A 57104-nucleotide genomic window follows, 5' to 3' on the forward strand; every position below is an offset into this window, starting at 1 on the left:
ATCCCGTGCTGGAGTTCAGCCAGAACGACCTGGTGCCCGTCACCCCCGACTGGGGAGTGCCCAGGCGAGCGGAACGCAAGGCGCGCCGCGAGCGGGCGGCACGGGCGGCGGCCTCCGGCGTGCCCTTGACGCAGGACCTCCCGGACGACGAGGGCGAGGACCTCGAGTACGTCGCCGTGCGTGAGCGCCTGGAGTTCCTGAACGAGGTCAGCGGGCGCATCGGAACCTCACTCGACCTGTCGCAGACCATCCTGGAGGTCAGCCGCGCCGTCGTGCCGCGCTTCACGGACGTGGCGGGCACCTATCTGCGTGAGCAGGTCGTCGCCGGTGAGGGCTTTCCCGAAGGCGTGCCCGACACCACCACCATGTGGCACCGGGTCGCCCTGGAGCACACGGACGAGCCGGGCCGCTGGGACGATGTCGTGCCGGTCGGCGAGGCCATGCCCTTCCCGGCGCACACACCCTTCTTCCAGTGCATGACCACCGGTGAGCCCGTCCTCGTGCCGCGCATCAGCGAGCAGATGGGACACATGATCGCCGCGCAGTTCGAGAAGCGCGACATCAGGCCGCTCATCACCCACCGCTCCATGCTGGTCGTCCCGCTCAAGGCCCGCAATGTGGTGCTCGGGTTCATGATCCTGCTGCGTCACCCGGAGCGCGTCGAGTTCAACGACATGGACCGGGTCACCGGAGCCGAACTGGCTGCCCGTGCAGGCCTGGTGCTGGACAACGCGCGCATGTACACGTACCAGGAGAGCGTCGCCGAGACCCTTCAGGACAGCATGCTGCCGACCATCGCGCCCCGGATGGCCGGCTGTGACATCGCCACCCGCTATCTGCCGGGCACGCTCCTCGGACGCGTCGGCGGCGACTGGTTCGACTCGGTGAAGCTGCCCGGCTCGCGCACCGCCCTGGTCGTCGGAGACGTCATGGGTCACGGCCTCAACTCCGCCGCGATGATGGGCCAGTTGCGCACCGCCGTACAGACCATGGCCGCGCTCGACCTGCCGCCCGCCCAGCTTCTGCGCAACCTCGACGACCTCGCCCAGCGCCTCGGCGACAACTATCTCGCGACCTGCCTGTACGCCGTCTACGACCCGATCGCCGGAGAGCTGCACCTCGCCAACGCGGGCCACATCCCGCCGGTCCTGGTCCGCGCCGGGGACGGCCGCAGCGAGCTGCTCGATCTGCCGACCGGGGCGCCCATCGGGGTCGGCGGAGTGCCCTTCGAAGCGGTCCACGTGCAAGTGGAGCCCGGCGACCGGCTCGTGATGTGCACGGACGGGCTCGTCGAGGTGCGCGGCGAGGACATCGGTGTCGGCCTCGCCACCCTCTGCGAATCCGCCGCCCACCCGGCCGCCTCCATGGACCACGCCTGCGACACCATCATCCGCGCACTCAACACCCGCGGCGGGCGCAAGGACGATGTCGCCCTGCTCATGGCCCGGCTCAACGGAATCGAGTCCGAGGACGTCGCCGCATGGCGCCTGGTGCTCGACCCGGTCGAGGTCGGCAGGGCGCGCGCCGTGGTCCGCGAACAGCTGCACGTGTGGGGTCTGTCCGGCCTCGCCGACAACGCCGAGCTGATGGTCGGCGAGCTGGTCACCAATGCCGTACGACATGCGCACACCCGCCGGATCGAGCTGCGGCTCGTTCGCGGCGACACCCTGCTGTGCGAGGTGGACGACGACGACCACACACTCCCGAACCTGGTCAGCGCGGGTCCCGGCGACGAGTTCGGGCGCGGTCTGCGCCTGGTCAGCGCACTCTCCCGCGAGTGGGGGGCCAGCCGCACCGGCGCGGGCAAGACCGTGTGGTTCGAACTGACGCTCCCGCGAGGCTGAGTCGATGCCGCGAGACTGGTTGATCCCGCGCGGTTGATTCGATCCCGCGACGCCGTCGTGTTCTCCCGGCAGAAGGTTCGGTTCCGTGATGCGGAATCGCATCCGTGATGCGGACGCACGTCCGTGACGCGGGCACGGCAGGAGGCGGGCTCGGCCTGCGAAGGCGTACGTGGTTCGAATGAGCGGTGAAAGCATGCGCCGTCGGCTTGTCGCCGCACGCCTGGGCGCGATAGACCGATCAGGCCCGCCGGGTCCCGGCGGGCGCGGTCGCGACCCCGGGAGCGGGCATGAGCGTGAGCAGTGGGTACAGAGGGGCCTGGGAGGGCTTCTGGCGCGAGGCCCCCGGCGAACAGGGCGGGGTCTTCTGGGACGCCGAGCCCGCGCTCGCGGCCGCGGTCCACCTCGCCCTCTTCGAGCCGCTCCTGACGGCACCGGACCTGCCCCTTGTGGACCTCGGCTGCGGCAACGGCACCCAGACCCGCTTCCTGGCCGACCGTTTCCCGCAGGTCGTCGGCACCGACCTCGCGCCGGCGGCGCTCGACCACGCCCGCACCGCCGACCCGGCGGGCCGGGCCCGCTACCGGCTGCTCGACGCGGCGGACAAGACCGAGACCGAGGCGCTGCACGCGGAGCTCGGCGACGCCAACGTCTATATGCGGGGCGTGCTCCACCAGGCCGAGCCGGACGACCGGCAGCCGCTGGCGGACGGGCTGGCCACTCTGGTGGGGGAGCGGGGCCGGGTCTTCCTGGTCGAGCTCGCCGAGGCCGCCGGTCCGCTCCTGCGGGGGCTGGCCCAGAGTCCGGACGGCCCTCCGGCCAAGCTGGCCCCGGTGTTCCGGCACGGCATCGCCCCGGGCGAGGTCGCGGACGCCGCGGTCCCCGAGTACCTGCGCCAGGCGGGCCTCACGGTCCTCGCGAGCGGCGAACTCCCGCTCGTCACGACCGAGCACACGCCCGACGGCTCCCCCATCGAACTTCCGTCGCGGTGGCTGGTGGCCGGACGCTCCGGGTGACATCAGTGGTCTGGACCGGTAAGAGTTGTCCACAGGCTCTGCCGGGCCCAGGCCGAAGCGCGTACGGTTTCGGGCATGAAGATCCTCATCAGCGCCGACATGGAAGGCGCCACGGGTGTGACCTGGCCGGCCGACGTGCTGCCGGGGACGCCCCAGTGGGAGCGGTGCCGCGCGCTGTTCACCTCGGACGTGAACGCCGCGGTGCTCGGCTTCTTCGACGGCGGCGCCGACGAGGTGCTGATCAACGAAGCCCACTGGACCATGCGGAACCTGCTGCTGGAGAGGCTCGACGAGAGAGCGGAGATGCTCACCGGGCGGCACAAGTCGCTGTCCATGGTCGAAGGCGTCCAGCACGACGACGTGGACGGCATCGCGTTCGTCGGCTACCACGCGGGAGCGGGCATGGAGGGTGTCCTCGCGCACACCTATCTGGCGAACTCCATCACGGGCGTGTGGATCAACGACGTACGGGCCAGTGAAGGGCTGCTCAACGCCCACGTCGTCGCCGAGTACGGCGTGCCGGTCGTGCTGGTCACCGGCGACGACGTGGCGTGCGAGGACGCCCTCGGGTACGCGCCCGAAGCGCTGAAGGTCGCCGTCAAGGACCATGTCTCGCGGTACGCGGCCGTGTGCCGCACACCGGCCAGGACCGCCGCGGACATCCGGGCGGCGGCCAAGGAGGCGGCGGCGCTGGCGGTGCGGCACGAGTCGGTCGTCGGCGGCCCGTTCACCATCGCCCTGGAGTTCGACGCCGAGCACCTGGCGATGGCCGCCACCGTCGTGCCGGGCGTCGGCCGTGTCGGCGAGCGCAAGATCGCGTACACGAGCGACACGATGTACGAGGGGATTCGGACCTTCAAGGCGGTCACCACGATCGCCTCGGCCGCGGTGGAGGAGCAGTATGGCTGACGCACGGGCACTCGAAGAGGTCGTCCATTTCACCTCCGACCTCATCCGGATCGACACGACCAACCGGGGCGGCGGAGACTGCCAGGAGCGCCCGGCCGCCGAGTACGCCGCCGCGCGGCTGGCCGAGGCGGGCCTCGAACCCACACTCCTGGAGCGCACCAAGGGGCGCACGAACGTCGTCGCCCGGCTGGAGGGCACCGACCCGTCCGCCGACGCGCTGCTCGTCCACGGTCATCTGGACGTGGTGCCCGCCCAGGCCGAGGACTGGAGCGTCCACCCGTTCTCCGGAGAGATCCGCGACGGCGTCGTCTGGGGACGCGGCGCGGTCGACATGAAGAACATGGACGCGATGATCCTCGCCGTCGTCCGGTCCTGGGCGCGCGAGGGAGTACGGCCCCGGCGCGACCTGGTCATCGCCTTCACCGCCGACGAGGAGGCGAGCGCCGAGGACGGCTCGGGCTTCCTCGCCGACGAGCACCCCGGACTCTTCGAGGGCTGCACCGAGGGCATCAGCGAGTCGGGGGCGTTCACCTTCCACGACGGCAGCGGCCGGCAGCTGTATCCGATCGCGGCGGGCGAGCGCGGCACCGGCTGGCTCAAGCTCACCGCGCGGGGGCGCGCGGGGCACGGCTCCAAGGTGAACCGGAGCAACGCGGTGACCCGCCTCGCCGCCGCGATCACCCGCATCGGCGCCCACGAATGGCCGCTGCGTATCACCCCGACCGTGCGGGCCGCCCTGACCGAACTCGCCGCCCTGTACGGCGTGGACGGCGGCCTGGACGACGTGGACGCCCTCCTGCGCAAGCTCGGTCCGGCCGCCGCGCTCGTCGAGCCGACCGTCCGCAACAGCGCCAACCCGACCATGCTGAGCGCCGGTTACAAGATCAATGTGATTCCGGGGGAGGCCGTCGCCTACGTGGACGGCAGATATCTGCCCGGCGGTGAGGACGAGTTCCGTTCGACGATGGACCGGCTGACCGGGCCCGACGTGGAGTGGGAGTTCCATCACCACGAGGTGGCCCTCCAGGCGCCGCTGGACTCGCCGACGTACGCGAGGATGCGAGCGGCCGTCGAGGAGTTCGCACCCGAGGGCCATGTCGTGCCGTACTGCATGTCGGGCGGCACGGACGCCAAGCAGTTCTCCCGCCTCGGCATCACCGGCTACGGCTTCGCACCACTGAAGCTCCCGGAGGGCTTCGACTACCAGGCTCTGTTCCACGGAGTGGACGAGCGCGTCCCGGTCGAGGCGCTCCACTTCGGCGTCCGCGTTCTCGACCGCTTTCTGCGTACGGCCTAGGGGGAAGAGATGCAGACCACGCCATACGGTGCATGGCCCTCGCCGATCGACGCGACGCTCGCCGCCGCGCACGACGGACATCCCGAGTTCGTCGGCTTCGTCGGCGACGAGGCCTGGTGGACCGAGCCCCGGCCGACCGAGGGCGGGCGGCGCACACTGGTCCGGCGGAAGGCGGACGGCACCGAGGAGCCGGTGCTCCCGGCCCCCTGGAACGTGCGCAGCCGCGTCATGGAGTACGGCGGCAACCCCTGGGCGGGAGTCATGCGCCCCGAAGGCCCGCTGGTCGTCTTCGTCAACTTCGCCGACCAGCGCCTCTACCGCTGCGAACCCGGCGGTGTACCGCTCCCGTTGACCCCTCTCTCGCCGGTGGGAGGCGGACTGCGCTGGGTGGACCCGCAGCTGCGGGTGGAGCGCGGCGAAGTGTGGTGCGTCATGGAGGAGTTCACCGGGGACGCACCCACCGACGTGCGCCGGGCCGTCGTCGCGGTGCCGCTGGACGGATCGGCGGCATACGACCGGGACGCCGTGCGGGAGCTGTCCGACGGACGGCACCGGTTCGTCACCGGGCCCCGGCTCTCGCCCGACGGCCGGCAGGCGGCCTGGCTGGCCTGGGACCACCCCCGGATGCCGTGGGACGGCACCGAGGTGATCCTCGCGGACGTCACCGAGTACGGCACACTGTCCGCCCCGCGTCCCGTCGCGGGGGGCCCGGAGGAGTCCGTCGCCCAGGCCGACTGGGCGGCCGACGGCACCCTGCTCTACGTCAGCGACCGCAGCGGCTGGTGGAACCTCCACCGTCTCGGCGCGGACGGCGAGGCGATCGCCGTGTGTCCGCGCGAGGAGGAGTTCGGCGGACCCCTCTGGAAGGTCGGACAGCGCTGGTTCGCGCCCCTGGACACCGGCCTGGTCGCCGTCGTCCACGGACGGGGCGCCACCGCGCTCGGGATACTGGACCCGGAGACCGGCGAGCTCGTCGACACGGCCGGCCCCTGGACCGAGTTCGCGCCGACGCTCGCCGTGCACGGCAGCAGGGTCGTCGGCGTCGGAGCCAGCCCGCGCAGCGCCCACGAGGTCGTCGAACTGGACGCCAGCACCGGGCGGGCCCGGGTGATCGGCGCCGCGCACGACGACCCGGTCGACCCCGCGTACTACCCGGAACCCCAGATCCGCACCTTCACCGGGCCGGCCGGACGCGAGGTCCACGCGCACATCTACCCGCCGCACCACCCCGACCACGTCGGCCTCGCCGACGAACTCCCTCCGTACGTCGTATGGGTCCACGGCGGCCCCACCAGCCGGTCGCCCCTCGTTCTCGACCTGGAGATCGCCTACTTCACCTCGCGCGGAATCGGCGTGGCCGAGGTCAACTACGGCGGATCGACCGGCCACGGACGGGAGTACCGCAACCAGCTGCGCGAACAGTGGGGTGTCGTCGACGTCGAGGACTGCGCGGCCGTCGCGCTCGCGCTCGCCGAAGAGGGCACCGCCGACCCGCGCCGGCTCGCGATCCGCGGCGGCAGCGCAGGCGGCTGGACCACCGCCGCCTCGCTGGCCACCACCGACGTCTACGCCTGCGGCACGATCCTCTATCCCGTCATCGACCTCACCGAATGGGCCTCGGGCGAGACCCACGACTTCGAGTCGCAGTACCTGGAATCGCTGGTCGGTCCGATCGCCGAGGTGCCGGGGCGGTATGCGGAGCGGTCGCCGTCCACGCACGCCGACCGGATCACCGCGCCCTTCCTGCTGCTCCAGGGACTCGATGACGTCGTCTGCCCGCCTGTGCAGTGCGAACGCTTCCTCGCCCGTCTCGAGGAGCCGGGCCGCCGTGTTCCGCACGCCTATATCGCCTTCGAGGGGGAGGGGCACGGCTTCCGGCGCGCCGAGACGATGGTGTGTGCCCTGGAGTCCGAACTCTCCCTGTACGCCCAGGTCTTCGGACTGAACCCGCCCGACATTCCCACTCTGGAGCTGTCCAAGTGAGGCCGCCCGCCGTCGGGGAGCGGACCGGGCCGAGCCGGGTCGGACCGAGCCGGTTCGGGTCAGGCCGGGTCGGGCCGGTTCCGGCCGCCGTGGCAGCCTGGACTTTGTCACGCGGCGTTTCGCGAGCCCCGGCGCGAGACGACCGCGACCGGATGAACCACCAGGAAGTGGAGCAGTACGAGTGACCCGAACGACCGCACCGATCACCGCCCTGACCCGACCCGCGCGGCTCGCCGCCGGGGCCGGGGTCGCGGTCGTCGCGCCCAGCGGGCCCGTCCCCGAGGAGCGGCTGGAGGCCGGCCTCGACATCCTGCGCGGCTGGGACCTCGACCCGGTCGTCGCCCCCCATGTCCTGGACCGGCACGCCGAGTTCGGCTACCTGGCGGGGACGGACGCGGACCGGGCCGCCGACTTCCAGGCGGCCTGGTGCGACCCGGACGTGGCCGCGGTGCTGTGCGCCCGTGGTGGTTACGGCGCCCAGCGCATGATCGACCTGCTCGACTGGGACGCCATCCGGGCCGCGGGCCCCAAGGTCTTCCTCGGCTTCAGCGACATCACCGCACTGCACGAGGCGTTCGCCACGCGGGTGGGGCTCGCGACACTGCACGGGCCGATGGTCGCATCCGTCGGCTTCCTGAAGAACGCCCGGTCGCAGGAGCATCTGCGGGCGACTCTCTTCGAACCCGAGTCGGTGCGGACCATCGCCTCCGGCCAAGCCGTCCCGCTCGTCCCAGGCAAGGCCCGCGGTGTCACACTCGGCGGCTGCGCGAGTCTGCTGGCCGCGGACGTCGGCACACCGCACGCCCGTGTCTCCGCCCGCGACGGGCTGCTCCTGATCGAGGACATCGGCGAGGAGGCCTACCGGCTGGACCGGATCCTGACGCAGCTGCTGCGCACCGGCTGGCTGGACGGGGTGGCCGGGGTCGCGCTCGGCTCCTGGGTGGACTGCGGACCGTACGACGGACTGCGCGCGGTGTTCGCCGACCGGCTCGGCGGGCTCGGCGTTCCGGTCGTCGAGCACTTCGGGTTCGGGCACGCCGAGGGGACTCTGACGATGCCGTTCGGCGTCCGCGCCGAACTCGACGCGGACGCGGGGACACTCACACTCGACGAGCCGGCGCTGCTCTGACGTCACGGTCGCGCCGCGCTGAGGGGTGTGCCCCTTTCGCGGTCGGGGGCCGTCCGTGGTCGTGCCTCGCTCACCGTCGTGCCCCATGCGGGGTCGTGCCTCGCTCACCGTCGTGCCCCATCCGTGGTCGCGTCCCGCACGCGTCCGCCCTGGTTATGGTCGGGTCGGGGCGCGGTCGCGGCGCGGTCGGGGTGCGACTCCGGGGACCCCGGCACGTCGGCGCCCCGGCGGCCGGGGACGGGCGACGCCCGTCACCGCGGTCACCCGGAGGAAGCTCCCGCCGCGCGTACCGGCGGCTTCTGGATCATGCTGAGCGCATGAGCCCGAAGACCTCCAAGAACGCCGGTACGAGCGGCGGCAAGGGCACCCGCGAGGGGCCGCTGACGCCGGCCAGGATCGCCGTCCTCGTACTGGCCGTCCTTGCCCTGATCTTCATCTTCGAGAACACCCGCAGCACCAGGATCCGGCTGCTCATCCCCGAGGTGATCATGCCGCTGTGGGTGGCGCTGCTCGCCACCGGGCTGATCGGCGTGGTGTGCGGTGCGTACGCAGCGAGACGCAGACGCTGAAACACCTGCTCGCGTAAGGTGACGGGATGCCTCAGAACGCCGGTTATCTCGCCGAGGGCCCCCGCGTGGGCATACGGCATTTCACCCTCGAGGACGCTGCGGAGTTCACCGCGCGGGCCAGGGAGAGCAAGAGCCTCCACCAGCCGTGGCTCTTCCCGCCCGGCAGTCTCGACGCCTATGCCGCCTACGCGGGGCGGCTCATCGAGGACCCGACCAAGGCAGGGTTCCTCGTCTGCGAACGGGACGGCGGGGGGATCGCCGGATTCATCAACATCAACAACATCGTCGAGGGCGGCTTCCTGTGCGGTGCCCTCGGCTACGGCGCCTTCGCGCACGCCGCTGGGCGCGGGCTGATGACCGAGGGGCTCGGCCTCGTCGTGCGGTACGCCTTCGGGGAGATGGGCCTGCACCGGCTGGAGATCAACGTGCAGCCCGGCAACGCGGCGTCGATCGCACTCGCCCGGAGCTGCGGCTTCCGGCTCGAAGGCTTCTCGCCGGCCTTCATCCACATCGACGGCGCCTGGCGGGACCACGAACGGTGGGCGATCACCGCCGAGATGGTCACGCCCCGCTGACGCATCGCTGACGCCCCGTCGACGTCAGCTGACGACCGCTCGCGGGTGAGCGCGGGCGGGCCTCCGGAAGACGGCACTTCCCGCGGCTCCCCGGCCACCCCCGGCTCCCCGGCACACACGCTTCCCTGGCACCCCCAACTCGACGGCACGCGGCGGCTCCCCGGCACGCCCGGCTTCGCTGGGCGTCCTTCCCCGTGTGGTCCGCCCGGCGGAGGATGAAGGCATGCGGAACATCGTCGTTCTGGACGCTCCCTCCAACCTCGGCCTGCGCCCGCCCGCGCCCGGCACCGTCCCCGGCTGCTACAAGCTGGCCGGCGCGCTGCGCGAGCAGCGGATCGTGCAGAGGCTCGGTGCTCTGGAAGGGGGTGTGGTCGTGCCGCCGCGCTACGACCGGGGGGACTGGCAGGAGGGCGACGGCGTCTTCAACGCGGCGGCCATCGCCACCTACACCCGCAGACTCGCCGATCGCGTCGAACGCCACGTCCGCGCCGGTGACCTTCCCGTCGTCCTCGGCGGCGACTGTTCCATCCAGCTCGGCGCCTCCCTCGCCCTGCGCCGCATCGGCCGCTTCGGGCTGGTGGCCGTCGACGGTTCGGCCGACTTCCGGCACGCCGGGAACTCCGACCGCGTCGGCGCGGCCGGGGGCGAGGAACTCGCGATCGCCACCGGCCGTGGCCAGGACGACCTCTCGGACATCGAAGGGCTGGGGCCCTATCTGCGGGACGAGGACGTACGGCTCTTCGGCATCCGCGACTACGACGACGAGCGCGACGAACTCGCCGCGCTGAAGATCCCCACGACGACCGTCGGGGAGCTGCGCACCTGGGGCGTGGACGCGATCGCGCGGGCCGCCCTGGCGACCCTCGAACTTCCGCACCTGGACGGCTTCTGGGTGCATTTCGACGCGGACGTGCTCGATCCGACCGTGATGCCCGCCGTGGACAGTCCGGACCCCGAGGGCCTGTTCCCCGACGAACTCCTCGCGCTGCTCCGCCCGTTGGTCCGCTCCCCGTGCTGCGTCGGCCTCAACGTCACCATCTACGACCCCGACCTGGACCCCGACGGCACCGCGGGAGCGCTCCTCGCGGACCTGGTCGTCGGCGCCTTTGCGGAGTCCTGACCTGATTCTGACGAGCGGATACCCTGGTCAGCAGGCCGATGACCATGTTCCATGGTCATCGTGACGACGATCCGACGTGACGTACTGACCCTCCCGGCGGCGGAGTTGGGCCCGAGCAACCCGCTGCCGCCCCTGCGGACCCTCGACGAGATGCACACCATCGACGACCGCGACCGCGTCGGCCTGCCGAGCGACATGGCCCGGCAGATCGGGTACGAGCCGCTGCGCAGCGTGCTGCCGGAGCGCATACGGGACGGCTACGAGCGAGAACGGCCGCTCCGCGAACTCGACACGATCGTGATCGAGAACGACCGGCTGCGCGCCACCGTGCTGCCCGGCTTCGGCGGCCGTATCGTCTCGCTCTTCCACAAACCCTCCGCGACGGAACTCCTCTACAGCAACCCGGTGCTCCAGCCTGCCTGTTTCGCCCTCAACGGCGCCTGGTTCTCCGGCGGCATCGAGTGGAACATCGGCGCGACCGGGCACACCACCCTGTCGTGCTCACCCGTCCACGCCGCCCGCGTTCCCGCCCCCGACGGTGGCGAGATGCTGCGCCTGTGGGAGTGGGAACGGCTGCGCGACCTCCCCTTCCAGGTCGATCTGTGGCTGCCGGACGGCTCCGACTTCCTGTACGTGGGCGTCCGCGTCCGCAATCCCCACGAGAAGCCCGCCCCGCTGTACTGGTGGTCCAACATCGCGGTCCCCGAGGAGCGCCGGGTGCTCGCCCCGGCCGAGGAGGCCTGGCACTTCGGCTACGAGCGACGGCTGCGCCGGGTGCCCGTGCCGGCGTACGACGGGATCGACCGGACGTACCCGCTCAACAGCACTTTCCCCGCTGACTACTTCTACGAGGTGCCCGACGGGCGGCGCCGCTGGATCGCCGCGGTCGACGACGCGGGCGAGGGGCTGGTCCAGACGTCCACCGATGTCCTGCGCGGGCGCAAGCTGTTCGTCTGGGGCTCGGGGCCCGGCGGGCGGCGCTGGCAGGAGTGGCTGACCGAGCCGGGGACCGGCGGGTACTGCGAGATCCAGGCCGGACTGGCCCGTACCCAGCTCGAACACGTACGGCTCGAAGCCGAGAGCGATGTCTCCTGGCTGGAGGCCTACGGGCCGTTGTCCGTGAGCGCGGAGACCGCGCACGGGGCGGACTGGGAGGCCGCGCGGGCGGACGTCGAGGGCCGGCTGGAGAGCGCCCTCTCCCGGGACACGGTCGACGCCGCGTACGCCGCCTGGCTGCCGCACGCCGACAAGGATCCCGGCGAGGTGCTCGCCGTCGGATCCGGCTGGGGAGCACTCGAAGTGCTGCGCGGCGCCCACAAGTTGCCCGGCACCCCGTTCGACGAGAGCACGCTCGGCGACGACCAGGCGCCGTGGCGGGAGCTGCTGCGGTCCGGCGCGTTCCCGGAGCCCCGGCGGGTCGGGCCGCCCGGCGAGACGCTGGTGTCCTCGCACTGGCGCGACATGCTGGAGACGGCCCCGGCCGTACCGATCACCGAGTACCACCTCGGCGTCGCCCAGTGGCATGCCGGTGATGTCGCTCAGGCCGTGCGGAGTTGGGAACGGGCACTCGAACTCGCGCCGTCGCTCTGGCCGTTGCTGCGCTGCCTCGCCGTCGCCGACCAGGAAGCCGGCAACCACGAGCGCGCCGCCGACCGTTACGCCGAGGCATTCGACGACCTGTGCCGGGAGCGGCGCGACGACGGGGAACGGTGGACCGCGACGACGGCCGCGCTCGGCCGCGAGGCCGTCGAGGCGCTGCTGACGGCCCGCCGTCCGGCGGACGCGCGGGCCGTGTGGGAGCGGCTGCGGCCCGGGACCCGGGACCGTGGCCGGTTCCGCCTCGTCGAGGCCGAACTGCTCCTCGCCGAGGGCCGCCGCGAGGACGCACGGGCGATCTTCGACGCGGGCTTCGAGGTCGCCGACCTGCGGGAGGGATCGGAGACCATCGACCGGCTGTGGTCCCGGCTCGGTGACGAGCCGCTGCCGGAGCGCTACGACTTCCGCATGCGGCCGCCGTCCACGCTCTGAGCCTGCCGCGCTCACGGCCTCGGGTGTCCCACCGCACGGAGGGGCGGGGCACCCGAGGTCCGTCGCGTCTCAGGTCCGTCGCATCCTAGGCCCGTCGCGTCTCAGGTCCGTCGCATCTCGGGTCTGCGTGTCTCAGCCCCGGTGCGTCCGCGTCTCAGCCACGGCGGTCCGCGTACTCGTACACCGACCCGTCCGGATGCACGGCGATGAGGTTGCGGCCCCCGGGGGTCTCCACCGGGCCCGCGACGACACGGGCGCCGAGGTCGGTGAGGACCCGGCCGGTCTCCTCGACGTCCTTGACGGCGATGGTCGCGGCGACCTTGCGCAGCACGTCGAGTTCGGACTCGGGCCCGCTCATCAGCAGGAAGCAGCCGATCGCGGCGACCGACACACCGCCGCGCTCGAAGCGGAGCGCTCTGCCGCCCGCGAGCCGTTCGTAGAAGGGGACCGCAGTCTCCAGGTCGTCGACGCAGACGCGCAACGTGGCTCCCAGAATCTCCATGGAGACGAGCCTAGTTGGGGACGGACGGAGCAGGAGATCGTTTCGACTGGTCGCTGGTCGCTGGTCGCTGGTCGCTGGTCGCCAATCGCCAATCGCCAATCGCCAATTGGCGATCGTTGGGCGTCCGGGGCCTTCCCGTTACGGGTTCGGTCGGCCGGGTACCCGCACACCATGAAGCGCATCGAGCACCTGGAACATCTGGAGCATCTGGACAAGGAACTCGTCGACGAACTCACCATGGTGGCCCGCGAGACCATCCGCGACGAACTGCGGGAGCGGACGGGCGAACAGCGCCGGACGGCCGCGTTGTACGCCGCTTCGGGGGCCGCCGCGCTGTACGCGGGTGGCGCCGTGGTCCTCGCCCTCGGTCTGGCGCTCGCGTCGGTGCTGCCCGGATGGGCCGCCGCCCTGATCGCCGCCGCGGTGCTCGGGGCCGTCGCCCACGTGCTGCGGGGCATGGCCCGGCCGTCCGCGCCCCGGCCGACGACCCGACGCGCGCACGAGCTTGTCCCGCCCGGCCGGGTCGTCGGCGGCAGCCCGCCCGCCTCCCCGCCCGGCGGCATGGGCCTGCTGTATCCGCCGATCCAGTCCGGGACGCCCGATGTACGCGGCACGGGCACAGGCGCGGACCTCTCCGACGACCCCGAGGCGTGGCTCCGCCGGGCGCGCTGACCTGGGCCCCTTTGGAGCCGGCGAAAAGTCGGAGGTGCCCATGTTTGGGCACCTCGGTCAGGGATACGCGGAAAGCCCCGTACGACGAGCGATTCCGTCAGAGGAGCACCGTGAGTCGACCCCGCATTCTGATCGTCGGTGCCGGCTTCGCCGGGTACCGGACGGCCCGCGTCCTGTCGCGGCTGGTCCGGCACGAGGCCGACATCACTCTGCTGAACCCGACCGACTACTTCCTGTATCTGCCGCTGCTGCCGCAGGTCGCCGCCGGTGTCCTGGAGCCACGCCGCGTCACCGTCTCGCTCTCCGGCACGCTGCCCCACGTACGTCTCGTGCTCGGGGAGGCGCAGTCCGGCGGGATCGACCTCGAAGCGCGGACCGTGCGCTACAGCGGCCCGGAGGGCGACAGCGGCACACTGACGTACGACCGTCTCGTCCTCGCCGTCGGCAGCGTCAACAAACTGCTGCCCGTACCCGGTGTCGCCGAGCACGCGCACGGCTTCCGAGGGCTGCCCGAAGCACTGTATCTGCGGGACCACGTGACCCGGCAGATCGAACTCGGCGCCGCGTCGGACGACCCGAAGAGCCTCACCGCGCGCCGCACCTTCGTGGTCGTCGGCGCCGGATACACCGGGACCGAAGTCGCCGCCCAGGGAAAGCTGTTCACCGACGCGCTGGTGCGCAAGCCCCCGCTGCGTGAAGGAACCCGACCGCGCTGGCTGCTGCTCGACGTCGCCCCGCGTGTGCTGCCCGAGCTGGACGAGAGGCTCTCGCGCACTGCCGACCGCGTACTGCTGCAGCGTGGCGTCGACGTGCGCACCAAGACGTCGGTCGAGGAGGCCACTCCCGATGGAGTCCGGCTCAGCGACGGGGAGTTCGTCGAAACCCGGACGCTGGTGTGGTGTGTCGGAGTACGGCCCGATCCGCTGGTCGAGGGACTCGGGCGGCCCCTCGAGAGGGGGCGGCTCCTCGTCGATCCCCATCTCCAAGTGCCGAGCCATCCAGAGGTGTTCGCCTGCGGGGACGCGGCGGCGGTGCCCGACCTGGAGAGGCCCGGTGAGTACACGCCGATGACGGCCCAGCACGCCTGGCGTCAGGGGAGGATCGCCGGCCGCAACGTCGCCGCCTCGCTCGGAATCGGCGAACGACGCGCCTACCGCCACCGTGACCTGGGTTTCACCGTCGACCTCGGGGGCGTCAAGGCCGCGGCCAATCCGCTGGGCATTCCCCTGTCGGGTCTGGCGGCCGGAGCCGTCACCCGCGGCTACCACCTTGCCGCCATGCCGGCCAACCGGGTCCGGGTCGCGGCCGACTGGCTCCTGGACGCCGTACTGCCGCGCCAGGCCGTGCAGTTGGGCCTGGTCCGCTCATGGTCGGTGCCGCTCGACACCGCCTCGCCCGAGTTGGCGCGGGTGGCGGGAGCACCCGCCGCTGGGGGAGCGCCTGAAGCACCCGGAGCGCCTGTGGCCCCCGAAGCGTCCGCAGCGCCCACGGTGCCCGCAGCGCGTGACGCATCGGACACACCGGGCTCGGACGGTGCGCGCCCGAGCAGTCCAGGAGCCGTGAGCCGCTCGGAAGGAGCGTCATGAACACCCGCCAACTCATCGATCTGGCGCAGCAGTTGCGCGTCGACAGCGTTCGAGCCGCCGACGCCGCGGGCTCCGGGCATCCGACATCGTCGATGTCCGCCGCCGACCTGATGGCGGTCCTGCTGGCCAACCGTCTGCGCTACGACTTCGAACGCCCTCAGCACCCCGGCAACGACCGTTTCATCCTTTCCAAGGGCCACGCCTCACCGCTGCTGTACGCCGCGTACAAGGCGGCCGGTGCCGTGAGCGAGGCCGAGCTGCTCACCTTCCGCAAGGCGGGCAGCCGCCTCGAAGGGCATCCGACGCCCCGGCGGCTGCCCTGGGTCGAGACCGCCACCGGATCGCTCGGCCAGGGACTGCCCGTCGGCGTCGGCATCGCGCTCGCCGGCAAGCGTCTCGACCGCACCGGATACCGGATCTGGGTGCTGTGCGGTGACAGTGAACTCGCCGAGGGATCCGTGTGGGAGGCCGCCGAGCACGCCGGGTACGAACACCTCGACAACCTCACCCTGATCGTCGACGTCAACCGCCTGGGCCAGCGCGGGCCGACCCGGCACGGGCACGACCTGGACGCCTACGCGCGCCGGTTCCGGGCGTTCGGCTGGCACGCCGTCGAGGTCGACGGCCACGACGTGGACGCGATCGACAGCGCCTTCGCCGAGGCGGAGTCCACCGGCGGCCGGCCCACCGTGATCCTCGCCCGTACCCTCAAGGGCAAGGGCGTGGCATCGGTCCAGGACCGCGAGGGCCTGCACGGCAAACCGCTGCCGGACGCCGATCAGGCGATCGCCGAACTCGGCGGGGTGCACGACCGGCACGTGGACGTCCGACAGCCCCCCGCCGCGAGGACGGTGCACGCCGTACGGTCCGGACACCTCGACCTGCCGCGGTACGACACCGGCGACGAGATCGCCACCCGGGACGCCTACGGACAGGCGCTCGCGGCGCTCGGCACCGCCCGCGGCGACATCGTCGCCCTGGACGGCGAGGTCAGCGACTCGACGCGCGCGGAATTCTTCGCCAAGGAACACCCCGACCGCTTCTTCGAGTGCTACATCGCCGAGCAGCAACTGGTCGCCGCCGCGGTCGGCATGGCCGCACGGGGCTGGGTCCCGTACGCATCGACGTTCGCGGCCTTCCTCACCCGCGCCCACGACTTCGTCCGGATGGCCTCCATCAGCGGCTCCGGCATCAACCTCGTCGGCTCGCACTCCGGCGTCTCCATCGGCCGGGACGGGCCCTCCCAGATGGGCCTGGAGGACCTGGCGATGTTCCGGGCCGTCTACGGCTCGACCGTGTTGTACCCGTGCGACGCCAACCAGACCGCGAAGCTCGTCGCCACGATGGCGGACCTGGAGGGCATCCGCTATCTGCGCACCTCACGTGGTGACAGCCCCGTCATCTACAGCGCCACCGAGGAGTTCCCGGTCGGCGGCAGCAAGGTGCTGCGCGCCTCCGCCGGGGACCGGCTGACGCTCGTCGCCGCGGGCGTCACCGTCCATGAGGCCTTGGCCGCCGCGGAGACACTCGACCGCGCGGGCATCCAGACCCGGGTGATCGACCTCTATTCGGTGAAGCCCGTGGACCGCGCGACCCTGCGCGAGGCCGCCGAGGAGACGGGCTGTCTGGTCACCGTCGAGGACCACCGGGAGGAGGGCGGCATCGGGGACGCGGTGCTCGATGCCTTCACCGACGGCCGTCCCGTGCCCCGCCTGGTGCGCCTCGCCGTCCGTGGGATGCCTGGCTCCGCGAGCCCGGCCGAGCAGCTGCACGCCGCGGGCATCGACGCCGAGTCGATCGTGTCGGCGGCCCGGCTGCTGGTGGAGACGGCCGTGGTGCGCTGACCGGAGACCGAAGGGCACCATGGTCAGTACGCCGACGGTGCGGGCCGGCTGTCCTGCCTGGCGGACGGGGGGCGAGGCCGGCCTCCACGCTCCGCCGACCGGCTCACGGAGCCGGGGCGAGGGGAACCGCGGGAGGAGACCCATGAGCGCTTTGCGCTACGTCTACGCGATCTGCCGCCCCTTCGAGGCGGCGCTGTCGGCCGAGCTGGCCGGGGTCGCGGGCGTCCCGCCCAAGCTGCTGCGGCACGGCGACCTGATCGCCGTGGTCGGCTCGGTGCCGGAACGGGAATTCGCCGTTGAGCCGCTGCGTCGCCGGCTGGAGGACGTCCAATGGCTGGAGGCGACAGCCCGCGCCCATCAGGGCGTCATCGACGCGCTCACCGCCGTCACCAGCCCGCTGCCGCTCCGGCTCGCCACCGTGCTCCGGGACGACAGCGGCGTACGCGTGATGATGGAGGAACGCAGGGAGGATTTCCTGCGGACCCTCGACCGCCTCGACGGGCAGGTGGAATGGGACGTGAAGGTGTACGCCGAAAACGCCGAGACCGTCGGGACTTCCGAAACCTCCGGGACTTCCGAAACCTCCGGGACTTCCGAAACCTCCAGGATTTCCGGGGCTTCTGGGACTTCCGGGAAAACCGTGGAACGCGCGGATGAATTCACGCGCCGATTGCACAGCACCCTTTCCCGGTGTGCCGAGGAAACCCGGCTGCGCACCCTGCGGAATCCGGCACCCGTACTTTCTGAAGTGGCGGACATCGCGGTCCTCGATGCCGCCTATCTCGTGCCGCGCGCGGAGTCGGAGGAATTCGTGGAGCGGGTGAACGGAAGCGCGCGCGACGAGCCGGGGGTGCGAGTGGAGCTCACCGGGCCGTGGGCGGCGTATTCCTTTACAGGTTCCACGGGCCTCACCGGCTTCACGGATGTCACGGCCTTTACGAGGAATGCGTCGTGACCGTGTCTCTCGCCGTTTGAGCGGTGCGAAGCGCGGCCCGAGGTCCAGAACCATCCTGGACCTCGGGCCGGGTTCATCGCGTACGCAGGCCTACCACCTGTACCAGCGGCCCCTGCTTCCGGAAGCACTCGTGCCACGCACCAGGAATCCGAGCAGCCACAGGACGATGACGACCAACGCTATCCACCACAGAATTTTCAGTGCGAATCCCGCACCGAAGAGAACCAGCGCGAGCAACAGAACGAGCAGGATGGGAACCATAGTGTCGACCTCCTGCATTCCGTGTTTCCCGATATCGCGGGATCAGGCTTCCTTTCGGCAGAGAATTTCCCCGTGCAGTACGGAGAACCAGCCGTCCTCCTGACGCCCCCACTGCCGCCAGGCGTCCGACACGGCCCGCAGTTGCTCCGTGGTCGCGTGGCCCCCTTCCGTCGCCCGGTCCGCGTACGCCGAGGCCAGCGTGCGGTCCGCCCACAGGCCGCTCCACCACTCCCGCTCGTCCTCGGTGGCGAAGGTCCAGGTGCTCGACGTGGCCGTGATGTCCCGGATCCCGGCGGCCAGTGCCCACGATTTGAGACGTCGGCCCGCGTCGGGCTCGCCCCCGTTGGCGCGGGCGACCCGCAGGTACAGGTTCAGCCAGTCGTCCATGCCCGCCGTCGACGGGTACCAGGTCATGGACGAGTAGTCTGCATCGCGGACCGCGATGAAGCCGCCCGGCTTGGCGACCCGGTACATCTCGCGCAGCGCCTGCACCGGATCGCCCACGTGCTGGAGCACCTGGTGGGCGTGGACCACACAGAACGTGTCGTCCGGGTACTCCAGCGCGTGGACGTCGGCGACGGCGAACTCGACGTTGCGCAGGCCGCGTTCGGCCGCCACCTGGCGTGCCTGGTCCAGAATGCCGGACGCCTGGTCGACGCCGGTGACCTGGCCGTCCGGCACCCGTTCCGCCAGGTCGGCGGTGATGGTGCCCGGTCCGCAGCCGATGTCGAGGATCTTCATGTGCGGCTTCAGCGAGTCGAGCAGGTACGCCGCCGAGTTGGCGGCGGTGCGCCAGGTGTGCGAGCGCATCACCGACTCGTGGTGGCCGTGGGTGTAGACGGCGGTCTCCCGCGACTTCGGCATGACCGTTCCCCTTCTCGTCGTACGGGCCCCGTCAGGCGTGTGCGCACTCCCCGAGGCGATGGCATCACCGTACGCGCGCATGTCGAATAATGAGACCCGTATCTTGCCATGTGGACGGCGGTGGTGGGGTGTTGTGTCGACGGGGACCCGACGGAGCCGGGGGGTGCCGAGTGGGTGTGCGCACGGCTTGAGTGCGTGCGCGTGTTGACGGCCTGAGTGCATGCGTGCGCGGGCGGCGTCGGTGCACGCCTGCACAGACGGCTTCAGTGCGCGGGGGAAGGGCGATAGACGGTCAGCGCCTCGGGGCTCTTGCGCAATGTCACCTCGCCGCTCACCTCGGTGACTTCACCGTCGTAGGCGAGCAGCGTGCCGGGCGCGACGCCCTCGATGCGCAGCCGGCCCACCCGTACGGCCGCGTGGGCAGGGGAGCGCGTGAGGGGGCCCGCGAAGGCCGCGGCCAGCAGCCGCACCGCGGGATGACGGCCGCCGTGCACGACCCGTACGTCGAGCCGCCCGTCCGCGAGGTCGAAACGGCGGGCGGGCGCGAGACCCATCCGGTGGTAGGTGCCGTTGCCGGCGAACAGCAGCCACAACGGGTGGGTACGGCCGCCCAGTTCGGCGCGCAGCGGGTGATGGTCGGCGCGCAGCACGCGCAGGGCGCCCAGCACGCCCGCGGGCCAACTGCCGATCACCTTGGACCAGTTCTCCCGCTCACGCACCAGCTCCGGATAGATGCCCAGACTGCAGGTGTTGAGGAAGATGCCCTCCTTGCCGCCGGAGGCGAACCGGCCCACGTCCACCTGGACCGCCTCGCCCCCCTGGAGCGCGCGCACCAGGTCGCGTTCGCCCTCGACGCCGAGGTCGTGGGCGAAGTGGTTGAGCGTGCCGCCCGGCAGGACGGCGAGGGGGATGCCGTGGCGCAGGGCGACCTCGGCCGCGGCGTTCACCGTGCCGTCGCCGCCGCACACGCCCAGCACCCGGGCGCGGGCCGCCGCCTTCTCCAACTCCTCCTGTATGTCGGCGGGTTCGCACTCGACGATCTCCGCGCGCGGCAGTGCGCCGGCCAGTGCGCCGACCCGCTCCGGGGTGCCCGAGCCCGTGTTGGCCACCATGACCAGGCCCTCGCCCTCGGCCAGCGCGGGCGCGTCCGTGCGCGGACGGCCGGGCGGGGTCACCTGGTCCCGGGTGGGCACCAGTCCGCGCACGGCGTACGCGGCGCCCACGCCCAGGGCCGCACCCGCCAGGACATCGCTCGGAAAGTGGACGCCCGTGTAGACGCGGGACAGCGCGACCGCCGCGGCGAGCGGTGCCACGGCCGCGCCCCAGCCGCGGGACTCCAGCGCCACCCCCGTCGCGAAGGCGGCGGCGGAGGCGGCGTGCCCCGACGGGAACGACGTGGTGATCGGCTGCCGCTTCAACTGCCGGACGAGGGGGACCGGGTCCAGTCCGGGGCGGGTGCGGCGCACCGAGCGCTTGCCGATGGTGTTGATGGTGGCGGAGGCGAGGGCGAGCGAGGCGACACCCCGTACGGCGGCCCGGCGGGCCCGCGGGGTGCGGCCGGCCGCCACGGCGGCGGCCGTGGCGAACCACAGCACACCGTGGTTCGCACTGCGGCTGAGCCGCGGCAGCACGGGGTCGGCGCCCGGCCAGTGCCGCGCGGCGACCGCCTCGAACAGTCGGCAGTCCACGGCGAGAAGGCGGTCCCGAAGGACGTGGCGACCCGGTACCAGGGCGGTGAGGTCGACATCTGGGGTCGGTGTCATGCGGGTCCGTCTACCCCGGATCAGGCGGTTCCCGCCCCGGCGCCGGGCCCCGCGTCGCATACGCGTTTGCCCCGCACCCCCGCTCCCCGGAGAATGCCTGCCCATGGGACATCTCGAAGCCGCACATCTTGAGTACTACCTTCCCGATGGGAGGGCGCTGCTCGGCGATGTGTCGTTTCGGGTGGGGGAAGGGGCCGTCGTCGCCCTGGTGGGGCCCAACGGCGCCGGGAAGACGACGCTGCTGCGGCTGATCTCGGGTGAGATCAAGCCCCACGGGGGGACCGTCAACGTGAGCGGCGGGCTCGGGGTGATGCGGCAGTTCGTGGGGTCCGTCCGTGACGAGACGACCGTACGGGAGCTGCTCGTCTCCGTGGCCCCGCCGCGGATCCGCGAGGCGGCGAAGGCCGTGGACGCCGCCGAGCACGCGATGATGACCGTGGACGACGAGGCGGCGCAGCTGCGCTACGCGCAGGCGCTGTCCGACTGGGCCGAGGTCCGCGGATACGAGTCCGAGACCCTCTGGGACATCTGCACGACGGCGGCCCTCGGCGTCCCCTATGAGAAGGCGCAGTGGCGGCTGGTCCGGACCCTGTCCGGGGGCGAGCAGAAGCGCCTGGTGCTGGAGGCCCTGCTGCGCGGCACCGACGAGGTGCTGCTGCTCGACGAGCCGGACAACTATCTCGACGTGCCCGGGAAGCGCTGGCTGGAGGAGCGGCTCAAGGAGACCCGCAAGACCGTGCTGTTCGTCTCCCACGACCGCGAGCTCCTCTCGCGCGCCGCCCAGAAGATCATCAGCGTCGAGCCCAGCCCCACCGGCGCGGACGCCTGGGTGCACGGCGGCGGTTTCGCGACGTACCACGAGGCCAGGCAGGAGCGGTTCGCGCGCTTCGAGGAACTGCGCAGGCGCTGGGACGAGAAGCACGCACAGCTCAAGAAACTGGTGCTGAACCTCCGTCAGGCGGCCTCCATCAGCCATGAGTTGGCGTCCCGCTACGCTGCGGCGCAGACCCGGCTGCGGAAGTTCGAGGAGGCCGGACCGCCTCCGGAGCCGCCGCGCGAGCAGGACATCAAGATGCGGCTGCACGGCGGGCGGACCGGAGTACGGGCCGTGACCTGCAAGGGACTTGAACTAACCGGCCTGATGAAGCCCTTCGACCTGGAGATCTACTACGGCGAGCGCGTCGCCGTCCTCGGCTCCAACGGTTCGGGGAAGTCGCACTTCCTGCGGCTGCTCGCGGGCGGCGACGTCGCGCACACCGGCGAGTGGAAGCTCGGCGCCCGCGTGGTGGCCGGCCACTTCGCGCAGACGCACGCCCACCCGGAACTGGAGGGCCGCACGCTCCTCGACATCCTGTGGACCGAGCACGCGCAGGACCGCGGAGCCGCGATGTCCCGGCTGCGTCGCTACGAGCTGACCGCGCAGGCCGAGCAGCGCTTCGAGAAGCTGTCGGGCGGCCAGCAGGCGCGTTTCCAGATCCTGCTCCTGGAACTGGAGGGCTCGACGGCCCTGCTGCTGGACGAGCCGACCGACAACCTCGACCTGGAGTCCGCGGAGGCCCTTCAGGAGGGCCTTGAGGCGTACGAGGGGACGGTCCTGTCGGTCACCCACGACCGCTGGTTCGCCCGCTCCTTCGACCGCTACCTGGTCTTCGGCTCGGACGGCCGCGTCCGGGAGACGCAGGAACCGGTGTGGGACGAGCGCCGTGTGGAGCGGGCCCGGTAGGCGGCCGGGAGCGGCGGCTTTTCGCTGCGGAGCTCCGGTGCGGCCACCGGAAGGCGGGCCCGTCCCGGAGAGGCCCGGCACCCCGGATGTTCGTAGAGTGGGGGGAGTAGGTCTCGATCCATGGCTCCCTCCCGGACGCCGCTCGGGGTGTCTGCCCGGGGCGGATGCCCGGACCGCACCGACGGCCACGACGAGCGGGGTAGCACCATGACCGGAGTCGACCCGGGCCGGCTGGACGACCAGCAGCTGATGAAAGAGCTGGAGGCCATCCACCGCACGCGCCACGACACGCTGCTGCACGGTTCGAACGACGCGCTGCACACCCACAACGTGCGCATGGCCCAGCTGGAGGGCGAGTATCTGCGCCGCCATCCGCGCCGGCCCGTCTCGGCGGGCCGTACCCGTGAGGGCGCCCGGGAGCGCGGACCCGCGGAGGTGCCGCCGGCATGACCGAACCGAACCCGATCCTGACCCGGCAGGCGGCGGCACTGGAACTCTTCGGCCGCCGCGTCCACGCGATCCGCGACAATCAGTGGGACGCCCCCACGCCGTGCACCGCCTGGAGCGTGCGCGACCTCGTCGGCCACCTCGTCTCCGAGCAGGCGTGGGTGCCCGCACTGGTCCGGGACGGCGCCACCGTCGATTCCGTCGGAGACAGGCTGGAGGGCGACCTGCTCGGCGCGGACCCGGTCGCCGCCTGGGACACCGTGGCCGACACCTCCCGCGCCGTGTTCGCCGAGCCCGGCGCGCTCGACCGCACGGTCCATCTCTCCTTCGGGGACATGCAGGCGGGCGACTACTGCGCGCAACTGGTCACCGACCTGACGGTCCACACCTGGGACCTGTCCCGCGCCATCGGCGCCGACGAAGAACTTCCCGAAGACCTGCTGACCTTCGCGGTCCGTGAGGTCACCCCGCACGCGGCTGAACTGGAGAAGAGCGGACTCTTCGCGGCCCCGGAGGAGCCACCGCCCGGAGCCGACGTCCAGACGAAGCTGCTCTGCCTGGTCGGGCGCCGGCCCTGAGGAAGCGCGCCACCCGGACCGGACCGCACCCGCTGTGAGCGGACCGCCGCCGTCAGTGACGGCCAGGGTGGTGGCGGCACGGCCGCCACCACCCCCCCGGGAGGACGGACGGTCCGGCTTGGGAGACAATGGCAAGGTGTTTGTCCCGCATGGCGCGGGGCAGACGCTGTTGCAGTGCTTCGGACAGGAGGCACGTCCGTGGGAGCGGCTATCCGCGCCATGGGTGTACCCGTCCGGCGCACGGGTGCGTTCCCACGATGACTGTCCATCACACGGCACCATCAAGGGAGTTGCGACGCACCATGCGAACTCAAGCGAGCGCGACGCACCATCCGCACGACGACGCCCCCGATACCGCGGACGCATTCCGCAGGCTCGCCATGCTCCCCCCGGGTCAGCAGCGCGACACTCTCCGTGCGGAGATCGTCGAGTCCTGGCTGCCGATGGCCGAACGGCTCGCGGGACGCTTCCGCAGCCGCGGCGAGAACTACGAGGACCTGCGCCAGGTCGCGGCGCTCGGCCTGGTCAAGGCCGTCGACCGCTACGACCCCGAGCTCGGCAACGCCTTCGAGAGCTACGCGGTGCCGACGATCACCGGCGAGATCAAGCGCCACTTCCGTGACCACATGTGGACCCTGCACGTGCCGCGCCGGGTCCAGGACCTGCGCAACCGCGTCCGGTTCGCCAGCCAGGACCTGTCGCAGACCATTTCCGGCCGCCGGCCCACCGTCGCCGAGATCGCCGAGCACGCCCAGATGAGCGAGGAGGACGTCCTCACGGGTCTGGAGGCCCTGGAGAGCTTCACCGCGCTCTCCCTGGACGCGGAACTGCCGGGCAGCGAGGACGGCTACTCCCTCAGCGATGCCCTCGGCTCGCCCGATCCGGCCCTCGACACCGTCATCGACCGCGAGGCCGTCAAGCCCCGGCTCCAGGCCCTGCCCGAACGCGAACGCGCCATCCTCTACATGCGGTTTTTCAGCGACATGACGCAGAGCCGGATCGCCGACGAGCTGGGCATCTCCCAGATGCACGTCTCCCGCCTCATCAGCCGCTGCTGCACCCAGCTGCGCGACCAGATCATGCGCGACGCGGCCTAGAGGGGCCTAGAGGCTGTCGTCCGGGGAAGCCGGGGAAGTGGTCGGCCCGGTCCGACCACGCCGGCCTGGTCGGCTCAGTCCGACCATGTCAGCCTCAGGGCGACGTGACGGGACATCAGGTCCATCGCCTGCGCCTCGGCCATCGAGAAGGCGGGCCGGCTCCCGCTCCTGAACAGCGTCAACACCCCGCGTACGGAACCGGATGCGCCGGGCAGCGGCACGCACAGCAAGGACGTCACGTTGGCGCGGACGAGGACCGGGGCGCCCGAGGCGTCACGGCCGAAGGCGTCCGGGTCCTCGGGACGCACGTGAAGAGCAGTGGACCCGCCGCGTACCGCCTCGGCGACGAGGGGGCACGCGGCGGGATCCTGCGCGGCCACGGCCGCCACCTCCTCACCGCACCCGGACGGGCCGAGCACGGCCGTACGGGACAGCCGTCCGTCCCCGGCGTCGGCCACCACCCAGTCCGCGAACCGCCCGTGCAGCACTCCGGCCGCCCGGTCCAGCACCGCCGAACGCTCCCCGTCCGGACTGCCGAGCAGCGCCGTGGTCATGGCGTCCACCAGGTCCATCAGTACCGCGTGCCGGGTGGTCGCGGACAGGCTCGGCACCGTCCGCCCCGGCGCACCTCGCCCCGAGGCATCCGGGGAATGCGAGGGGCTCCCCTCGTCCACCGGCTGGAGCACCACGAGTACGGCGGTCCGCGGCTCCCCGCTGGGCCGCAGCGCGGCGAGCGTCGCCCGCACGGGCACCGACGGCTCCTGCTGGAGATGCACGGTGAGCCCGCGGTCCCCCTCGCCGCGGGCCACCGCCGCCGCCTGCGAGCGGAACGCGGCCCGGTCGGCGTGCGCGAGGAACCCGGTCAGGGGCCGGCCGGTGGCGTATCCGGCCCGGACACCGGTGAAGGAGGTCGCCGCGAAGTTCATCCGGCGCACCACGCTCTCGCGGTCCACCAGCACGACCGGCACCGGCACCCGTTGGAACAGCGCCTTCAGGAGCTGCTGCTCCTGGCGGTCCACGGAGCCGATCCCGGAGGGACCGGCCGCCGAAAGGCGCTGGAACGCCGGCCACAACTGCTCCGCCACATGGTCGAGTTCGAAGATCGCCGCGTCGAGCACCGTCGGCAGTTCCTGGGCGGGCACGGAACGCGCCGCCTTCAACTCCGAGACGCGGCGCACGAAATCCGCGAGTTCTTCACTGAATTCGTCCGTCTGCGCCATGCGATGAACGTAACGCGGCAGAGGCGTGCCGTGGGCGGCGGGGGCGGAACCCGCGAGACTTGTTCGGCGCAGGTGAGGGCACTTCGTTCCGGCCTGGGCGGGCGTGCTCGTTTTCGGCGCGGACGAGCGGGAAGGCGGGAAGAAAGGAGGAGGAACGAGTCATGCCGGAAACCGATCAACTCGGCCTTCTGGGACCGGAATCACCCGAGTCGGCGCTTCCCGGGAGGAGACTCTCGGAACTCGCCGAGCAGGCCACGCGCTGCGTCACGGACTGCTGCGGTGCCAGCAGCATGGTGTCCGGGGGCGGCACGGAACGGCCCGCCGCGGTGACCCACCCCGACCTCGCCGGACTCGTCTCGGTGCAACTGAGCTCCGGCGACGGTCCGATCCCGGCCGCTCTGGAACGCGGCGAACCCGTCGACTCGGCGGACCTGCTGGTCGAGGAGCGCTGGCCCGGCTACCGGGCCATGGCCCTCGACGCGGGTGTGCGCTCCAGCGTGACCATCCCCTTTCGCCGCTCCGGGCTGACCGTCACCCTCAGCCTCTACAGCTTCCGGCCCGGCACCCTCGAAGGAGCCCCGCACGGGGCCGCCCGCGCGCTCGGCGACCAGGCCGCGAGCTGCCTGGTCCGCGACCGTTCCTACCGCGCCGCACTCACCGAGCTCGACCAGCTGGGTGCCGCGCTGCGCTCCCGGCCCGTCGTGGACCAGGCCTGCGGCATGCTGATGCACGTCCTGGGCTGCGACGCGGACCGGGCCTTCGCGGTCCTGCGCCGCATCTCCCAGGGCACCAACCGCAAGCTGTCCGACGTCGCCGCGGCCGTCGTGGACAAGCGGGGACACGGACTGGAGAAACAACTGGTGCCCCGAGGCCGACTGACAGGTGACAGGCGACGGGCGGCGGGTGGCGGGCGGTAGGCGGTAGGTGGCGTACGGCTTGTTGCAGTGGGTGTCGCACGGCCGCGGAGGCGGCCGTCGTACGGCTGCGGCACTGGACGTCGTACGGCCAGGGGTTGCACCGAGATCCCTCCGCGAGCACCGGGCCCACCGGCCCGAGGGCACCGCGCCGGTCGGACCGTCCGCCGTGGGCGCGCCGGCCGCGGGCGCGGGTGCCGGGGCGGGGGCTGCTGATGCCGGGGGGGAGGACGGGGCGGCGCTGCGGGGTGGGGTGGGTTTCGTACGGGGGCGGCGGATGCCGTACGCAGGGGACCGTCGCCGCCCCTCCCCGACGTCACCCGCTCGGGCCCCTGTTTTCCCGCGAATGGTGCCCGGCCGTTCGCGCCCGGCGGGACGGCGGGCTCTGATGGGCCCGAGGGACACGACGGCCGTGGCTCTCGGACCGCAAGCCCGCCGAAGGAGCCCCGCTCATGCGCCGTACCGCCCGTGTCCTGTACGCCACCGCCCTGGCCGGCGCCGCCCTGGGCGCCGCCGCGTCGGGCGCGTCCGCGGATCCGGCCGCGGAGGTCAGCCCGGGATCCGTCGAACCCGGCGGCACCGTCACCATCACGGTCACCTGCGACGCGATCGGGGGGACCCCACCCGACTCCATCGACGCCAGCTCCCAGGGCTTCCAGGAGGGCAAGGTCCAGTTGCACCGCGTCGACGGCACCGACCCGAGCGCTGCCGGCGCCGCCTCCTACAGCGGGACCGCCCACATTTCGTCCGGCGGGTCCGGCGCAGCCCCCGACACGGCCTCGGACTCCGCCACGGCGGGGTCCGACGCGGGGCGCGGCTCCGCCGGGGTGAGCCCCGGCACGTCAGGCGCCTCCGACGCGAAGAATCCCGGCGCCGCGAGCGCGGAAGCGGTGAGCCCCGCCCCCGGGAGCGCGGACATCGTCGCGCCCGATGCCCTGGCACCCGCTCCTGTCGTCGGCGACCCTGTGGTCCCCGACCCGCTGACCCCCGACGCCGTGGGTCCGGACACCGTGGGTCCGGACACTGTCGGTCCGGACACTGTCGGTCCGGACACGGTGGGCCCGGGCGATGTGGGACCGGACGCGGTAGGTCCCGACACGGTGGGCCCGGACTCCGTGGTCCCCGACAGCGCGGCTCCCGACAGCGTGGCTCCCGACACGGTGGGTCCCGACAAGGCGCCCCCGGATGCCGGGGGCGCCGACGGGTCGTGGAACGTGGACGGCGTCTGTCCCGCGCCGGCCGGCGGTCAGGGGAAACAGTGGACCGCCTCGTACTCCGTGGCCCGGGGTGCCACGGCGACGCGCGGCCCCGACAGCGGGACCGGCTCCGACAGCGGCACGGGCACGGGGTCCGGCGAGCGTCCGCCCACCGTCCAGCGTGGCGTACGAGCCGGTGAGGGCGGTGTGTTCACCGACTCTGTGCCGGCTCTGATCGCCGGCAGTGTGCTGATCGCCGGGGCCGTGGGCGCGGCCGCGTACCGGCTGAACCGGTTGAATCGGTCGAATCGGCTGCGCCGGCGGCGGGCGTAGAGGGGCGGGCTGCACGTGACGGTCGGCGGCACGGCAGGTGACGATGTGACGGGCACTCTCGCGAGAGCACTGCCGAGAGCACTGCCGAGAGCACTCACGAGAGCACTCACGAGGGAACGCACGAGAGCACTCATGGGACGGTATGCCTCTGCGTACTGAGCGGCCCACGGCGCGGGCCGACGAGTCGCGCGAGGTGAGCTGTACGAGGGGACGAAGGCACCCGGTGCCGTACGGACGAGCAGGCTCCGGAACAGGGAACGGCAGTACCCACGGTGCGGAGGCAGGCATGCGGCGGACGGCCCCGGAAGGCCACGGACCGGTCCGGTACGGGCCGCCGCTGCCGGACCAGGGCCTGCCCGTGCTGCCGGAACTCCGCTCCGTGCTGGCCGCCGCCGCGGACCGCTCCGACGCCGAGCTCTTCGGCGGCGGCCCCGCACTCCTCGACGCCGCCCGCGGTTACTGGACCCGGCGCGGACTGCCCGCCGCACCCGATCGGGTGGTGGCCGCCCCCGGAGCCCCCGCACTGCTGCTGGCACTGACCGCGGCACTCGGCGGCGATGTCCTCGCGCCCCGCCCGTGCGCCGCGTGGTGGGCGCCGCAGGCGCGCCTGCTGGGCAGATCCGTGTTCCATGTGGCGACGCCCGCGGAGTGCGGCGGCGTCCCCGATCCGTACGCCCTCCTGGAGACCGTCCGCAGGGTCCGCGCGGAGGGCGGCGACCCGCGCCTGCTCCTGCTGTCCGTGGCCGACGACCCGACCGCCACCGTCGCACCGCCCGAGGTGGTGCACGAGACCGTGGAGGCCGCGGCGGGCGAGGGACTGCACATCGTCAGCGACGAGACCTGGCGCGACACCCTGCACCGGCCGCACGAAACCGTACTGCTCAGCCCCGCCGAGATGCTCCCCGACGACGTCACCGTGATCACCGACCTCGCGGGCGCCTTCCTGCCGCAGGGCTGGCCGGCCGCCGTCGCCCGCTTCCCCGACAACGACGCGGGCACTCTGCTGCGTTCCCGTGTCCTCGACGTGCTCACCGCGCTCGGCGCGCGCGTCGCCGAACCGGTCGCCGCGGCCGCCGCGTACGCGCTCGGCGAGTCCGCCGCGATCACCGAACGGCTCACCGCCGCCGTACGTCTGCACGCGCGCGTCGCCGATGCCGCGTACCGCGCTGTGGGCGCCGCGGGTGCTGTCGCGCGCCCCCCGCAGGCCGGGCGGCACCTGTACGTCGACCTCGGCCCGCTCCGCTCCGCCCTCGTCGCGCACGGCGTCGGCGACGCCCAGGACCTGGAGGACTACCTCTCCACCCGGCTCGGCATGCCCGCGCCGGGCGGACACCGCTTCGGCGACGACCTCGCCGCGCTCCGGGTGCGCCTCGGCACCGGGGCGCTGCTCGGCTCCACGGACGACGAGCGGGAGGAATCACTCACCTCCCCGTCGCCACTGGAACTGCCGCATGTGCGCAGCGCGTTGACCCTGTTGGGGTCGGCCTTCGACGATCTCCGCGACGACGCTCAGCGATGGGAGTCTCCTCGATGACGCAGCAGTCCGAGTCGACCACGAGCACGACGACCCAGGACACCGACGATCCCGCGGCGCCACCTGCCCCGGCGTCGGCGCCGGGGCACCCCACCGTCCTTCCTCCTCCTCCCCTCGCCGAGCCCCGCCCGCTCGGCGAGCGGCGTGTCTGGCCGCGGTCCTTCGTGGACCGGCTGACCGCCCCGCTGCCGGGGCTGCGGGCCTTCGCGCGGTTCGCCCGCGAGGGCGCTCTGCGGCCGGGCGCCGAGGGGCTCGCCGACATCCCGCTGCTGCCCTTCGAGCCGGGACCGCTGCCCCGCGTGGACGCCCGTACGGTCGCCGTCTCCTGGGCGGGGCACGCGAGTTGGGTGATCCGGATCGGGGGACTGACCGTCCTCACCGACCCGGTCTGGTCCCGAAGGATCATGGGAACTCCGGCCCGCGTCACCCCGGTCGGCGTGGCCTGGAGCGTGCTGCCGCGTGTCGACGCGGTCGTCATCAGCCACAACCACTACGACCATCTGGACGCACCGACGCTGCGCAGACTCCCGCGCGACACACCGGTGTTCGTACCCGCGGGACTCGGACGCTGGTTCAGACGCCGCCGGTTCACCCGGATCACGGAGCTGGACTGGTGGGAGGCGGCCCAACTCGACGGGGTCCGACTCGACTTCGTCCCCGCCCACCACTGGTCCAAGCGCACCCTCACCGACACCTGCCGTTCCCTGTGGGGCGGCTGGGTTCTCACGGCGCCCGAGGGACAGCGCGTGTACTTCGCGGGTGACACCGGATACGGCCACTGGTTCAGCCGTATCGGGCAGCGCCACCCGGGGATCGACCTCGCCCTCCTGCCCATCGGCGCGTACGACCCCCGGTGGTGGCTGAGCGATGTGCACTGCGACCCGGAAGAGGCGGTGCAGGCGACCGTCGACCTGCGCGCACGGCGGATGGCGCCGATGCACTGGGGCACGTTCGTGCTCTCGGCGGAACCGGTGCTGGAGCCCCTGCGGCGGGTGCGGGCCGCCTGGGAGCGGGCGGGCCTGGCCCGGGAGAACTTGTGGGACCTGGCGGTGGGAGGCTCCCGGGTACTGGAGTGACCGCGTGCCTATGAGGGCGTCGTCCGGCGGAACCTGCGCCAGACACTCGGCGCCGCGCTGATCGCGAGGGTGAGGGCCACCGCCGCCACCACGCCCTCCCACGGCTCGGGGAAGAGCGAGCCGCCGAGGATGCCGATGACCTGGTAGGTGGCCGCCCACGCGAGACATGCCGGGAGGTCTCCGCGGGCGAAGACGCGCATCGGCATCTTCGCCATCAGGCAGGCCAGCATCACCGGAACGCGGCCCGCCGGAACAAGGCGGGACAGGACGAGGACGGCGATGCCGTGGTCGGCGAGCTTCTCCTGCGCCCGGACGAGCCGGTCCTCGGGAGCGCGCTCCCGGATCGCCTCCAGCCAGCGCGATCCGTTCTTCGAACCCATGCCGCGCCGGCCGAGCCAGTAGAGCGACATGTCGCCGAGGAACGCGGCGACCGAGGACACCAGGAACACCATCAGCAGCGCGAACGGCGACGTCTGATGGAAGGCCACCACCGCGGCCGAACTCACCAGCGCACCGGTCGGTACCACCGGTACCAGCGCGCCGATCAGCACCAGCAGGAACAGGGACGGATACCCGATCGCCTGCTGAGTGGACTCCGGCGGCACGGTCGGGGTGGCCGTGGCGGACAGGAGCATCACCGGAGCGGTGCCCCTGGCCGACAGGAGGAGAGAGGGAACCACCGCCCCCGCGGCGGACCAGGGAATCACCGAGCGGCCTCCGGACGTACGCTCTCGCCGTGCCCCAACAGGTGCACCGCCACCTGGGGCGCACGCTCGGCGGCCAGGCGCACGAACTCCTCACCCGGCGCATGGAATTCATGGGGGCGCACGGCATCCATCCCGATGGGCCAGAACGTGCCGTAGTGCACCGGCACAGCGCTGCGCGGCCGCAACGCGGCGAGCGCCTCGGCGGCGCGTCCCGCGTCGAGATGCCCCTCCCCGAGATACGGACCCCAGCCACCCACCGGCAGCAGTGCCACGTCGACCGCTCCGACCTCTTCGGCCATCGACGCGAACAGTCCGGTGTCCCCGGCGAAGTACGTCCGCGCCTCGCCCTCGACCACGTACCCCACGGCGGGGGAGCGGTGCGGTCCGATCGGCAGCCGCCGTCCGTCGTGCCGCGCGGGAACCGTGCGTACGACCAGGTCACCGACCTGGGTGCGATCACCGGGCGCGACCTCGGTGAGCCGCAGATGGTCCAGCCTGCGCAGTCCGGGCACCGAGCGCGGGGCGCCCCGCGGCACGAGCAGCCGGGTGCCCGGAGCCAGCCGCGCCAGCGACGGCAGATGCAGATGGTCGGCGTGCAGATGGGAGACGAGTGCCACGTCGGCGACCGCCGCCGGGGGAGGGGGCGGCGCCCCGCGCCTGCGCCGCAGGTGCGCGAGCCGGCGCGCGAAGAGGGGATCGGTGACCACGCGTGTACCGGAGTCCTCCAGCGTGCAGGTGGCGTGCCCCCACCAGGTGATCTCCACCGGCACCTCTTTGCCTCCTTCGCACGACTCCCCCCGAGCCTACGGGCAGGAGTAGGGTCTGCGGCGAAACCCGGAGGTGAGGGGGGACGCCATGGGAGACGCACGCGCTGCCTCCGCCACGCACGCCCTCAAGCGCTCGCACGAGTGGAGCGCCCCCGCGTCGCGGCCCCCGTCGCTGCGCGTCATGGCGATCGCGAGCCTGACACCTCTGGAGGAACTCGACGCGGACCCCTTCCTCGTCGACTCCCGCAGCCAGCACGCGATGTGCGCCCGCTGGGCCGCCGAGCACGGCTACGTCGTCACCCGGGAACTTCTTGTGCGCGCTCTGCGCCCCGACCACCGCAGCCTGTGGGCGGACGTCGAGGCGGGCCTCGTGGATCTGTTCGTCGCGCCCAGCCGCCGGGTGCTGGAGCGCGCCCTCGCCTCGGTCGAGGAGTTCACCGCGGAGTGCGTGCGCCGCGGCGTGCGCGTCGAGACGGTGGGCACCGCCGAACCGTCGTACGACGCCCAGATGAAGGCCAGGGTCCACCGCCGCCTGTCGATGCCGACGGCCGGATACGACGGCCGTTGATCCTTCCCCCGGGAACTGCCCCGGGGAAGCCCCGAGGAAAGCCTCAAGGGAAGCCCCCCGGGGGACTCCCCGCGGCTTTTGGGGACTTCTGGGGATCTCCGGCCGTTGTGACAGGGTGGGAGCAGGCCGCGCGGACCGGGCGGGCCGGGACGTGAGGTGGACTGGGCGTGGACGGAGGACGTTGGCGGCGCGTCGCCAGCGCGGCGGGGCGGAGTATCACGGTGTGGGCCGTGTCCACGGTCACGATGCTCGTCCTCGCCGGTCTGCTGCCCGATTTCCGGCTGCAGTCGGACAGTGGCGACAGCGCGACACGGATCGCCGTCACCGCGGCGGTCGGCGCGGGCGTCTTCGGCCTTCTGTCGTCGCTGGTGTGGCCTCTGCTCGTACGGGCCCTGCTGCTCGTCCCCGCCCTGGTGCTGGGCCTGCTCGTCTTCTTCCTGAACGGCTCGCTGCTGCTGATCGCCCTGCGGCTCAGCCCCTCCGGGCACGGTGAGGCGGCCCCCGAGACCGCCGTGGTCGTGGCCGCCGTGATGTCCGCCGTCGCCTCGGCCACCGGCGCCGCCCTCGCCGTACGGGACGACGACGCGTACCGCCGCCGGCTCTACCGGCTCGCCGACCGCCGCCGCAGACGCTCCGCCGGGCGGCCCGGTCCCTCGACGCACGGTGCCGTCTTCCTCCAGCTCGACGGGGTCGGCCACGACGTGCTGCGGGAGGCGATCGGCAAGGGGCTGATGCCGACCGCGGCCCGATGGCTGCGCGGTACCCGTCCCACCCACCGGCTCACCCCGTGGCGCACCGACTGGTCCAGCCAGACCGGCGCCAGCCAGCTGGGCATCCTGCACGGCACCAATCACGACGTCCCGGCCTTCCGGTGGTACGAGAAGGACACCCAGGAGGTCATGGTCTGCAACCGGCCGACCGGCGCCGCGGAACTGCAGCGCCGGGCCGTCGCGCGCACCGGGGACGGCGGACTGCTCACCGTCGACGGCGCGAGCCGCGGCAACCTCTTCAGCGGTGGCGCCGACGAGCTCGCCCTCGTGCTGTCCGTGGCCGCGCGCAGGGGGCGGGACAACCGCTCGCGGGCGGGCTACTTCGCGTACTTCTCCGACCCCGCCAACGCCGTCCGTACGGCGATGTCGTTCGTCGCCGAGGTCTTCAGGGAGACGGGCCAGTCCACCCGGGCCCGGATCGAGCAGCGACGGCCCCGGGTCAAACGCGGCGGGCTGTACCCGTTCATCCGCGCCTTCGCGACCGTCGTCGAGCGGGACGTCGTGGTCGCCGCGGTGATCGGTGACATGCTCGCCGGGCGCAACGCGGTCTACGCGGACCTGGTGGCGTACGACGAAGTGGCACACCACTCCGGGCCGTGGAGCCGGGACGCCGAGAAGATCCTTGAGCGGCTCGACCGGTCGCTCGCGCTGATCGAGAAGGTCGCCGAGCACGCCCCGCGGCCGTACCGGATCGTCGTGCTCTCCGACCACGGCCAGAGCCCCGGGGAAACCTTCCTCACCCGCTACGGCCTCAGCCTCGGCAATCTGGTCCGGGCCGGCTGCGGGCTGCCCGTGCCGCGAAGGGCCCGGCACACCCACAGCGGTGCCGAGGCACGGACCGCCGTACGAGCCGCGCTGCGCAGGCCGGTCGAGGAGCGCGAGGAGCGGCTCGGACCGTCGGGGCGTCGCACCGAGCCCCTCGTCCTGGCCTCCGGCAACCTCGGTCTTGTCTCCTTCCCCGACGTGCCGCACCGGATGAGCCGGGAGGAGATCGACCGCCGCCACCCCGCGCTGCTGTCCACGCTCGCCAACCACCCCGGCGTCGGCTTCCTCCTCGTCCGCAGCGAGGAGCACGGCGGCCTCGTGCTCGGCGCGCACGGCGTCGAGGTGCCGGTGGACCGCCTCGACGACGAACACCCGGGCCCACTGGCCGACTTCGGCCCAGGCGCCGCCGACGCCGTGCGGCGCACGCACACCTTCCCGCACGCCGCCGACATCATGGTCAACTCCTGGTACGACCCCGTCGAGGGCGAAGTCCTCGCCTTCGAGGAGCAGATCGGCTCGCACGGCGGGCTCGGCGGCGCCCAGGGACGGCCCTTCCTGCTCTCCCCGGTAGCCCTGTCCGCACCGGTCGGCGCGGACACCGAACTCGCCGGCGCGGAGCGGGTGCACGATGTGCTGCGACGCTGGCTGCGCGAGTGCGACGGCCCTCAAGTACCGCTGACGGCCCGCCCGGACGAGCAGGCCGCCTGAGCGGGGGCCCGCCGGGAGCGACCGGGCGACCGGGGACTGAGTGACCGGGCCACCGAGCAACCGGGCGGCCGCATAGCTGGGCGACCGGGCGACGAAGCCGTGCGCGTCGAAAATGGGAGGCGGTGAACGGACGTCCACGCCCACACTGTGCACATCGGACGCCGCGCCTTTGCGCGCCCCTTCTCGAACGCCCCCAAGGAGCTCGCCTGTGCAGGCAGCCGTCACCGTCACTCCCGCCCGTATCCCGGAGCTGCTGCTCGGTCTCGCCACGGTGCGGCCGGTCTTCCTCTGGGGCGCCCCCGGCATCGGAAAGTCCTCCCTGGTCAGGGAGTTCGCCGAATCGCTCGGGCTGGAGTGTGTGAGCCTGCTGGGCACGCAGCTGGCCCCGGAGGACCTGATCGGCGTTCCGCAGATCCGCGACGGGCGCTCCGTCTTCTGCCCGCCGGAGGCGATCGCCCGTGACGAGCCGTACTGCCTGTTCCTGGACGAACTGAACGCGGCGACCCCCGATGTGCAGAAGGCCTTCTACTCGCTGATTCTCGACCGCCGCATCGGCGACTACGAGCTGCCGAAGGGCTCCATCGTGCTCGGCGCGGGCAACCGCGCGACGGACAACGCGCTGGCCCGCCCGATCGCCTCGGCGCTGGTCAACCGCCTCACGCACGTCCATCTGGAGGCCTCCCCGAAGGACTGGCTCGTCTGGGCGGCCGCGAACGACATCCACCCCTGGGTGCTGGACCACCTCACCGACCGGCCCGATCATCTGTGGTCCAGGCCGCCGAAGACGGAGGAGCCCTTCTCCACGCCGCGCTCCTGGCACATGCTCTCCGACGCGCTGGGCTCCTTCGGTCCCGAGGTCGACGAGGAGACCCTGAAGGTGATCGCCCACGGCACGCTGACGCCCGCGCACGCGGTCGCGTTCTGCGGCTACGTCAAGATCGTGCGCAGTCGGTTCGGCATCGAGGCCATCCTCAAGGGTGACGCCCGCTGGCCCTCCCGCGTGGAGGACCGCGACCTCCTCTACTACCTCGCGGAGTCCTTCCGCGGCCGGCTCGTCAAGGAGCTGCCCGCCGGCCGGGAACACCTCTCGGCGAACGCCCGCCAGACCGCGTACCGCGCCAAGTCCCTTCTCGTCCAGCTCGCCGAGATCTCCGTCGAGGTCGCCCAGAGCGTCATCGCGTCCGACGCCGACGGCAATCCCGTCCTGCCCGCCTGGTTCCTGGTGGAGGCGGCCCGGGACATGCCGCGCCTGGTGGAGGCGCGCCAGTGAGTGTCCGTACAACTCCCTTCCCGGGTAAGTTTGTTGAGAAGGTCGCGGCCGGGGCGGTCGAGGCAGCGGAGGCCGCGCGATGAGCCGAGCCCGCAAGGCCGGCGCCAAGGAACGGCCCGATCCCGCCGCCGAGGCGTTCGCCGAGGGGATGCGGCTCGTGCGGGCGAACCGTGCGCTGGCAGCCATAGGCTTCAGCACCTGCCGGCAGGAGAAGTGCACCAGCGCTCCCCGGAACGGACTGGTGGCCGTCGACTCCGACGGGACCGTGCACGTCAACCACACCCGCCGCGCCGAACCCGCCGCCTGGGCCTGGGCCGTGGCGCACGCGGTCATTCATCTGGGCTTCGGCCATGTCCCGGCCGCGGCCGGGACGCGCGAACAGCCGGACCGCTTCGACCTCGCCGCCCGCTGCGTGGTGGTGAACCGCTTCCTGCTCGGTTTCCCGGTGGGCTTGACCCCCGAGGACCTCCCGGCCTCGTACCCCGACGGCGACGAGGAACGGATCGCCGCGCGCTGGCGCCGCGACGGCATCCCGCCCATGTACGAGCGCTGCGGTACGGCGGGCGGTGACCCGGACCAGGTGCTGGTGCCCTGGAACACCTGGATCGGCGGCACGCCGCCGGACTGGCAGGTGGCCTTCGCGCACGCGCTGACCCGCACCATGGCCACCGCGATGGACATGGCGGGCGGCCGGCGCGCGTCCATGCGCGGGGGGCCCACCCGGCTCCAGCCCTGGGAGCGGGCGCTGAGCTGGTTCGTCTCCTCCTACCCGCTGCTCGGTGGCGTCGCGGCGGGCATCACCCTCGTCGCCGACGCCGAAATCGCCCGCGCCCACGACATCTCCGTCGCCGCCGTCGACACGGACGCGGCCGAGATCTACATCAACCCGCTGCGCGAATTCAGCGACGAGGAATGGCGGTTCGTCCTCGCCCACGAGATGCTGCACGCCGCCCTGCGCCACGGCGACCGCTGCGGCACCCGTGACCCGTACCTCTTCAACGTGGCCGCGGACTATGTGATCAACGGCTGGCTGTGCGAGATGCAGATCGGCACGATGCCCGACGGGCTGTTGTACGAACCCGAGTTGAAGGACCTCTCGGCCGAGGAGGTGTACGACCGGATCGCCGGCGATCTGCGCCGGATGCGCCGCCTCGCCACCCTGCGCGGCAAGGGAGCGGGCGACATCCTGGGCGGCCCGCTCGGCTCGGCGCGCGACTACGTCGACCTCGACGAGTTCTACCGCCGCGGCCTGGCCCGGGGCCTCGATCTGCACCAGCAGCAGGAGCGCGGCTTCCTGCCCGGCGGGCTGGTCGAGGAGATCCGCGCGCTCAGCCACCCGCCGCTGCCCTGGGACGCCCGACTCGCCCGCTGGTTCGACGAGTTCGTGCCCCGCCCCGAGCCCCTGCGGTCGTACGCGCGTCCCTCCCGTCGGCAGGCGGCCACCCCCGACATCCCGCGCGCGGGCCGTGGGTTCCCGCCCGAGGAGATCGCCCGCTGCACCTTCGGTGTCGTGCTCGACACCTCCGGTTCCATGGACCGCACCATGCTCGGCAAGGCGCTGGGCGCCATCGCCTCGTACGCCGAGGCCCGCGACGTACCGGCCGCCCGCGTCGTGTTCTGCGACGCCGCACCGCACGACGCGGGCTATCTGCCGGTCACGGAGATCGCCGGCCGCGTGCGGGTGCGCGGTCGCGGCGGCACCGTGCTGCAGCCGGGCATCGACCTGCTGCACCGCGCCGACGACTTCCCGCCGGGCGCGCCCGTCCTGGTGATCACGGACGGATACTGCGACGTTCTGCGGCTGCGGCGCGAGCACGCCTACCTGATCCCGCAGGGCGCGCGGCTCCCGTTCACCGCGCGCGGACCGGTCTTCCGGGTGACCTGAGGGCCCGTCCACGGTGCGTCAGCAGGCCTCCCCCCGGCCCTCGTCGGGGAAAATCCCGGACACGCCCCGGCAGGTCGCCGCCCGATCCGCGGGGTGCACCGGGCCCAGGTGTGATCGGATGGGGGACACGGACCCCGGCAACGGGACCACACCCGAAAGGAATCATCGTGGCAACCACGCGCACCGCACACACCGTGTGGGAAGGCAACCTGCTCGAGGGCAACGGCGTCGTCACCTTCGACTCCTCCGGCATCGGCCAGCAGCCGGTGACGTGGGCGTCGCGGGCCCAGGACGCGAACGGCAAGACCAGCCCCGAGGAACTGATCGCGGCCGCCCACTCCAGCTGCTTCTCGATGGCGCTGTCGCACGCCCTCGCGGGTGCCGGCACCCCGCCCACCAGGCTCCTCACCAACGCCGACGTCACCTTCCAGCCCGGCGAGGGCATCACCGGCATCCACCTCACGGTCGAGGGCACGGTGCCGGGCCTCGACAACGACGGCTTCGTCGCGGCGGCCGAGGACGCCAAGAAGAACTGCCCGGTCAGCCAGGCCCTGACCGGCACGACGATCACCCTGTCGGCGAAGCTCGCCTGACGTTCGTACGCCGGTGCCGCGTCCTCCCCGTGGGGGCGCGGCATCGGCGTGTCCGCCCCCGTCCGGCCGTCCGCGCCATTGACAAGCGGTAACGCGCGTCTTGTGCTTGAGGGCGGGCAGAGCCCTGGCGGAAGGGGACGGACATGGCACGTGCGGTCGGAATCGATCTCGGTACGACGAACTCGGTGGTGGCCGTACTGGAAGGGGGTGAGGCGACGGTCGTCGCCAACGCCGAAGGAGCGCGCACCACGCCCTCGGTGGTGGCGTTCGCCAAGAACGGCGAGGTGCTGGTCGGCGAGGTCGCCAAACGGCAGGCTGTGACGAACGTGGAGCGCACCGCGCGGTCCGTGAAGCGGTTCATGGGCGATGTGACCTGGCGGTTTCCGGAGAAGGGAACCATCGACGGCACCCGTTACCGTGCGCAGGAGCTCTCCGCGCGAGTGCTGCAGAAGCTGAAGCGGGACGCCGAGGCCTATCTCGGCGAGGACGTCACGGACGCCGTGATCACCGTGCCCGCCTACTTCGACGACGCCCAGCGCCAGGCCACCAAGGAGGCGGGCGAGATCGCGGGCCTGAAGGTCCTGCGCATCATCAACGAGCCGACGGCCGCCGCCCTGGCCTACGGGCTCGACCGCGGCGAGGAGCAGACCGTCCTCGTCTTCGACCTGGGCGGCGGCACCTTCGACGTCTCTCTCCTGGAGATCGGCGACGGCGTCATCGAGGTCAAGGCGACCAACGGTGACACCCGGCTCGGCGGCGACGACTGGGACCAGCGGGTCGTCGAGCACCTCGCGCAGCGCTTCAAGGCCGCGCACGGCATCGATCTCGGCCACGACAAGATGGCGCTGCAACGGCTCCGCGAGGGTGCCGAGAAGGCCAAGATCGAGCTGTCCTCGGCCACCGAGACCAACGTCAACCTGCCCTACATCACCGCCACCGCCGAAGGCCCGCTGCACCTCGACGAAAAGCTGACGCGCGCTCAGTTCCAGGAACTCACGGCCGACTTGCTCGACCGCTGCAAGACCCCCTTCCACCAGGCCGTCAAGGACGCCGGAGTGAAGCTGTCCGCCGTCGACCACGTGATCCTGGTCGGCGGGTCCACCCGGATGCCGGCCGTCACCGACCTGGTGAAGGAACTCACCGGCAAGGACCCGCACAAGGGCGTCAACCCGGACGAGGTCGTCGCCGTCGGCGCCGGACTCCAGGCCGGTGTGATCCGGGGAGACGTGAAGGACGTGCTGCTCCTCGACGTCACCCCGCTGTCCCTCGGCATCGAGACCAAGGGCGGCATCATGACCACGCTCATCGAGCGCAACACCACGATTCCCACGCGGCGTTCCGAGATCTTCACGACGGCCGCCGACAACCAGCCCTCGGTCGGCATCCAGGTCTACCAGGGCGAGCGGGAGATCGCCGCGTACAACAAGAAGCTCGGTGTCTTCGACCTCACCGGCCTGCCGCCCGCGCCGCGCGCGGTCCCGCAGATCGAGGTCGCCTTCGACATCGACGCCAACGGGATCATGCACGTCTCGGCGAAGGACCTGGCCACCGGGCGCGAGCAGAAGATGACCGTCACCGGCGGCTCGGCACTGGCCAAGAACGACATCGACCGCATGATGCGCGAGGCCGAGCAGTACGCCGACGAGGACCGGCGCCGCCGGGAGGCGGCCGAGACCCGCAACCACGGCGAGCAACTCGTCTACCAGACGGAGAAGTTCGTCCGCGAGAACGACGAGCGCATCCCCGCCGACACGAAGACCGAGGTCGCGGCGGCCACCGCCGAACTGAAACAGCTGCTGGAGGACTCCTCCACTGACACAGCCGCCCTGCGCGGCGCCATCGAGAAACTGGCCACCGTCAGCCAGCAGATGGGCCAGGCCATGTACGCCCGGGCACAGCAGCAGACATCCCCGGAGGACCAGCCGCCCACCGAGCACGCCCCGGGCGAGGACGAGGGCGTGGTGGACGCGGAGATCGTGGACGAGGACCGGGACGGCAACCCGAAGGACGGGGCCGCCTAGGTGTATCGATCCCCCGGCCGCGGGCGCGGGGATGTGCCGGTCCGGGGGCCCGCTCAGTAGCGCTCGCGGAACTCCTGGAGGATCTCCTTGGTGCGCTGGGCGGAGGCGGAGTGGGCCGACATGTGGTCCAGCACCTCCAGGTGCAAGGCCACCTCCTCGCGCGCGTCGAGGTAGAGGGCGCCGGTCACGTACTCGCTGTAGACGATGTCCGGCAGCTCCCGCTCGGCGAAGCGGAACAGCGCGAAGGAGGTGTACGTCCCCGGGTGCGGGCCGGCCGCGAACTCGGCGACCTGGAGCGTGACGTGATCGAGCTCGACCCATTCGAGGAGCCGGTCCATCTGGTCGCGCATGACCTCACCCCGGATGCTCACCGGACGCAGCAACGCCGTCTCGTCCATGATCACCCAGAGGTGGGGAGGGTTCTCGCGGGTGAGCAGCGCCTGCCGCTTCATGCGCAGCGCCACATGCCGATCGATGGCCTCGGGGCCCGTCTGCCCGACCGTCCCGGCCTCCAGCACGGCCCGCGCGTATTCCTCGGTCTGCAACAGACCCGGCACGAAGTGCGGTTCGTACGAGCGGATGAGCTGGGCGGCGCCCTCCAGGCTGACGTGCATGCTGAACCAGTCCGGCAGCACGTCGTGGTACCGCTGCCACCAGCCCGGCTCGTTCGCCTCCTCGGCCAGCGCCACGAAGACGTCCGCCTCGTCGTCGGCCACACCGTACGTCGTCAACAGCACCTGCACGTAAGGGATCTTGAGGGCGACCTCGGCCATCTCCATCCGCCGCACGGTCGCCGGCGCGACCCGCAGGACACGCGCCGCCTCTTCCCGCTTCAGGCCCGCGGCCTCGCGCAGCTCCTGCAGCCGTCGCCCCAGAACCACCTGCCCCACCGTGGGCGCCGGTCGCCGCTCACTCACGCCACGCCTCCCCACGCGCCGAAGTATGCGTGCAGTGTGCCATGCCTGTGGAGAACCATCAGAGGTTGGCCCCAACGCAACTACATCCAGAGCGATTTGAGGCACCGCGCGCCTGATGCGTACCGCACTGTGCGGCCGGATCACCGGCAATCGGCTGCCGCTGACCGATCCTCACGAATGCAGTGAGTGAAGGTACTTGGCCGTCGCCGGGTCCGCCGGGAGGAACGTCTCGATGGCCAGCTCGGCGACCGTCACGTCCATCGGGGTGTTGAACGTCGAGATGGACGAGATGAACGACAGCACCCGGCCCTCGTGCTCGATCCGCAGCGGGAGCGCGAAGTGGGGTGCGGGGCCGAGAGGCTCGTCGTCCTCGGCCGCGTCCCGGTCCGGGACCGGATACGCCGCCACCTCCTCGTACAGCGCGCGCAGCGGCCGCGAACGGCGCAGCGCGATCTGCCGGTCCATCTGGGCGAGAAGATGGTCCCGCCACGCGCGCAGATTGCGGATGCGCGGCGCCAGGCCTTCCGGGTGGAGGGCCAGCCGCATCGCGTTCAGCGGCGGCACGAGGAGTCGTTCCGGTACGCCCTCCAGCAGCATGGCGATGCCACGGTTCGCGGCGAGAACGTCGTATTTCGCGTCGACCACCAGCGCCGGATAGGGCTCGTAGCCCTGGATCAGCCGCTCCATGCCCTCGCGCAGCGCGTCCATCGAGGGGTCGTCGAGCGGGGTCTCCGGATAGTGCGGGGCGTAACCGGCCGCGAGCAGCAGCGCGTTGCGCTCCCGCACCGGTACGTCGAGGTGTTCGGCGAGCCGCAGCACCATCTCCTCGCTGGGGCGGGAGCGGCCCGTCTCGACGAAACTGATGTGACGGGCCGAGGAGCCCGCCCGCAGCGCCAGCTCCAACTGACTCACCCGCCGCTCCTCCCGCCAGCCGCGCAGCAGCGGCCCGACACCCTTCTCGGCGGAGGCACTTGAGACGGCGGCGGGACGGGACGGGACAATGCTCATACGAGGACCGTAGTCGAGGAGTGGCACGTGAACGACTTGTGGAACCTGTCCTGGGAGGCGGAGGCCCTCTACCGGGCACGCGTCCGCGGCTGTCTGCTGGGGGGCGCGCTCGGCGACGCCCTCGGCTACCCCGTCGAGTTCGATTCCCTGGACCGGATCCGCGCCGCGCACGGACCGCGCGGGGTGAGCGGACCCGTCCCCGACGCCGACGGGGTGGTGGGCCGGATCAGCGACGACACCCAGATGACCCTGTTCACGGTGGAAGGCCTTCAGCAGGCGCACGCACGCGAGCGGCTGAAGGGCATCGGGGGCGGCTGGTCACGGCTGGTGCGGTGGGCGTACGGGCGGTGGCTGGACACCCAGAACGCGACCGGACCCGGCCCGGACGTCCACGGCGGACTCGCCGCGCAGAGCTGGCTGTACGCCCGTCGGGCGCCCGGCAACGCGTGCCTCTCCGGGCTCCAGCAGGAGCATTTTCCCGACCCGATGAGCGAGCTGGGGCCACCCGGACCCGTCAACCCGGACTCCAAAGGCTGCGGCGCGGTCATGCGCTCGGCGCCCTTCGGACTCGCCCGCACCCCGGCCGAGACCGTGTTCGGCATGGCCGCCCGCTGCGCCCAGATGACCCACGGCCACCCCACGGGCTACTACGCCTCCGGCGCCCTCGCCGCGATCGTCGACCACCTCGTCTCCGGGGACTCCCTGGAGGGCGCCGTCCTGCGCACGCTGCGGCTGCTCGCCCGCCATCCCGGGCACGAGGAGACCACGATCGCCCTGAACCGCGCCCTCGACCTCGCCTCGGAAGGCTCTCCGACCGCCGAGAAGGTCGAGTCCCTCGGCGCCGGCTGGATCGCCGAGGAGGCCCTGGCCATGGCCGTCTACTGCGCCCTCGCCGTTCCCCGGGTCGCCGACGCCCTGCTCCTCTCCGTGAACCACTCCGGCGACAGCGATTCCACCGGCGCGATCTGCGGCAACCTCCTCGGCGCCCGGCACGGCGACCACCGGCTCCCCCAGGAGTGGCTGGAACACATCGAGGGCCGCTCGACGATCACACTCCTGGCGGACGACTTCGCGGCGGAGTGCGTACGGCGGTGAGCGCCGGGGCGGCGGGTTCGCATCGCCGACGGCGCCGGACGAGGGTGTCCGTCGCCCGTCCCGCCGCCGACGAGTCACCCGACCGGGCAGCCGTCGAGTCCCCCGGGCCGGGCGGCCCGCCGAGTCGCCCGGCCGGGCCGCCGACGCGGCAACCGGGTCGGCCGCCGGTGAGCCGCGCCGCTCGTGTCCTGCTCGCCGGGTGCGGCTGTGGCACGCTGGCAAGGGTCTCGGCCCGCACCTGTCGCCCACCCCGCACATCTCACCCGCCGTACGAAGGGATCCATTCCATGGCCGTCGAGCCGCTGGCGCAGAAGGAGATCGAGGAGCGGCTGGCGGAGTTGCCCGGCTGGTCCCTGGAAGGTGACCGGCTCGCCCGCACCTACCGGCTCGGCTCGCACTTCGCGGCGACCGCGATGGTCGTGCACATCGCCCAGGTGCAGGAGGAGCTCGACCACCACTCCGACCTCACCCTCGGCTACAACACGATCGCCCTCACCGTGAACACGCACAGCGTCGGCGGCGCCGTCACCGCGCTCGACTTCGATCTCGCCCGCAGGGTGGAGGCGCTGGCGCCGGGGCACGGGGCACACTGACCTCTGTGCTGGACTACGACAAGGAAGCCGACGGATACGACGCGACGCGGGGCGGCGAGCCACGGGCCGCCGCGGCCGCCGACGCCGTGCTCGGCCTGGTCCCTGTCGGCGCCCGCAGCCTGCTCGACCTGGCCTGCGGCACCGGAATCGTGACGCGCCGGCTCGCCGCCGCGCGGCCGGGGCTCGGAGTGACGGGCACGGACGCGGCGGACGGCATGACGCGCAGAGCCGCGGTTCGCCTGCCGGGAGCAGTCGTCCTCGCGGACTGCCGTCAACTGCCCTTCCTGGACGGCTCGTTCGATGCCGTCTCCGCCATCTGGTTGTTGCACCTGCTGGACGACGCGGGCCCCGTCGTCGCCGAGGCCGCCCGCGTCCTGAGCCCCGGTGGCGTGTTCGTCACGACCGTCGAGAAGGCCGCGTCCCATGATGTCGGCAGCGACATAGACGCGTTGGTCGCGTCCCACCGCACCGGGCGCGCCGCGGACGGGGCCGGACGCGTCACGGCGTACGCCGCCGAGCACGGCCTTGTCCCGAGCGGTACGGCCCGTTTCCGCGGCCACGGTCAGGGCCGGACCCCGCGCCGTGTCGCCCAGTACATCCGGACCGGCGAGCTCTACGCGGCCGGCGGCCCCCGCCTCGCCGACCGCGTCGAGGCGCTGCCGGACGCGGATGTCCCCCGCCAGGAACCGGAGTTCACCTTGCGATCGTTCAGCAAGTCTTGAACCGCCTGAAGTCGCAAGGACCCGAATGAAGTTACGCGCATCGCGGTCCGGAGCGGGTCAGGCGGTCCTCCTTCGCGTGAACTCCATGGTCCAGTTGGTCAGCCAGGTGTTCTCCCCGTCCAGAGAGAACGCCTGCTCCCAGCGAGCCGTCGTCTCCGAGATCCCCGACCAGACGAACCGCACCCGCACGTCCTTCCCGTCATGGGTGTCGTCGCCGTAGAACTCGCCGCTCCCGTCCGGCCCGAACCGCCCGAGGACCGGCGGGAACAGCTTCCCGCTGCGGCTGGAGGACCAGTTCAGCGACCACTGCTCGGTCTCGACGTCGAACAGACGCAGTGTCAGCCCCTTCCACCCCTGGCTCGGTACGTCGATCTCGTCGATGTTCGCCGCCCCGCCGAACAGATTCCAGCAGCGGCTGACGGCCGGGAACTCCTCCCAGTCGCTCTCCGGGTCCAGGAAGTCCGTACGGCGGCGGTTGACGACGTCCCAGTCTCCGTGGAGGAAGTCGAAGTCGCGGAGGTCGGTGGCGTTGTCGCGGGCGTTGCTCATGTGCGGTCTCCCGTGGTTCCCTCGGGCAGCGAATCGGTCAAGTAGGCCTCCAGGTCGGGTACTTCGGAGGCGAGAAGGTGGCGCACCCAGGCGTCCCGCTCGTGCAGGAGCGGCGGCAACTCCCAGACGCAGCCGATCCACGGGAGATCCGGGGTGATGAAGTGCGTCGGGTCCCGGTCGGGGCAGCCCAGCACCGGCTGGCCCGCGGCGGCGCCCCGGAAGTGCAGGACGTTGTCCCACACCCAGCTGTAGGCGTTGAGGTAGGCGCTGTCGTCGGCGCCCCGGTGCAGGACGACGAACGTGGCGGGCGGGGTGCCGTCCGGCTCGGGGAGCAGCCTCGGCAGCATCGCGTACGCCGCCCGCTCGACCTCGGGCTCGATACCGGCCGGGTCCGCGGTGACGTGGTACCGCTTGATCCGCCGCCCCGCCATCTCGATGGGCGGCGGCACGGTCAGGAACTTCTCCCTGAAGCCGACGGAGGCGGCTGAGGCCGCTGGGGCCGCTGACGCCACCGGGGCCGCGGAGGACGCAGGTGCCTGCGCTGCGGTGGAGGCCGCCGAGCCGGTCGAGGCCGTAGAAGTGACGGCGTCCGTGGACGCGCCGACGCCCGGAGGCGCACCGGCGGCTGGAGAAGGTGTGGAGGTCGCTGAAGCCATGGCAGGACGCTAGGCCCGCTTCACTGACACCATGTGTCAGTGAAGTCCAGCCGTCTCATCTCGATCCTGCTGCTGCTCCAGACCCGCGGCAGACTGACCGCCGCCCAGCTCGCCGAGGAACTGGAGGTGTCGGTCCGGACGGTGTACCGGGACGTCGAGGCACTCGGCGCGGCGGGCGTCCCGCTATACGGCGACGCGGGGCACGCGGGCGGCTACCGGCTGCTCGACGGCTACCGCACCCGCCTCACCGGTCTCACCACCGAGGAGGCCGAGGCCCTGTTCCTCGCCGGAGTACCCGGGCCCGCAGCCGAACTGGGTCTCGGTTCGGTGCTCGCCGCGGCCCAGCTCAAGGTGCGCGCCGCCCTCCCGGCCGAACTGCGCGAGCACGCCGACCGGGTCAGCGGCCGGTTCCACCTGGACGCGCCGGGCTGGTACGCGGAAGCCGACGAGACCCCCTATCTCTCCGCCGTCGCCGACGCCGTCTGGAACGGCCGCGTCCTGCACATCCGCTACCGCCGTTGGCGCGAACCCACCGACGTGGAGCGCCGCCTGGAGCCGTACGGGCTCGTCCTGAAGGCGGGTCGCTGGTACGTCGTCGCCGGCCCGGGACCGCGCACGTTCAGGGTGGACCAGATCCTGGAAATCAGCGCCTCCGGGGAGGAGTTCACCCGACCCGAGGAATTCGATCTGGCGGCGTACTGGACCGCGTACCAGCGGGACTTCCACGAGCGACTGCACCGGGCGGAGGCGGTCGTGCGGATCGCGCCGGGAACTCGTCTGAGCGGTTCCGCGGCGCAGGCGGCGACGGTCAACGGCCTTATGGAGAAGGACGGTTGGATCCGCGCAACCGTCCCCATCGAGTCCGAGGACCAGGCTCACGACGACTTCCTGCGGCTCGGGACGGCGATCGAGGTTCTGGAACCGCCCGAACTGCGCGCCCGCATCGCCGAAACCGTCGCCGTGCTGGCCCGCAGATACGCTTAGAGAGCGCCTGTTGAGATGAAAAGGCGGCCGTCCGACCCGGACGGCCGCCGAATTCGTGATCCGACCGCTTGGAGCTACGGACAGGACTCGCCGAACTTGACAGCGTTGAGAGTCACCGGCTGCCCGTTCAGTGCCGCGCCCGCTGCCGGGGTCTGAGCGCACACCTGCCAGTTGGATTCGACGAGGACCCAACGGTCCTGCCCGCCGATGTCCTTCACGTCGATCGAAGTGCCGCTGTCGAGCGCGGCTCGCGCCGCCTTCACCGACTTCCCCTTGAAGTCCGGCATCTTCCCGCCGACCGCGGACGGCGGCCGCATGTCCTTCGCCGGGCAGGTCTCTTCGAGCTTCACAGCCCCGAAGTCGAGAGTCGTGTCGACGGGGATCGTCTTCCCGGCCTTGTAGTTCTGGCTGCACACCTTCCAGTTGCGGTCGAAGGCCTGCATGCGGTCCCGGCCGAGCGAGTCGTGCGACTTCAGCGAGTAGAAGCCCTGCGCTTGCGCCGCGTCCTGCGCGGACTGCAGGCCCATGCCCACGAAGACGGGCACCTTCTTCCGCGCTGCCGCGGTGGGTTTGTCGTCCTTCGCCGCAGACCCGTCGCCCGTCGGCACTGCCGTGACGCCGGGATTCGCGCCGGTGGACTTCGTTCCGCTGGACTTCGCGCCGTCGGTCGGCTGGCAGGCGACGAGGCTGCCGGCCACGACGGTCAGCAGGATCGCGCTGATGATCCGGGTACGCACAGATTTCTCCTGAGTGATGCTGGTGCAGGCGAAATACGTTAAACCATATGCGGTAGGGGAGTTGGCGACGTGAGCCTTCGTGACAGCACGACGGCGCCCGGCGCGTGACGCGACTGCGCCCCGTCCCTTGAGGGCGGGGCGCAGTGGTGTGTCCTTCCACTCCCAGTCGCCGAACAGTCCACTGCTCAGCTGGGCCGAGCAGATGTTGTAGCTCCCCGACGCGTGACCCCTCTCGGTGTGGCCGTCGAACGGCCCGAAGGGCGCCTGTCCAGGTGTGGGCGGCTGGGCAGGCGGCAGTTGGTTGTGCGACATGGGTCCCCCACAGGTAGTTCAGTGCCATGTGAACGTAAGCGGGAAGTGTGAGATCGGATAGAGATGAGGAGGATAAGTGATGGAACTATGATGGAATGGTGAACGTTGAACAACTCTGATTACGCCCCCTCGCCGCACCAGTGGTGCGGAGCGGGAGCGGTCTTGGTGCGACCGAGCGTCAACTCGCAGCCCCCGTCTGGGGCTCGGTCTCTGCCGGGCCGCAGCTCGATGAGGCGCAGGTTCCGCTGACGCAGTGTGGCGGTCAGCTGTACGTCCAGCGCCAGCCGCCGGACCGGTACGCGCACGTGATCCTGGTGCCGCTCGCGGTGGTCGTACTGGCGCCGTGGTCGCTGTTGCGGCAGTACTGACCCGCCGAGTAGCAGTTGCCGGCGTTGGAGGTGATCGAGCAGGTGCTGACGCCGGTTCCGCTGCCGCCGCTGCCACCGGAGCCGCTGCCGGAGGCCGCTTTCGCGGTGACGGTCACCTTCACCTTGACCGTCTTCGTCTCGGTCACCGTCGGTGCGGGTTTCGGCTTTGCGGTCGCCGTCTCCGTTGCCGTCGCCGTGATGGTGACGGTGGGGGCGGGCCGCACCGAGGCGGCCGCGGTCTTCGTGGTGTTGCTCTTCTGGCCGCTGTCGTTGCCGCTGCTGTCACTGCCGCCGGCGCCGATGCCGACGAGGAACGCGAAGACGATCGTGGGCAGCACGTAGCGCTTGCGTGCCCAACGGGGTCTGGCGGGCTGTGGCGCGGGCCCGGGCGGCACGGGTGCCCGCCCGTATCCGAACGGCGGCTGCTGGTTGTACGACATGGTCCCCCCAGGGATCGTTCGTGGTGGGGTGACGGTATCGGGTGATGTGAAGAAAATGTGAGTGGAAAGTGAAGGTGGTGACGCAGTTGTGATCATGCCGGGTGGGGTGAAGCCGCTCCGATCCGGCTTTCCCATGACATGCCGCGACGGTCTCTTCGCCTCGAATCGTCCGTATCCCAGCGGCCGTTCCGGCCGGTGGGGCGGAGAGCGTTCTCCGGACTCCCCTCCTTCCAGGCCGTGACCTGTGATGGGATGCCGTCACAGGAGAGGCCGAACCTCGCCGGCGACAGGCTCGGTGGAGGTTCGCGGTGCCATGGTCGGTTCATGAAGGGCGCGGGATGGAAGAGCAGCCGTCGGCAGACGAACTCGGCGCCCTCCTAGACGAACTCGCTCTCGGCCTCGCGGATCCGGACGGCGATCTCGACGCCCTGTACGACATGGAGAAGCGGCTGACGGCCGCGCGACGGGCGGCCCTCGTTCCGCGCCTGGAGGAACACCTGGCGGTGGCCGTGGCGGCGGGCAACTGGTATGCCCGGGGCGCACTCGCGGGCATCCTCGCCGACACCGCAGGCCGTGCGTCTCTGGCCGTCCTCCTGCGTGCCTGGTCCCGTGACCTGGGGGACGACCAGGACAGCCTCACGACGACGCTCTCCGTGTTCGCTCGGGAAGACCCGGACGCCGCACGCCGCATCCTCGTCCCATGGGCGCGGGACCCTGACCCCGCCCTGCGCCGGGCGGCGATCTGGCTGCTCGGCTACGTACCCGAACCCGCCGATCTCGCCCTGCTGGCTCACGCGGCCCAGGATCCGGAAGAACGGATCCGGAGTGTCGTCGTCGGCGCGCTCGGCAGCCACGGTACGAGCCCGGTGGCCCTCGACTTGATGGTCGGTCTGCTGACCGACCCCTCCGCGGACGTGCGCGTCTCCGCGCTCAGTTCTCTCGGTTTCCGCCGTCAGCCCCGCACCCTGCCGGACATCTGCCGTCTCGCGGACGACAGCAGCCCTCGCGTTCGCGCTTGGGTCGCCATAGCCCTGGGCCGATTTCCCGCGGAGGAGTCCGGCGACGACGAGACCGTCGCGTGCGTGCTCGAACGGCTCCGGACGGACCCTGACCCGCATGTCCGCGAAGAGGCGGCGAAAGCACATCGGTGAGCGACCGGCGCTCCGGCGGCTCGGGGGCCCGTGCCCGTCGGACACGAGCCCCTGAGGGTGGAGGCGGGAAGGTCAACCCACCGCGCAGCTCTGGTCCCCCGACTTGAAGGACACGGGTTTCGTGTTCGCCCCCGTCCAGCTCCCCGTGAAGCCGAAGCCCACCGTCGAACCCGGTGCCACGTTCGCGTTCCAGGTCAGGTTCTTCGCCGCGACCGTGGCGCCCGACTGGGTGTAGTCGGCGTTCCAGAGCTGGGTGATCTTCTGGCCGTCCGGGAACGTCCAGCCCAGTGTCCAGCCGGTCCAGGCGGTGGAGCCGGTGTTGGCGAGGGACACGTCGGCCTGGAAGCCGCCCGACCACTGGTTCGTGATCTTGTACGTCACCGTGCAGGCCCCCGTCGGCGGGGGCGTCGGGTCCGTACCGCCGCCCCCGCCCCCGGTGTCCGAACTGTCGCCGTAGACGATCCCGCGCCCGTTCGTCGCGACGTACACCCGCCCGTAGACCCGCGGGTCCCCGGTGATGGCCGCGCCCGTCCAACCCCACTGGTGGGCGTCGTCGTTGATGCGTGTCCAGGTCGCGCCCTTGTCCGTCGAGCGGAAGATCCCGCGGACGCCCCCGACCTTCGCGCTGGTGTAGAGCGTCTGGTAGGAGGCGCCGGCCGCCGCCTTGCCGAAGCCGATGGTGTCGGCCTGCTCGACGTTCGGGAGCTTGGTGAAGTTCGCACCGCCGTCCGTCGAGTGCCACAGTCCGTACGCGCCGTCGCTCGCGCCGCCCGCGAGCCACACGTCGCCCTTGGTGCCGGGCAGCGCCTTGAAGCGCACGCTGTCCCCGTTGGGCAGGTTGCCGGCCGAGGACGCCGTGAAGGTCGCCCCGCCGTCCGAACTGACGTAGAACTTGCCCGACTTGAAGCCGTAGAAGGTCTTCGGGTCGACCCGGTCCGACTCGACGACCGCGCCGGAGGGGATACCGCTCGACGCGGACCAAGACGTACCGAACCCGGTGGTGTACTGCACCCCGGTGCCGGCCGGGCTCCACACGAAGCGGCTGCCGTCCGAGGCCGCGGCGACCGTCCCGCCGCCGGTGACGCCCGAAGGGTCGCTGCCCGCGAACCAGTTGGCGCCGTTGTCCGTCGAGAAGCCGATGTGCGGCCCGGAGTCGAGGTTGCCGACGCGGACCACCGTGTTCGGGTTGGACTCGGCGTAGTCGAGGCTGGTCGTGGTGGTGAGGTTCGGCGAGGTGTACATCATCGACGGGACCTTGGTGAGATCCGTGTGCCGGAAGCCGCCGATGTCACCGAGCGCGCTGAGCAGGGGAGCACCCGACGGGGGAGAGGCGAGGTCGTTGACGGCCGTCTCCTCCAGGCCCTGGACCATGGGCTTGACGGTGAACTGGCCTCCGGTGTCCCAGTTGGTGAGGTTCTCGGTGCCGTAGATCGTCGCGCCCGTCCCGTACATCATCCGGGCGGAGTCGAACGGGTCGATCTCCAACCCCTCGGTCATCCAACCGAGTTTGGGGGTCTGCTCGGGTGGCGAGGGATTCGCCCCGAAGGTCAGCCACGGCACGGACGAGACGTCCATCGTGTAGCGGTTCGAGCGGTTCGGGTACGACGTGTAGTCCCACGCCTTCGTCCAGGTCCCGCCGCTGTCCGTGGAGCGGAAGATCTGGGTGTCCGGCCACCAGGAGCTGTACGCCGTCGCCATCACGGTGCCGGGGTGCTGCCGGTCGACACTCAGCCCGCTGAAGCCGTAGTAGGTGTCGGCCTCCGCGACCGGGCTGATGTTCGTCCACGTCCCGGTCCGGGTCGCGTACCGCCACAACTGGCCCTTGCCGCCGTCGTACGGGCCGCCCTTGTCGCTGTAGGCGAGATAGAGGTAGCCGTTCACCGCGTCGAGGACGCCTTTGTGGGCGAGATAGCCGGTGGGCTGGCCCGCGATCCTGGACCAGGTCGCGCCGCCGTCCGTCGAGCGGTAGACCGCGTTGTCCTTGTCGGCGACCCCCACGTAGATCGTCTGCGTGGCGCTTCCGGAGGTGCCGGTGGACTCGTCGAAGGTGACCCAGACGATGCCCTGGTTGTCGGAGGCGTAGCCGCTGGTGTCGGTCGCGTCCTGCACGTAGTTGCCGACGTTGGGGAAGCCGGTGACCTGCGACCAGCTCGCGCCGGAGTCCGTGGACCGCCACAGGCCCTTGCCGCTGGGCGCGCCGAGATACAGCACGCTGTTCTTGTTGGGGTCGACGGCCAGCCGCTCACCCATGCCCCGGCCGGGCATGTTGCCGCCCAGCTTGAAGGGCAGGTCGGCCTTCTGCCAGCTCGCGCCCCGGTCGGCGGAGCGCAGGACGGCCCCGTCGGTCGGGTCCCAGCTGTTGGTGTACGTGCCGACCGCCGCGTACACCTTGTTCGGGTCGACGGAGTCGGAGGCGAGGCTGACGACACCGGAGTGGCCCCACTCGCTCCAGCCGACCGAGTCGAGCAGCGGGGTCCAGCTCTTCGACGCCTGGACCCAGCGATAGGCGCCGCCGATGTCCGTACGGGCGTAGGCGAGGTTCTTCTCGGAGCGGTTGAACACGATGTCGGGGACGAAGCCGCCGCCGTCGATGCGGGCGTTCTTCCAGGTGTACGTGTCGGCCGCGACGGCTGCCTCGGGGGTGCTCGCGGCCAGTGCGGGCGGGGTGCCGGCCAGTAGTCCGGCGGCGAGGGCGAGTACGGCCGTGAGGATGCGGGTTCTTCGCACGGTGGGTCCTCTCCGGGAACGATGGGGGGAAAGAGGGCGAAATGAGCGGGAGTTGGGGATGGAGAGCGTGATGGCCGGGCGGCCCTCAGTGCGGTGAGGGACCGCCCGGCCGGTGGCCCTGCCGTCAGGGACAGGGCCGCGTACCCGGAGCCATAGCGGGGACTATTCGAGAAGCTCCGCGTACGAACCCATGGCGAGGGCGATGTCCGCCTGCGCCCAGAACCGGTGGTACGTGAAGGAGGGCGCGGCGCCGCCCGCCAGATAGCTCTGGATCTTCGACCAGGCCGGGTCGTTCTTGTAGAAGGACCGCAGCGAGGCGAAGGTGGAGGACGAGTTGATCGCGTCGCCGTTCGGCATCGTGCCGGTGAAGGTGCTCGGCACGTACACGCTGTCGTTGAAGCGGTTGTAGTCGGTGCGGGTCTCCGGGACGGCTATGCCGAGACCGTCCTGGTAGTTGTTCCACATGCCGTCCAGGAGCGCCTTCGCCGTCGTCTTCGCCTGGGTGTTGCCGGACTTGGCGGCGTAGTACGACAGGGTCTTGGCGTAGGCGGCGGCCACACCGACGTCGTTCGTGTAGTCGGCGACGGTGACGTGAAGTCCGCTGTTGGCGCCGGGGCTTGACGCGTTCCAGGTGTCCGGGGCGCCGGACCACTGGAGGGTGGAGGGGATCTGGTAGGTGCCGTCCGGGTTGATCGTGGTCTTGGACAGCGCCCACGCGACCCACTTGTCGAGGACCGCCTTGGCGCTCACGTTCCCCGTCTGCTGGTAGTACTCGGCGACCCGCTCCATGGACCACGCCTGGAAGCCGAACCACTGGTTGGACGGCGGGTCGTGGTACACCGGCTGCTGGTCGTAGTACATGCCGTAGAAGGTCGGCGTCCCTGCCGGAGGCGTCGCGTAACGGCCGGCCCAACTGTTGGTCGCGCCACCCGCGATGGCGCCCTCGTTCGACTGGAGCCAGCGGTAGAACTCCAGCTGCCGGGTCAGCGAGGTGGCCCAGTCGGAGGCGCCCGTCGCCGACTTGGGCTTCAGGTCGGCGTTGGTGCTGAGCGCGTAGGCGGCCAGCGGGTTCTGGTAGCCGCCGTGGGTGTGGCTGGAGCCGATGCGCCAGGCCCAGCCCGCCGAGGTGTCGTTCGCACCGCCCCAGGCGTAGTACCAGGAGAGCAGATAGTGCGAGGCGTCCTTGCCGGTACCCGCCGGGCAGGTCGTCGGTCCGACGCAATTGCCTATTTTCTTGAAGTACTTGTCGTACATGGCGTAGCGCAGATAGTCGCCCATCTTCGCGGCCTTGCCGACGGTCGTCGAGACATCGGCGCTCTTGCCCTGGGCCTTGGCCCACACGTCCGCCCAGTAGGCGGCCTGCACCGCACGCGCGTCGGCGTCCGGGGCGTCCGTGTACTTCCACTGCTTCGCGTACGAGGAGTCTCCGGTGAAGAGGTCCAAGTACCCGTTCTTGCCGCCGTACTTGAAGGCGTCGCAGGTCGGCTGCGGCACCGTCTCCCACACCGACTCCTGCGCACCGCGCTGGAAGGTGTTGATGTACGACGGGCCGGTGGCGGTCGGACCCGCCTCGCACTTGCCCGGCTCATTGCCGTAGCCGTAGGTGTTGTCCACGTCCTGGAGCCAGTGCATGCCGTACACGTCGTCCGTGCCGTACGCGCTCTTCAGCTCGGCGGCGATCGGGTCCGGGCCGACCGAGACACCGGTGTCGAGCTTGGCCGGGTACTCGTTCGGGGTGTCCAGCTCGGGCGCGTAGGTGGCCGGTTTGGACGCGTTGTAGAAGGAGTTCGTCGGCTGGTCGGCGTGCGTGGGGATCATGTACGTCTCCATGGTCGTCCACGCGGCGTTGAACTTCGACCAGTCGCCGGTGACCTTCCCGTACATCGCCTGGAGCCAGATCAGATAGCTGTACGCCTCCGACGTCGTCTCATGACCCTGGTCAGGCGCCTCGACGATCAGCGTCTCCACCGAGTGATAGGGAATGCCCTCGGGGGAGAAATAGCCGTTCGCCGGGTTGGTGATCCTGCCGTAGAGGTCCAGGAAGCGCGCGTCGTAAGCCTTCGTCGCGGCCAGTTCCGTCACGGTGACGGTGGCCTTGGCCTGACCGGTCGCCGAGGCCGTGAAGGTCGCGGACCCCGTGCCCGAGGCATCGGCGGCGATGGTCACCGTCTGGGCCGTGTTCCAGTTGGACGGGGTGAAGGTCAGACTCGAACCACCGGTGACGGAGAGCCCGGTGTTGCCGTCCGTGCGGGCCACCGCCACGGTCACGTTGGCGCTCGGCTGAGTCGAGAGCTTCACCGTGAACGTCCCCGACTTGCCCTGCTGGACGCCGAGTTGGGTGGGGGAGGCGACGATCGCAGGTCCCGCGGCGACCGTGATGCCGGCCGGCGTGGATTCCGCCGACGCGCCCAGGCTGTCGTACGCCTTTGCGAGGATGGAATGACTTCCGACGGCCAGCCCGGACGCGGACAGCGTGAACGGCGAGCTGGTGTCGGTGCCGAGCAGGGTCGTGTCGTCGTAGAACTCGACCTTGGAGATGGTCGCCCCGTCGGCCGCCGCCGCGGTCGCGGCCAGCGGGACGGAGTCGCCCTGGGTGTAGACGGCGCCCGCCGCGGGGCTGGTCAGGACGGTGATCGGTGGCTGGTGCGCGCCGGCGCAGGTGGTGCCGTTGACGGCGTAGGAGGCGGGGGCGGTGTTGGTGCCGCTGTAGGTGAACTGCGCGCCGGCGGTCACGGCGGCCCCGGCGGCGATCGTCCCGTTCCACGCCGCGTTCTTCGCGGTGACGGTCTTGCCCGACTGGGACCAGGTGCCGTTCCAGCCGTTGGTGAGGGTCTGGTTGCCCGTGTAGGCGTACGTCAGGGTCCAGCCGTTGATGGCGTCCGAGCCCCGGTTGGTGATCGTCAGATCCGCGGTGAAGCCGGAGCCCCAGTCGTTGGTCTTGTAGTCGACACTGCACTGAACCGCGGCCGCGTGTGCGGGAGTCGTACCGGTCGCCAGAGTCGCGAGCGGGAGGGCGAGAGCCGCCACTACGGCGGTCCACAGGCGCCGCGAGCTGCGACGACGTCTCCATCGAGGGTTGGGATCCATGGTGCTGGTTCCTCCTTGCGGCTCGGAGAATGGGGGGAGGAGCAACAAGCCTTGAACCAGTGGGAGCGCTCCCATACTGGAGAGAGGGGTGTGAGGGGTCAAGGTGCTTGAAGAGTCGAAATGATTCGATTGATCGACAGTGCAACTCCTCTGTCCAACAACGGAACTTGGCGCTAGCTTCATCGGCACCAGTGGGAGCGGTTCCATCAGTCGACGTGTCGATCGAGGCGCGTCAGAGCTGCAAGGAGTCGCTTCATGCGTCACCCCCCGCGTTTGTCCCTTTTAGTGATCGGCGCCGCGGTCGCCCTTGTGGGCACGGCAGTCGCGCCGGTCGTCACGGCTTCGGGAGCCACCCCCGCGTGCACGGTGGAGTACTCGGTCACCGGCCAGTGGGACACCGGCTTCCAGGGCGCCGTGAAAATCACCAACAACATGGCAGCGCTGAGCAGCTGGAGTCTCGGCTTCGACTTCTCCGGCGGTCAGAAGGTCACCCAGGGCTGGAGCGCCAAGTGGTCCCAGTCCGGTACGACGGTGACCGCCTCCAACGAGAGCTGGAACGGCTCGTTGGCGACCGGTGCGAGCGTCAGCGCCGGGTTCCTCGCCTCCTGGTCGGGAAGCAACGCGGTGCCCGCGGCCTTCCGGCTCAACGGCACCACCTGCAATGTGGACGCC

At 71.5% G+C, this 57104-nt stretch carries 49 protein-coding genes (2 of these 49 running past the window's edge); 34 read left to right on the plus strand and 15 right to left on the minus strand.

The annotated features are described in order from the left end of the window. The 10 genes from ACZ4N5_RS07105 to ACZ4N5_RS07150 all read left to right on the plus strand — a co-directional run. On the plus strand, positions 1 to 1844 hold the 3' portion of the coding sequence (locus ACZ4N5_RS07105) for a SpoIIE family protein phosphatase (RefSeq protein ID WP_467756092.1). Its footprint begins 610 nt before the window's first position; 1844 of the gene's 2454 nt are visible here — the last part of the coding sequence; the start codon falls outside the window, past its left edge; its stop codon occupies positions 1842 to 1844. Positions 1845 to 2131: 287 nt separating this feature from the next. Further along, complete coding sequence (locus ACZ4N5_RS07110; protein ID WP_467756093.1) at positions 2132 to 2857, plus strand: class I SAM-dependent methyltransferase; 726 nt, start codon at positions 2132 to 2134, stop codon at positions 2855 to 2857. A gap of 75 nt (positions 2858 to 2932) precedes the next feature. Further along, positions 2933 to 3766: a M55 family metallopeptidase gene (locus tag ACZ4N5_RS07115; protein WP_467756094.1), complete on the plus strand. Its 834-nt coding sequence runs from the start codon at positions 2933 to 2935 to the stop codon at positions 3764 to 3766. Continuing rightward, entirely contained in the window at positions 3759 to 5063 is a 1305-nt protein-coding gene (locus ACZ4N5_RS07120) for a M20/M25/M40 family metallo-hydrolase (protein WP_467756095.1), read from the plus strand. Before ACZ4N5_RS07115 ends, ACZ4N5_RS07120 begins: the two co-directional genes overlap by 8 nt. A 9-nt stretch (positions 5064 to 5072) precedes the next feature. Further along, on the plus strand, positions 5073 to 7046 hold the full coding sequence (locus tag ACZ4N5_RS07125; protein WP_467756096.1) for a prolyl oligopeptidase family serine peptidase: 1974 nt from the start codon (positions 5073 to 5075) through the stop codon (positions 7044 to 7046). A gap of 202 nt (positions 7047 to 7248) precedes the next feature. Next, positions 7249 to 8175 (plus strand): S66 peptidase family protein, encoded by a 927-nt coding sequence (locus tag ACZ4N5_RS07130; protein ID WP_467756304.1) that lies wholly within the window; start codon positions 7249 to 7251, stop codon positions 8173 to 8175. Positions 8176 to 8492: 317 nt separating this feature from the next. After that, positions 8493 to 8744 carry a DUF1049 domain-containing protein gene (locus tag ACZ4N5_RS07135; protein WP_467756097.1) on the plus strand — a complete coding sequence of 84 codons (252 nt, stop codon included), beginning with the start codon at positions 8493 to 8495 and terminating at the stop codon, positions 8742 to 8744. Between the two features lie 26 nt (positions 8745 to 8770). Continuing rightward, entirely contained in the window at positions 8771 to 9319 is a 549-nt protein-coding gene (locus tag ACZ4N5_RS07140) for a GNAT family N-acetyltransferase (protein WP_467756098.1), read from the plus strand. A gap of 223 nt (positions 9320 to 9542) precedes the next feature. Then, complete coding sequence (locus ACZ4N5_RS07145) at positions 9543 to 10439, plus strand: arginase family protein (RefSeq protein WP_467756099.1); 897 nt, start codon at positions 9543 to 9545, stop codon at positions 10437 to 10439. Positions 10440 to 10490: 51 nt separating this feature from the next. Beyond that, the gene (locus tag ACZ4N5_RS07150; RefSeq protein WP_467756100.1) at positions 10491 to 12467 is read left to right on the plus strand and encodes a DUF5107 domain-containing protein; all 1977 of its coding nucleotides are present in this window, start codon (positions 10491 to 10493) and stop codon (positions 12465 to 12467) included. A gap of 154 nt (positions 12468 to 12621) precedes the next feature. Here ACZ4N5_RS07150 and ACZ4N5_RS07155 read toward each other — a convergent pair whose 3' ends face one another. Continuing rightward, positions 12622 to 12969 carry a VOC family protein gene (locus tag ACZ4N5_RS07155; protein ID WP_365872384.1) on the minus strand — a complete coding sequence of 116 codons (348 nt, stop codon included), beginning with the start codon at positions 12967 to 12969 and terminating at the stop codon, positions 12622 to 12624. A gap of 180 nt (positions 12970 to 13149) precedes the next feature. Here ACZ4N5_RS07155 and ACZ4N5_RS07160 point away from each other — a divergent pair, with 180 nt between their 5' ends. The 4 genes from ACZ4N5_RS07160 (at position 13150) to ACZ4N5_RS07175 (ending at position 18026) form a co-directional block, all read left to right on the plus strand. Next, complete coding sequence (locus tag ACZ4N5_RS07160) at positions 13150 to 13641, plus strand: phage holin family protein (protein ID WP_467756305.1); 492 nt, start codon at positions 13150 to 13152, stop codon at positions 13639 to 13641. 110 nt (positions 13642 to 13751) lie between these two features. After that, positions 13752 to 15227: an NAD(P)/FAD-dependent oxidoreductase gene (locus ACZ4N5_RS07165; RefSeq protein WP_467756101.1), complete on the plus strand. Its 1476-nt coding sequence runs from the start codon at positions 13752 to 13754 to the stop codon at positions 15225 to 15227. Then, a complete protein-coding gene (locus ACZ4N5_RS07170; protein WP_467756102.1) occupies positions 15224 to 17071 on the plus strand; it encodes a transketolase in 1848 nt (615 codons plus the stop codon). The genes ACZ4N5_RS07165 and ACZ4N5_RS07170 overlap by 4 nt, the downstream gene beginning before the upstream one ends. Before the next feature lie 142 nt (positions 17072 to 17213). Continuing rightward, the gene (locus ACZ4N5_RS07175) at positions 17214 to 18026 is read left to right on the plus strand and encodes a GvpL/GvpF family gas vesicle protein (protein ID WP_467756103.1); all 813 of its coding nucleotides are present in this window, start codon (positions 17214 to 17216) and stop codon (positions 18024 to 18026) included. Between the two features lie 90 nt (positions 18027 to 18116). Here ACZ4N5_RS07175 and ACZ4N5_RS07180 read toward each other — a convergent pair whose 3' ends face one another. The 3 genes from ACZ4N5_RS07180 to ACZ4N5_RS07190 all read right to left on the minus strand — a co-directional run bounded on the left by ACZ4N5_RS07180 (position 18117) and on the right by ACZ4N5_RS07190 (position 20914). Beyond that, the gene (locus tag ACZ4N5_RS07180) at positions 18117 to 18287 is read right to left on the minus strand and encodes a hydrophobic protein (protein WP_467756104.1); all 171 of its coding nucleotides are present in this window, start codon (positions 18285 to 18287) and stop codon (positions 18117 to 18119) included. 42 nt (positions 18288 to 18329) lie between these two features. Then, entirely contained in the window at positions 18330 to 19151 is an 822-nt protein-coding gene (locus ACZ4N5_RS07185) for a class I SAM-dependent methyltransferase (protein WP_467756105.1), read from the minus strand. A gap of 263 nt (positions 19152 to 19414) precedes the next feature. Next, on the minus strand, positions 19415 to 20914 hold the full coding sequence (locus ACZ4N5_RS07190; RefSeq protein ID WP_467756106.1) for a phosphatase PAP2 family protein: 1500 nt from the start codon (positions 20912 to 20914) through the stop codon (positions 19415 to 19417). Positions 20915 to 21017: 103 nt separating this feature from the next. Between ACZ4N5_RS07190 and ACZ4N5_RS07195 the strand changes: the two genes are divergently transcribed. The 4 genes from ACZ4N5_RS07195 (at position 21018) to ACZ4N5_RS07210 (ending at position 24759) form a co-directional block, all read left to right on the plus strand. Further along, on the plus strand, positions 21018 to 22637 hold the full coding sequence (locus ACZ4N5_RS07195; protein WP_467756107.1) for an ABC-F family ATP-binding cassette domain-containing protein: 1620 nt from the start codon (positions 21018 to 21020) through the stop codon (positions 22635 to 22637). A 207-nt stretch (positions 22638 to 22844) separates the two neighbouring features. Then, a complete protein-coding gene (locus ACZ4N5_RS07200; protein WP_467756108.1) occupies positions 22845 to 23087 on the plus strand; it encodes a DUF6158 family protein in 243 nt (80 codons plus the stop codon). Continuing rightward, positions 23084 to 23662 carry a TIGR03086 family metal-binding protein gene (locus tag ACZ4N5_RS07205; RefSeq protein ID WP_467756109.1) on the plus strand — a complete coding sequence of 193 codons (579 nt, stop codon included), beginning with the start codon at positions 23084 to 23086 and terminating at the stop codon, positions 23660 to 23662. The genes ACZ4N5_RS07200 and ACZ4N5_RS07205 overlap by 4 nt, the downstream gene beginning before the upstream one ends. Positions 23663 to 23964: 302 nt before the next feature. Next, positions 23965 to 24759, plus strand: a complete 795-nt coding sequence (locus ACZ4N5_RS07210) for an RNA polymerase sigma factor SigF (protein WP_467756110.1) — start codon at positions 23965 to 23967, stop codon at positions 24757 to 24759. A gap of 74 nt (positions 24760 to 24833) precedes the next feature. Here ACZ4N5_RS07210 and ACZ4N5_RS07215 read toward each other — a convergent pair whose 3' ends face one another. Continuing rightward, positions 24834 to 25979, minus strand: coding sequence for a PAS domain-containing protein (locus ACZ4N5_RS07215; protein ID WP_467756111.1), 1146 nt, complete (start codon positions 25977 to 25979; stop codon positions 24834 to 24836). 161 nt (positions 25980 to 26140) lie between these two features. On the opposite strand from ACZ4N5_RS07215, the gene ACZ4N5_RS07220 reads away from it, so the two are divergent. From ACZ4N5_RS07220 to ACZ4N5_RS07235, 4 genes are all read left to right on the plus strand, one after another. Next, a complete protein-coding gene (locus ACZ4N5_RS07220; protein WP_467756112.1) occupies positions 26141 to 26896 on the plus strand; it encodes an ANTAR domain-containing response regulator in 756 nt (251 codons plus the stop codon). Positions 26897 to 27345: 449 nt separating this feature from the next. Then, on the plus strand, positions 27346 to 28422 hold the full coding sequence (locus ACZ4N5_RS07225; protein ID WP_467756113.1) for a hypothetical protein: 1077 nt from the start codon (positions 27346 to 27348) through the stop codon (positions 28420 to 28422). Positions 28423 to 28708: 286 nt separating this feature from the next. Further along, positions 28709 to 29956: an aminotransferase class I/II-fold pyridoxal phosphate-dependent enzyme gene (locus ACZ4N5_RS07230; RefSeq protein WP_467756114.1), complete on the plus strand. Its 1248-nt coding sequence runs from the start codon at positions 28709 to 28711 to the stop codon at positions 29954 to 29956. Further along, positions 29953 to 31032 carry an MBL fold metallo-hydrolase gene (locus ACZ4N5_RS07235; RefSeq protein WP_467756115.1) on the plus strand — a complete coding sequence of 360 codons (1080 nt, stop codon included), beginning with the start codon at positions 29953 to 29955 and terminating at the stop codon, positions 31030 to 31032. Before ACZ4N5_RS07230 ends, ACZ4N5_RS07235 begins: the two co-directional genes overlap by 4 nt. A gap of 8 nt (positions 31033 to 31040) precedes the next feature. On the opposite strand, the gene ACZ4N5_RS07240 is transcribed toward ACZ4N5_RS07235, so the two are convergent. Next, positions 31041 to 31667 carry a DedA family protein gene (locus ACZ4N5_RS07240; RefSeq protein ID WP_467756306.1) on the minus strand — a complete coding sequence of 209 codons (627 nt, stop codon included), beginning with the start codon at positions 31665 to 31667 and terminating at the stop codon, positions 31041 to 31043. A 68-nt stretch (positions 31668 to 31735) separates the two neighbouring features. Then, positions 31736 to 32509, minus strand: a complete 774-nt coding sequence (locus tag ACZ4N5_RS07245) for an MBL fold metallo-hydrolase (protein WP_467756116.1) — start codon at positions 32507 to 32509, stop codon at positions 31736 to 31738. Positions 32510 to 32687: 178 nt separating this feature from the next. Between ACZ4N5_RS07245 and ACZ4N5_RS07250 the strand changes: the two genes are divergently transcribed. The 6 genes from ACZ4N5_RS07250 (at position 32688) to dnaK (ending at position 41086) form a co-directional block, all read left to right on the plus strand. Next, positions 32688 to 33074 carry a recombinase family protein gene (locus ACZ4N5_RS07250; protein WP_467756307.1) on the plus strand — a complete coding sequence of 129 codons (387 nt, stop codon included), beginning with the start codon at positions 32688 to 32690 and terminating at the stop codon, positions 33072 to 33074. A gap of 245 nt (positions 33075 to 33319) precedes the next feature. Further along, the gene (locus ACZ4N5_RS07255; RefSeq protein ID WP_467756308.1) at positions 33320 to 35317 is read left to right on the plus strand and encodes an alkaline phosphatase family protein; all 1998 of its coding nucleotides are present in this window, start codon (positions 33320 to 33322) and stop codon (positions 35315 to 35317) included. 208 nt (positions 35318 to 35525) lie between these two features. Then, positions 35526 to 36587 carry an ATP-binding protein gene (locus tag ACZ4N5_RS07260; protein WP_467756117.1) on the plus strand — a complete coding sequence of 354 codons (1062 nt, stop codon included), beginning with the start codon at positions 35526 to 35528 and terminating at the stop codon, positions 36585 to 36587. 79 nt (positions 36588 to 36666) lie between these two features. Continuing rightward, positions 36667 to 38472 carry a vWA domain-containing protein gene (locus ACZ4N5_RS07265; protein ID WP_467756118.1) on the plus strand — a complete coding sequence of 602 codons (1806 nt, stop codon included), beginning with the start codon at positions 36667 to 36669 and terminating at the stop codon, positions 38470 to 38472. 167 nt (positions 38473 to 38639) lie between these two features. Next, on the plus strand, positions 38640 to 39065 hold the full coding sequence (locus tag ACZ4N5_RS07270; RefSeq protein ID WP_467756119.1) for an OsmC family protein: 426 nt from the start codon (positions 38640 to 38642) through the stop codon (positions 39063 to 39065). 143 nt (positions 39066 to 39208) lie between these two features. Then, complete coding sequence (gene dnaK, locus ACZ4N5_RS07275; RefSeq protein WP_467756120.1) at positions 39209 to 41086, plus strand: molecular chaperone DnaK; 1878 nt, start codon at positions 39209 to 39211, stop codon at positions 41084 to 41086. 53 nt (positions 41087 to 41139) lie between these two features. On the opposite strand, the gene ACZ4N5_RS07280 is transcribed toward dnaK, so the two are convergent. Together ACZ4N5_RS07280 and ACZ4N5_RS07285 are read right to left on the minus strand one after the other, a co-directional pair. Beyond that, a complete protein-coding gene (locus ACZ4N5_RS07280) occupies positions 41140 to 42003 on the minus strand; it encodes a helix-turn-helix domain-containing protein (RefSeq protein ID WP_467756121.1) in 864 nt (287 codons plus the stop codon). A gap of 171 nt (positions 42004 to 42174) precedes the next feature. Next, positions 42175 to 43011 carry a helix-turn-helix domain-containing protein gene (locus ACZ4N5_RS07285; RefSeq protein ID WP_467756122.1) on the minus strand — a complete coding sequence of 279 codons (837 nt, stop codon included), beginning with the start codon at positions 43009 to 43011 and terminating at the stop codon, positions 42175 to 42177. A gap of 27 nt (positions 43012 to 43038) precedes the next feature. On the opposite strand from ACZ4N5_RS07285, the gene ACZ4N5_RS07290 reads away from it, so the two are divergent. The 3 genes from ACZ4N5_RS07290 to ACZ4N5_RS07300 all read left to right on the plus strand — a co-directional run bounded on the left by ACZ4N5_RS07290 (position 43039) and on the right by ACZ4N5_RS07300 (position 45421). Beyond that, positions 43039 to 44106 carry an ADP-ribosylglycohydrolase family protein gene (locus tag ACZ4N5_RS07290; protein WP_467756123.1) on the plus strand — a complete coding sequence of 356 codons (1068 nt, stop codon included), beginning with the start codon at positions 43039 to 43041 and terminating at the stop codon, positions 44104 to 44106. A 287-nt stretch (positions 44107 to 44393) separates the two neighbouring features. After that, positions 44394 to 44699, plus strand: a complete 306-nt coding sequence (locus ACZ4N5_RS07295) for a 4a-hydroxytetrahydrobiopterin dehydratase (RefSeq protein WP_467756124.1) — start codon at positions 44394 to 44396, stop codon at positions 44697 to 44699. 5 nt (positions 44700 to 44704) lie between these two features. Next, positions 44705 to 45421, plus strand: a complete 717-nt coding sequence (locus ACZ4N5_RS07300) for a class I SAM-dependent methyltransferase (RefSeq protein WP_467756125.1) — start codon at positions 44705 to 44707, stop codon at positions 45419 to 45421. Between the two features lie 57 nt (positions 45422 to 45478). Here the strand turns inward: ACZ4N5_RS07300 and ACZ4N5_RS07305 are convergent, their stop codons facing one another. Both ACZ4N5_RS07305 and ACZ4N5_RS07310 read right to left on the minus strand, forming a co-directional pair. Further along, positions 45479 to 45970 carry a hypothetical protein gene (locus ACZ4N5_RS07305; protein ID WP_467756126.1) on the minus strand — a complete coding sequence of 164 codons (492 nt, stop codon included), beginning with the start codon at positions 45968 to 45970 and terminating at the stop codon, positions 45479 to 45481. Continuing rightward, a complete protein-coding gene (locus tag ACZ4N5_RS07310; protein ID WP_467756309.1) occupies positions 45967 to 46401 on the minus strand; it encodes a hypothetical protein in 435 nt (144 codons plus the stop codon). Before ACZ4N5_RS07310 ends, ACZ4N5_RS07305 begins: the two co-directional genes overlap by 4 nt. A gap of 264 nt (positions 46402 to 46665) precedes the next feature. On the opposite strand from ACZ4N5_RS07310, the gene ACZ4N5_RS07315 reads away from it, so the two are divergent. Further along, positions 46666 to 47610 (plus strand): helix-turn-helix transcriptional regulator, encoded by a 945-nt coding sequence (locus ACZ4N5_RS07315; RefSeq protein ID WP_467756127.1) that lies wholly within the window; start codon positions 46666 to 46668, stop codon positions 47608 to 47610. A 74-nt stretch (positions 47611 to 47684) separates the two neighbouring features. On the opposite strand, the gene ACZ4N5_RS07320 is transcribed toward ACZ4N5_RS07315, so the two are convergent. Beyond that, on the minus strand, positions 47685 to 48347 hold the full coding sequence (locus ACZ4N5_RS07320; protein ID WP_467756310.1) for a hypothetical protein: 663 nt from the start codon (positions 48345 to 48347) through the stop codon (positions 47685 to 47687). A 574-nt stretch (positions 48348 to 48921) separates the two neighbouring features. Then, entirely contained in the window at positions 48922 to 49467 is a 546-nt protein-coding gene (locus tag ACZ4N5_RS07325) for a hypothetical protein (protein WP_467756128.1), read from the minus strand. Between the two features lie 338 nt (positions 49468 to 49805). On the opposite strand from ACZ4N5_RS07325, the gene ACZ4N5_RS07330 reads away from it, so the two are divergent. Next, a complete protein-coding gene (locus tag ACZ4N5_RS07330; protein WP_467756129.1) occupies positions 49806 to 50618 on the plus strand; it encodes a HEAT repeat domain-containing protein in 813 nt (270 codons plus the stop codon). Positions 50619 to 50690: 72 nt separating this feature from the next. Here the strand turns inward: ACZ4N5_RS07330 and ACZ4N5_RS07335 are convergent, their stop codons facing one another. Continuing rightward, a complete protein-coding gene (locus ACZ4N5_RS07335) occupies positions 50691 to 53345 on the minus strand; it encodes a cellulose binding domain-containing protein (protein ID WP_467756130.1) in 2655 nt (884 codons plus the stop codon). 162 nt (positions 53346 to 53507) lie between these two features. Continuing rightward, positions 53508 to 56432: a glycoside hydrolase family 48 protein gene (locus ACZ4N5_RS07340; RefSeq protein WP_467756131.1), complete on the minus strand. Its 2925-nt coding sequence runs from the start codon at positions 56430 to 56432 to the stop codon at positions 53508 to 53510. A 255-nt stretch (positions 56433 to 56687) separates the two neighbouring features. On the opposite strand from ACZ4N5_RS07340, the gene ACZ4N5_RS07345 reads away from it, so the two are divergent. Beyond that, positions 56688 to 57104, plus strand: the 5' portion of a protein-coding gene (locus ACZ4N5_RS07345) for a cellulase family glycosylhydrolase (protein WP_467756132.1). Its footprint extends 1068 nt past the window's final position; the window shows 417 of its 1485 coding nt (coding positions 1-417); the start codon lies at positions 56688 to 56690; its stop codon lies beyond the right edge, outside the window.

This window comes from Streptomyces sp. NPDC026500, from assembly GCF_055567635.1.

What these genes read in the sequence shown, in the direction of transcription:
- ACZ4N5_RS07150 (WP_467756100.1), top strand. Translation starts at nt 10,491, where the DNA reads ATGGTCATCGTGACGACGATCCGACGTGACGTACTGACCCTCCCGGCG.
- ACZ4N5_RS07175 (WP_467756103.1), top strand. Translation starts at nt 17,214, where the DNA reads ATGAGCGCTTTGCGCTACGTCTACGCGATCTGCCGCCCCTTCGAGGCG.
- ACZ4N5_RS07185 (WP_467756105.1), bottom strand. Translation starts at nt 19,151, where the DNA reads ATGCCGAAGTCGCGGGAGACCGCCGTCTACACCCACGGCCACCACGAG.
- ACZ4N5_RS07210 (WP_467756110.1), top strand. Translation starts at nt 23,965, where the DNA reads ATGCGAACTCAAGCGAGCGCGACGCACCATCCGCACGACGACGCCCCC.
- ACZ4N5_RS07325 (WP_467756128.1), bottom strand. Translation starts at nt 49,467, where the DNA reads ATGTCGTACAACCAGCAGCCGCCGTTCGGATACGGGCGGGCACCCGTG.
- ACZ4N5_RS07190 (WP_467756106.1), bottom strand. Translation starts at nt 20,914, where the DNA reads ATGACACCGACCCCAGATGTCGACCTCACCGCCCTGGTACCGGGTCGC.
- ACZ4N5_RS07115 (WP_467756094.1), top strand. Translation starts at nt 2,933, where the DNA reads ATGAAGATCCTCATCAGCGCCGACATGGAAGGCGCCACGGGTGTGACC.
- ACZ4N5_RS07235 (WP_467756115.1), top strand. Translation starts at nt 29,953, where the DNA reads ATGACGCAGCAGTCCGAGTCGACCACGAGCACGACGACCCAGGACACC.
- ACZ4N5_RS07310 (WP_467756309.1), bottom strand. Translation starts at nt 46,401, where the DNA reads ATGGCGGGGCGGCGGATCAAGCGGTACCACGTCACCGCGGACCCGGCC.
- ACZ4N5_RS07180 (WP_467756104.1), bottom strand. Translation starts at nt 18,287, where the DNA reads ATGGTTCCCATCCTGCTCGTTCTGTTGCTCGCGCTGGTTCTCTTCGGT.
- ACZ4N5_RS07305 (WP_467756126.1), bottom strand. Translation starts at nt 45,970, where the DNA reads ATGAGCAACGCCCGCGACAACGCCACCGACCTCCGCGACTTCGACTTC.
- ACZ4N5_RS07220 (WP_467756112.1), top strand. Translation starts at nt 26,141, where the DNA reads ATGCCGGAAACCGATCAACTCGGCCTTCTGGGACCGGAATCACCCGAG.
- ACZ4N5_RS07250 (WP_467756307.1), top strand. Translation starts at nt 32,688, where the DNA reads ATGGCGATCGCGAGCCTGACACCTCTGGAGGAACTCGACGCGGACCCC.
- ACZ4N5_RS07155 (WP_365872384.1), bottom strand. Translation starts at nt 12,969, where the DNA reads ATGGAGATTCTGGGAGCCACGTTGCGCGTCTGCGTCGACGACCTGGAG.
- ACZ4N5_RS07255 (WP_467756308.1), top strand. Translation starts at nt 33,320, where the DNA reads ATGCTCGTCCTCGCCGGTCTGCTGCCCGATTTCCGGCTGCAGTCGGAC.
- ACZ4N5_RS07125 (WP_467756096.1), top strand. Translation starts at nt 5,073, where the DNA reads ATGCAGACCACGCCATACGGTGCATGGCCCTCGCCGATCGACGCGACG.
- ACZ4N5_RS07215 (WP_467756111.1), bottom strand. Translation starts at nt 25,979, where the DNA reads ATGGCGCAGACGGACGAATTCAGTGAAGAACTCGCGGATTTCGTGCGC.
- ACZ4N5_RS07110 (WP_467756093.1), top strand. Translation starts at nt 2,132, where the DNA reads ATGAGCGTGAGCAGTGGGTACAGAGGGGCCTGGGAGGGCTTCTGGCGC.
- ACZ4N5_RS07340 (WP_467756131.1), bottom strand. Translation starts at nt 56,432, where the DNA reads ATGGATCCCAACCCTCGATGGAGACGTCGTCGCAGCTCGCGGCGCCTG.
- ACZ4N5_RS07330 (WP_467756129.1), top strand. Translation starts at nt 49,806, where the DNA reads ATGGAAGAGCAGCCGTCGGCAGACGAACTCGGCGCCCTCCTAGACGAA.
- ACZ4N5_RS07265 (WP_467756118.1), top strand. Translation starts at nt 36,667, where the DNA reads ATGAGCCGAGCCCGCAAGGCCGGCGCCAAGGAACGGCCCGATCCCGCC.
- ACZ4N5_RS07145 (WP_467756099.1), top strand. Translation starts at nt 9,543, where the DNA reads ATGCGGAACATCGTCGTTCTGGACGCTCCCTCCAACCTCGGCCTGCGC.
- ACZ4N5_RS07140 (WP_467756098.1), top strand. Translation starts at nt 8,771, where the DNA reads ATGCCTCAGAACGCCGGTTATCTCGCCGAGGGCCCCCGCGTGGGCATA.
- ACZ4N5_RS07135 (WP_467756097.1), top strand. Translation starts at nt 8,493, where the DNA reads ATGAGCCCGAAGACCTCCAAGAACGCCGGTACGAGCGGCGGCAAGGGC.
- dnaK (WP_467756120.1), top strand. Translation starts at nt 39,209, where the DNA reads ATGGCACGTGCGGTCGGAATCGATCTCGGTACGACGAACTCGGTGGTG.
- ACZ4N5_RS07225 (WP_467756113.1), top strand. Translation starts at nt 27,346, where the DNA reads ATGCGCCGTACCGCCCGTGTCCTGTACGCCACCGCCCTGGCCGGCGCC.
- ACZ4N5_RS07230 (WP_467756114.1), top strand. Translation starts at nt 28,709, where the DNA reads ATGCGGCGGACGGCCCCGGAAGGCCACGGACCGGTCCGGTACGGGCCG.
- ACZ4N5_RS07170 (WP_467756102.1), top strand. Translation starts at nt 15,224, where the DNA reads ATGAACACCCGCCAACTCATCGATCTGGCGCAGCAGTTGCGCGTCGAC.
- ACZ4N5_RS07120 (WP_467756095.1), top strand. Translation starts at nt 3,759, where the DNA reads ATGGCTGACGCACGGGCACTCGAAGAGGTCGTCCATTTCACCTCCGAC.
- ACZ4N5_RS07295 (WP_467756124.1), top strand. Translation starts at nt 44,394, where the DNA reads ATGGCCGTCGAGCCGCTGGCGCAGAAGGAGATCGAGGAGCGGCTGGCG.
- ACZ4N5_RS07200 (WP_467756108.1), top strand. Translation starts at nt 22,845, where the DNA reads ATGACCGGAGTCGACCCGGGCCGGCTGGACGACCAGCAGCTGATGAAA.
- ACZ4N5_RS07195 (WP_467756107.1), top strand. Translation starts at nt 21,018, where the DNA reads ATGGGACATCTCGAAGCCGCACATCTTGAGTACTACCTTCCCGATGGG.
- ACZ4N5_RS07240 (WP_467756306.1), bottom strand. Translation starts at nt 31,667, where the DNA reads ATGCTCCTGTCCGCCACGGCCACCCCGACCGTGCCGCCGGAGTCCACT.
- ACZ4N5_RS07205 (WP_467756109.1), top strand. Translation starts at nt 23,084, where the DNA reads ATGACCGAACCGAACCCGATCCTGACCCGGCAGGCGGCGGCACTGGAA.
- ACZ4N5_RS07285 (WP_467756122.1), bottom strand. Translation starts at nt 43,011, where the DNA reads ATGAGCATTGTCCCGTCCCGTCCCGCCGCCGTCTCAAGTGCCTCCGCC.